Source organism: Streptomyces sp. NPDC059718 (assembly GCF_042733315.1).
Classification (GTDB): Bacteria; Actinomycetota; Actinomycetes; order Streptomycetales; family Streptomycetaceae; genus Actinacidiphila.
Map to the genome: position 1 here is coordinate 223633 of NZ_JBHWGA010000003.1, position 53418 is coordinate 277050.

Consider the following 53418-nt stretch of genomic DNA (forward strand, 5'->3'; position numbering starts at 1 on the left):
TCAAGCCGACCGGGGTAGTTTCTGTGCACAGATTGCGGGCGATCACTCGAAACGGTGGTGGGGCGTGGAACAGCCGGGATACCTGCGGATCGCTGCTGACCTGCGGAACCGCATCTCCTCGGGCGAGTTCGGGATCGGCGATCAGATCCCGACGCTCCCGGAGCTGGCGGAGGCGTACGAGGTCTCCGAGACCACGGTGAGGAACGCCCTCGCGCTCCTCAGGAACGAGGGCCTCATCGAGACACGGGCCCGAGCCGGAACCCGAGTTCGGGAGAGGCCCCCGATCCACCGGCTGACGGCCGACCGCTACCGGAACAAGGCCGGAGTCCCCTCAACGCCCTTCACGCGGGACCAGGGGATCGGCTGGAGCGAGTACCGCTTGGACAAGATGTTCGAGCGCGTAGAGGCCACGCACGAGCTGGCGGCCCTCTTCGAGTGCGAGCCCGGCGAGGAGTTGTTGGCCCGCCACTTCGTCTTCTACGACAACGACCAGCCCACCCAGATGTCGACGTCGTACCTGCGCTGGAGCGATGTGGAGGGGACCCCGGTGGCGGACCCGATCCATGAGCCCTGGCCGGGCGGGACGCGGGCTCAACTGGGCACGCTGGGCATCGCAGTGATCCTGGTGAAGGAGTCGTTCACCTGCGGCATGCCGACGGAGCACGAGGCGAAGACCTTGAAGATCGGCTCCGGGGTCCCGGTGGTCCGCTACACCCGGCGGCACGTCGCTCAGGACGGCCGGGTCGTGGAGGTCGCGTACCCGATCGTCCGCCGTGGCGACACGACCGTGATCGAGTTCGACATCCCGCTGGTCTGACTACACCTGGTGGCCCTCGTCTTCTAGAGCGGCTCGGGCGGCTTTGGTGAAGGCGTCCAATCGTTGTACGACCCGGCCTCGGAAGACCCCCAGGGGTCCTGGGGCCGTGTGCGACAACTCCACACGTGCCCGCTGGACCTCGCGGGCGAATTCGCCTGCCGCCTGCACCACGGCATCCGGCCCGGCGATTGCGACGGTCGCGCGGCGCTTGCGGAGGTTGCGTTGAAGAACTTCGTACTGGCTCAGGAACGCGTCGCTGTCCCGTCCCTGAAGGATGTCCACGAAGTCCTGGCCAGCCGCGACGAACTCGGCGTACGCCTGCGAGCGGGGTTCGCGCCTCTCCCGGAGACTGTCGAAGCGCCGTTGTCGAGCGGCCTCTGACTCCTGGGACTTGAGCTGTAGGCGAGCCGTCCGGAGCCCGAAGAGTCCCGTTCCAACGGCCGTCAGCCCCGTGAGACCTCCACCGATAGCCGCACCGAGGACGGCCGCGAGTCCTGCATCCACACCGGGATTCTTATCAGGGAAACGACGAAAGAGCCCCCGATCTCCGCGAGGGAGATCGGGGGCTCTCGTGTGTCCGCCAGAGACACGTAGGGGGTTCAGTCCTTCGGGACCTTCAATGCGGCCCAACTTGCCGGGCCCGGAGGCCAGGTGGCGGCCTTGCCGGTGAAGCCGAGGTGCCGCTGCCACGCCTCGTAGGAGGCCACGTCGCCGGAGCCGATGACGTCCTTGTTCCGGCTGTTCTTGTACCGGTTGCAGCCGACGGCCACGAGGCGGTCGTGCATGCGGGCGACGACGGGGGAGCGGCGACCCATCTTGAACCAGGAGGCCCCGGGGAAGGGCTCGTACTGCTTCACCGGGTGCGCGGCCGGCTCGGTGCCCTCGGGGCGGGGAGCGCCCTTCTTCACCCAGGCGTAGAGCGGTCCACCGGGGCACGAGGTGGCGTAGCCGTCGCAGTGGCCCCGTATCTCGTCCCCGGCGCCGTGCTGCCGGAGCAGCTCGATGCCGTAGCGGATCGCGGCGAGCATCTCGTCCGTGGGCTCGGTGAGGCCCTCGCTGCCGACCAGGCCCACGATGGCGTAGTGGGCGACGTTCAGCGGCTGGCTGCCGTTGGCCCCGGAGCGCTTGCCGAGACCCCGGCCTTCCAGGAGGAACCCGTGCGGGCACGCGCCGAAGTTGTAGGCGATGTCGGAGTAGTGCTCCTTGGGGTTGGCCAGGTGGCTCTTCCGGATGGCCTTCCACTCGGCGAGACACAGGGCGTGATCCGTGAGCAGGTCCTCGGAGACCTCGGTCCCCTCGTAGTGGACCTTCACGCCCTTGGCGGAGGTCTGTATCGGAGCGGCCGACGGGCCCCATCCGAGCTGGGTTCTGGTGACGAGCTTCATGGCGGTTCCTCGGGTCTCTGGCGGGCATGAAGAAGCCCTCCTGGCGGTGACCAGGAGGGCGTGGGGGAGAGGGGCTCAGGAGGCCGCGGTGGGCCTCTGGCCGAAGACGAGGGCCTGGGCCACGGCCGAGTAGCTCACCAGGTTGTGGGCCTGGAGCTGCTCCTTGACGCGGCGGCTCTCGACCAGGCGGGCCTGGGCCTCGGGCATGCGCTCCTGGGCGTCCTGGAGGGACTTCTCGGCGGCCCTCAGCGCGGTCTCCGACTCGGGAGACGGGTGTGCTCGTCGCGGGGAGACCCACATGGTCAGGCGCTCCCGATGCTCTGGGACTGGTGACCCAACTCCTGGAGGAGCCGGGTCATCGCCCTGCCCTGCTCCACTGCCACGTCTCCGCGCTCCTCGGCTTTGGCGAGCTGCTCGCGGGTGACCTGGTGGGCGGCCCGCTCCTGCTCGAAGGCCGTGCGCCAGTTGTCCTTCTCGGTGGTCAGGGCGTTCATCACGTACTTCGGCACGAGGACGCCCCAGATCAGGAGCACGACGATCAGACCGACGATGCCGTACTGGCTGAACTGGCCTATCAGCGCTCCGACGTCCGGGCCGGCTCCCGCCTCCTCGGCTGCGGACAGGATGGTGAGCAGGTCAGGCACGCGGGTCCTCCTGATGGGTTGGGCGCAGGACGATCCGGCGCGGGTCTGGACATGCGAAAACCCCGGCTGGTGGGCCGGGGCTCTCGGGTGGGGACGGGCTACTCGGATCTCTGCTCTGGAAACTGCTCTGACCTGATGGCGAGCTGGTCTGCCATTGGCGGCACCAGTACGCCGTCCATATCAAGGCCGGACGCCTTGATCTCCTCGTAGTTGTCCAGTTCCAGGCGGCAGATGTCGCAGCGGTACGCGGTGGGGACGAGGGCCACGCCGGTGTTGGATTGGCTCGTTGGGCTCACCATCACCGATGCCAGACCGCCGCACGCGGGGCACTTCACGGAAGCGACCAAGATGGTGATCTCTGAGCCGTCCCCGAGCGGCATAGGGCCGATCTCCATCCCCTGACCGGGCCGGGGCGCCCCGACGACCAGGTCCCGGGCGCCTTGCGGCAGCCCTTCAAACCGTCTGTCGAAACGATGCTGAGCCTGGCTGATGCGAAGGTGGATCTCGCGGGTTACCTGGCTCTCCCGTTCGTCCAGCCCCATACGCACTGCGGAAGTCCAGTGATGCCAGAAGTGCTCGGGTGACTCGCCGAGGTGCCCGAGGATCTGCTGTACCGCTCGCGCGAACGTGGGGAGCAGGAACTTCGCCCCTTCGCCACCGCTCGCGTGCGCCACGCCGTTCCGCATGTCGATGAGGGTGTCCAGTTGGGAGTCGGCCGGAAGGATCTGCAACTTTCGGAGCCGGGAGAGGGCATCCCTGGCCCCGATGGTGCGGACCTTGTCGCTCGGAAGCTCCAGACCACCGCCGAAGTGCAGCAACATGTCCGTGTTGTTGTTGCGCATCTCGACCAGGTACAGGGGGTTGATCCTGACCAGGGCGGCCTTGGCCAGCCGCTCGACGGCGACCCCGGCGTGGAGGGCGAACTCATCGAACTCGCGGTTCGCATGGTCGTTCATGGCCTTCTGGGTGGCCTGGTGGGCGCCCCGCATGAAGCTCTCGTACGAGAGCGAATCGTCCATGAGGGGACGTTACTGGCGTCTGCCGCACTGGGGCGACCGATTACCCCAAGGATTCCTGGGGGCCGGCTGCGAGGCACGCGAATGCCCCGACTCTGGGAGCCGGGGCCTTTGACGTGATGATCAGCCTGTCTGGGTCTCGCCGATCTTGATGGTAGCGACGGTCGGACCAAGGGAGACGGACATCATGGTCACGAGGCCGGGTGTATTGACCTTCCGCAGGGCGGCCATCTCATCCGGGCCGCTCACCTCAAAGTTGCACAGATAGCAGCCGAAGCCGTTCGCGCTATAGGTGGTTCCCGTGACCGACCGATGAACCGGCTCGAACGTGAGCAGACCCTGACCGCCGCAGGCGGGGCAGTCTCCGCCCGTGGTCTTCAGGACGACGACGCCATCCTTCTTGATGTCCATCGGTCGGGCGAACCACTCCTCTGGGCGGGGCTGGGGCGCCTTGAGGGCGCCCTCCTTGACCTCCGCTGGGAGACCCACGAACCGGTCCTCGAACGCGTGCCGGGCCTGCGTGATCCGGAGCTGGACGTCACGGAAGACCTGGTCTTCCTGCTCGTTCACGGCGGCCTTCACGGCGTCTGTCCACCGCTCCCAGAAGGCGATCAACGGTTTGCCGAGATCGTTAAGCAGTGTCTCGATCGTCCGCGCGAGGGGAGAGATCATCTCCTTGGCCTTGGTGCTGTCGGGGGAGGCGTGGGCCGCGCCGTTGCGCATCTCGATCAACAGGTCGAGCTGTGCATCCGCCGGGAGAACGTCCATCTTCCGGAGGCGGGCGATGGCGTCCTTGGCGCCGACGGTGCGGACCTTCTCCTCCTCCATCTGGAGATGGCCGCCGAGGTACATCAGCATGTCCGCGTTGCGGATCTCGGCGATGTAGATCGGGTTCTTCGAGACGAGCGCCGCCTTGGCCAGCCGCTCGACGGCGACCCCGGCGTGGAGGGCGAACTCGTCGTACTCCGCACGGCCATGGTCATCCATAGCCTTGTGGGCGGCCTTCTTGGCTCCCTGGAAGAAGCTCTCGAAGGAGAGCGAATCGTTCATGAGGGGACGTTACTGGCGCTTGTACTACCGGGGCGACCGATTACCCCAAGGATTCTTGGGGGCTGTCCGAGAGTCAGGAATGCGAGCTAGCTGACGTAGGCCCACTGCGGGGAGTAGTTGCCGGAGCCGCTCGGGGCTGCGGCCGTGAACGGGAAGGTGGGCGGCGTCGTCAGCGCGGTCGTAGACAGGCCCCCGGGGTACGGGGTCCTCAGCAGCGCGGCGTTCCGGATGCTGATGCCACCCACGAGCGTGGGCACGGTGGAGGCCGCGACCATCACACCGATGTAGTGGAGCCCGGTGTAGGTCGTGGTGAAGCTCGACGCGGCCCCCGAGGCGATCGTGGCCACCGGAAGGGTCTTGAGCGTGCTGGCTGCCCAAGCCGTGGTCGTCTGGTTGGCGGTCACGGCCAGGAGGTTCAGGCTGCTGTCCAGGAGCGCGAACCACCAGTGCGTGGGAGAGACCGCGGCCGTCGTGTCGGACAGGTAGCTCAGGTTGCTGACGACCTGTCCCTTGGGGAGCAGGATGCCCGACAGGAAGAGCTGTCCCGAGACCAGCGTCACGGCTGTGGAAGCCTGAAGGCGGCTGAAGGTCTCGTACTTCGCGGCCGACGGCAGGAGGACCTTGTCGCGGGGCTGGGCCAGGCCGAACGAGTTGCCAGACGAGTCCTGCCAGACCAGCGTGCCGTTCTTCGAGTAGGCGATCAGCCCGCCCGACGGTGCGGTGGCCGGCTCAGTGGTCACGTCCTTGAGGGCGAAGACCCCGGCGCCGTCAGCCACGTCGGCAGAGCCGACACGAAGGTTGCGACCGACGGTGACGTCCGTGTCCACGTGGACGCTCTCGTCTGTCCACCACAGGCCGACGTCGCCCCTGTAGAGGCTGAGGTCGGGGGCCGTGGTGCCGGGACCCGCCTGGAGCGATCCGTCGACCTTCAGGACCATGCGCGGGTGCGCGTCCCCGGTGACCCGCCCGTCCACGGCGACGCCGTTGTGGGTGTCGCCCTCGGCCGCGTAGGCCACGTAACTGGCCGTTCCGGTCAGGGTCGTGCCCGGGGACTTATTGATGAACTGGACGTACGAGGAGTCGCCCAGGTCAACCTTGCCGTTGTCCGGCACACACCTGAAGGAGTCGATGGTCGTCTGCTGGCACGAGCCGTGCAGGACCAGGTCCTTCACCCCGGAGGCCAGGTGGTCCCCGATGCGGCCCGAGTTCCGGATGACCGTACAGCGCGAGGCCAGGCCGCTCGTCTCCTTGCCGACGTAGAACGGCGGGGCGACGATGCCGCCCACCGGGTCGTCCCACATCCAACAGTTGTCGATCACCAGGCCGAACTGGGAGGTGGCGTAGATGCCACCGCCCGAGCAGGTCTCGAAGACGACGTCCCGGAAGGCGTTGTTGTACGTGTAGTCGCTGGTGGTGTTGGTGCCGAGGATCTTGAAGAAGTACTGGCTGTCGTCACCGTTCACGGTGGCCACGCACTTCTCGATCACGTTGGCGTTGAAGCCGCCTGCCGGGTCGGACCAGTCGAAGGCCGGGACCGTGCGGGGGTCGCCGTCCACGTACAGGTCGCAGAAGCTGACGTACGCCTCAACGATCTGGCCGGAGTGCTGGTACCAGATCGAGTAGTCCGCGCCGAGCTGCTGGAGGGAGCACCGCGAGATGGTGAAGGCCGAGAGGTTGTGTGAGCCGGCCAGGACGTGGCCGCCTCCCAGGACCTTCAGGGTGAGGTCCCGCAGTCCCCACCAGAAGGCGTTGGCCGTGAAGGTGATCAGGTCGTTCGCCGGGGCGGAGAGGACGGAAGCGCCCTTCCCGTCGCCAACAAGCTGGACCTTCGTCGCCATGATCAGCGGAGTCGAGATCTTGTAGGTCCCGCTCGGCACGTACACGGTGCCACCGCCCAGAGCGCTAGCGGCGTTGATCGCGGCCTGGATGGCGGAGGAGTCATCCGCCGTGCCGTTGCCGACGGCGCCCTGGAGCTTGACGTTGAAGTACGGCAGCTCGGACTTCTCGGCCTTGTTGGTCTCAAGGTCCGTGATGCTGGCCCCGAGGTCGGTGGCCGACATGAGCATCCGGCCGTTGGGCAGACCGAAGTCCACGTAGACCGTGGCGACGTCGCTCGGTCCGTAGAACGCGATCATCGAGTAGGCGTCCGAGGTCACCACCGTGATCGGGTTGCCGTTCAGGTCGGTGAGGTCGGTGAGCTGGGAGCCGCCCGCGAGGGAGTCCCAGACCGTGCCCTCCGAGCCGGGGCGGAGCTTCATGTCCTCGCCGACCTGCTCGACGGTGACGTCAGCAGGGGAGAGGCCGAAGAGGTGACGGGCCATGGCCCCTCCTTCGTTGTGCGGGTCGGGGTCAGGCGATCTCGTACGAGCCGGTGATCGTGATGATGTCGCCAGTGCGGAGGTTGAACGGGGCGTTGGTCGTGACGTTTGCCGTGTTGACCTGGCCGATTGCCGGGGTGGCGTCGACCGTGTTGGACAGCGGGATTCTGATGCGCGAGATCCTGTTGGTCCCCTCGGAGGGGAAGGCCAGCGCGACACCGGCCGCCGACCCCTCGCTGTTGGCCGAGGTGATGTTCGCGGTGAACACCTCGCGGACAGAGCCCTGCGCTGGGAACGGCAGAGTCACGCCGATCGGGAGGTCGTCGTACGCGGAAGCGTTGCCGCCGACCTGAAGCTGAATCTTGAGCCAGCAGATGTTCCCGGCGAGCAGCTTGTACCGGCCCACGTTGCTGGTGCCGGTGCCCCAGTTGATCGTGGAGCCGGTCTGGTTGCTCCACACCGGCGTGTAGCTCTTGGCGGCCGGAGCCTCGGCCGTTCCGAGTTCGTTCCAGGCCGTGCCGTCCGCCACGAGGACCTTGTTGCCGTTGTCGACGTGGAACTGGCCCCGCACCGGGGGACGGCGGTACGCGGAGCTGCCGAAGACCACCGGCCGGCCCAGGAACCACCGGACATCTGCAACGCCCGAGGGCGGCACGACAGACGCTCCAGCGGCCACCGTGACCCGCGCGAGGGGGACCTCCCAGGTGCCGTTGAGGGTCTGGGTCAGCGTCGGAAAGGACGTGCCTCCGGTCTTGTACTTCACCGTGATGGAGTCCGCGGAGGGGTCCCGGCGCAGGACGATCAGGTCGTTGCGCGCCGAGCCGCCCCCGGAGTTCGTGGGGACATTGACGTTGAGGGACGCGCTGTTCGCGTAGTAGGTCCCCTGAATCCACGCCTCTCCGGCCGCCACGGCCACCGTGGAGGCGTTGGAGGCGGTGACCTTCAGCTCGGTGCCCGTCTCGCTGGTGGCGAAGACGCCGTCCACCTGGGCCATTCGGAAGTAGCTGGACCATGCGTCCTCGTTCGGGACAGACGACGAACCGAAGGGGAAGCTGCTCTCCGCCATCGGGACCTCCTTCAGGGGTCAGGAAGGCTTCCGCGTCTCCAGACGCCTCAGCCGATTGAAGATGCGGGCGATGTACTGGAACTGCCGGGCGAAGACGTTCTGGTTGTCCGTGGCGTCCGAGGAGCCGATGACCGCCCTGGCGACGTAGCCGCCCTGAGCGTCGAAGGTGATGTTGACCTCGCGGACCACGTCGGTGATGAAGTCGTCTCGGACCTGGCACGAGACCTTGTCGCCCACCGAGTAGTCCCGCCCGAACTGGAGGAGCGGGGTGTCGATGGGGGTCATCGAGAGGTTGCCCTGAGCCGCTCCGGAGGTCAGGGCCTCGTCTGCCGCTTGGTCCATCTGTGCGGTCAGGTCGGTGGACGCGGGGTCGACGCTCGTGAGGTCCACGAACTGCTCAATCCACGGGCCGGGGAAGGCGGGGTCCGCTCTGGTGGTCACCGCGACCATGCGGGAGCTGCCATTGCCTCCGGCCACGACGACGGCCTTGGTGCAGGTCGGGGCGGTGACGGAGTACGAGGCGCTGGTGAGATTGCCGAGCTTGAAGGAGAACTTCGCGGAGGCCGAGAGGTCGGCCGGCTCGTAGACCTGAAACTGGAGGTTGCTGCCGACCTGGACGATCCGGAAGCCCAGGCCCGCCGTCTTGGCGATGTCCTGGAGGGCGGCCAAGAGGTTGTCGAACTGGTTGACCTGCTTGGTGATGCTCGGCCCGTGAAGGCCGTCGGATGCCAACGTCAGGTTCGAGATCTTGCGGGCTGATTGGGCGCTGGGTCCGATGTTGAGATTCACCAGCTGGCGCATGGCGGTCTCAGCGGCTTCCGGAGTTCCAGCAGACTGCGGGATCTTCCAGACTGGGGAGGACTGGGAGCCAGGAGCCGAGGTGGGGTTCGGCCAGCAGGTGGTCCCAGCCAGGATGGCCATGTCGTCAACCCCGTTGACCGTCAGGGTTCCGCGACCCCTCCCGGACTCCCAGTTGGGCTCGCGGATCGGTCCGGACATCAGCACCTTGGAGCCCCGCCGGATCACCAGGCCGTTGCCCGGGATCAGCAGATCGGCCTTGGGGGAGTCCGCGGCGATGGTGAGCACGTACGCCCCGACCGCGTTGAAGCGGGGGATCACAGTCAGCGAGACGAAGTCGCTGACGACGCCGAGGGTGCTCAGGTTCTGGTCCCGGACTTGGACGGTCACGGCGTCGGGGAAGGGCACGACGACCCCCTACGCGCTCAGGAAGCGGGGTTGGTAGTCGACCTGGACCACGGTCGCGCTCGTGGTGCCGACCAGGGTCAGGGAGACGGCGTTCTCGCCGGGCTCCAGAGCCCAGAGGTCCGAAGAGGTGGACAGGTTGGGCCACCAGTTCGCGGAGCCGTTCAGGACGGCCGTCTGAACGCGTTCGCGGCAGTCGACGACCAGGACGTCCGAGGAGCCGAGAGAGGCCGTCACAGAGAAGCTCAGGCCGGTCGTGGTGTTCGAGATGACCGCCGACGTGGCGGGGCCGTGGATCGTCCAGATCGGGAAGCTCCGGGCGTCGCCGGGGTTCTCGATCGTGGTGGCCCCGAGGACCTGGGAGTCCTCGACCTCCACCGGGAACTGCACCGGGAAGAAGTCCCCGCTCGCCCCGGTGGAGAACGTCTTCATGACGTGATCCCCGAGCCAGTACGGGCTGGGACAGGAGAAGGTCAGTCCCATCATCTGCCACCGGAGCCCCGAGGACTCCCGGCCGAAGTCGCCCTCCGCCCCGGAGGCGTAATGCGCCTCGATCGAGCGAGAAGAGCCGTCGGCCTCCGTGGTGGTCAGCATCCCGAGCCCCAGCGTGGGGTTCAGGGTTGCTAGGAACGTCCGCTTGCGTTCCATGAAGCTGGCCCGCGAGGTGTCGAAGAAGGCGATCGGGAGGAAGATTTCCCGGGCTCGTGCCCGCTGCCCTCGCAGGGCGTTGCCCTCGATCTGCGGGGACTCATCGGTGTAGAAGTCGAAGGCGGGCATGTCCAGGCCCCGAAAGCCGGGCTGGAGGAGCCAGCCGCTCTCCCAGTCGGACAGGAGCGTCGTGCGTCCCTGTCGGTCCGTCCAGGAGAGGCTGGGCACCTCTATGAGCCCGACCGGCGGGGGGTCGATCCCGCCCGGAAGAGTCCCGGAGGGGCGAACGAAGATCGGCATGTACGCCCCTCCGGGTTCGGGTCAGGCAGGGATCAGCGGGCTGTACAGGGCCGCGTCGTCTCGCAGAGCGTCCATCACGGCCTGCCTCGTCGGCTTGTCCACCGTGGTCATGTGGAAGTGGTTCTCCCGGACCTGCTGGATGCGGGTGGCCGGCTCGACCTGAACGCCCTGCTGGACGGCGAGGGCCATGCGGTTGGCGCTGGAGACTACGGCCGCGTGGGTGGCGTCGATACCCATGACCAGGCCCTGGGCGACGTCCTCGCCGATGTCGGCCATGACTCGCGACGGGCTCTTGATCTTCAGGGCCTTCTTGATGGCCGACTGGATCGCCTTGGCCAGGGAGGACATCGAGCCCTCGATGGACTTCTGCTGGGCCTTGAGCCCGGTCAGGAAGCCCTGGCCCGCCTTGCTCCCCGCGTCGTACATGATGTCGGCCGCGGAGTTGCCGTAGGACGAGCTGGCCTTGGAGATCTGGGACTGGGTGCTGTTCAGCGCCTTGAGCTGAGCCGGGGTCGCCTGCACCAGGGCAGCCGCGTAGGCCGCCCCTCCGTCCGGGCCCGCCGCGATGATCTGGCCGAGCAGTTCCTTGGACAGGCCCATCTTGGCGAGCTTGGCGACGTTCGCCGAGAACGCCTTGAGCTGGCCCAGTCGGACGTTCAGGCCCGAGAGGATGCCCCCGGCGTCGAAGGTGTTCCCGCCGTTCGGCAGGGCCGTCATCGACGCGAAGGACAGCCCGGCGGACCGTTGGTCCTTGGCCATCTGCTGGCCTGCGGCGTAGGCCGCTGCGAACTTGTCCCGCTTGGCCGCGAGGTCCAGCAGTCTCTTCGTCCGCTGGTTCAGCATGGCCGCGAGACGGTTATCCGTGGACCCGCTGAAGGTGTCCCAGATGTCCTTGGCCAGCGAGGCCGATGTGGACTTGATCTGGGCCCGGGTCCCGGTGAGGCCCTTGATCAGGCCCGCGCCGATCTCCTTAGCGAGGGCAATCATCTTCTTCGAGGGGCTGGCGATCTGGAGTTCCTTGCGGATTCCCGCCTCGACCTCGGAGGCCATGACCCGGGCCGCCTCGTTGACCATGGAGGCGCTGCCGACCATGCCGACGGCCAAGCCGCTGGCGACGTCCGGGTCGGCCAGCCCGCCGGAGGCGAGACGGCTGATGCCCAGGGTCCCCTGGTTGACCGCGTGCAGGAACGACAGGCCGTACTTGGCGACGCTCTTCGCGCGGACCACGTACTCGCCGTTCGAGAGCATCGCCGGGATTGAGTCCGAGGTCCCCGAGCCGGGGCCCCAGACGGGCCCGCCCGAGGCGCGCTTGACCTTCCCGGAGGCGACGCCCCCGACGTTGACGTACGCGTTCGCCACGACGCGGCCCGCGATGGCACCGATCGAGGCGAAGAAGGACGAGGTGTCGGCCTTGACGACCACGCTCTTCGCGGCGACAGAGGCCGCACGGACAGCCGCCAGGGCTTGGTCGAAGGGGGCCTTGTCGCCCTTGAGCTTCCCGGTCTTGTCCAGGTTGGCGCTGCGGAGGGCCCGCCCGGATGCCGCCAGGCCCCGGTCGAACTCCGACGTCTCCAGCTTGAGCTTGCCCTGCTGGAGCTTGGGCAGAGCCTTCGCGGCGAAGTCGTCGATGTCGGTGCCCGCCGACTCCATGCTCCGCTTGACGCCCGAACGCCAGGTGTTGAAGCTGCTCGCCCCGGCCTTGACCTTCTCGCCGATCCCGGGGAGTTCCCCGAGGGTCATGGCCAGGCCGTTGGCGATCATGCCGAGGGTGTCCAGGACGCCGTTCGTCATGGTCTGGAAGGCGTGGAAAACCTGCGGCGTCAAGGTGACCGTGGCGATCACGAAGTCCAGCACCGCGACGGCCATGCGCCGCATGGCGTGCTCGATGGTGACCTTGTTGTCGGAGACCAGGTTGCCGAAGTCCTTGATCCCGCCCCGGAGGTTGTTCAGTCCCTCGTCGGCGGTGGAGACCTGGGTGAAGGCCGAGAGCAGGGGCCCGACGATCGCGGAGGCGAGGTTGGTGATCACGGGGATGGCGATCGAGCCCAAATCGAACAAGTTTTTGAATACGGGAACGATCAGCTCGACCGCGCCCCCGAGGACCGTGCCCAGGCCCTTCGCCAGTGGGCCCGTGAGCTTGTCGAGCCGCTCGAAGACGCTGGCCGCAGAGCCCGCCGTGGGCCCCAGGGCGTCCAGGGCAGGGACCAGTCCGTCCAGGAAGGCGGTGGTCAGGTCACCCGCGTACCGGAGCAGGGAGCCCAGGAGCGGGCCCAGGTTCCGACTGAAGGCGCCCGAGAAGCGGCCCAGACCGCCGAGGAGCGAGTTGATCCCGTCGAACAGGCCACGGACCATGTCGGCCGAGCCCTGGATGCCGCCCTTCAGGCCGGAGAAGAAGGCGGGAAGGCCCATGCCCAGGAGCCCGGACATGCCGTCGCTGAACGACTTCACGGTGGGCCCGCTGGCCGCTGCGAAGTCGAGCAGGCTCTTGGTGAAGGGACCGAGCGCCTTGGTTGTCTCCCGGACGAAGCCCGTGCCGAGCTTCAGGGTCCGGCCGAAGTCCTTCTGAAAGCCCGAGTCCTTGAGCAGCTGCGTCACGCCGTCGGCCGCGTCGCCGAAGACGTCGGCCATCTCGGTCATGCCGCGACCGAGGATGCGGACTACCGGGCCGGCTGCCTTCACGGTCTTGGTGAAGGAAGGCAGCATGGCCTTCTGCACCTCACGCCCGATCGGCGCGAACTCCTTCTTCAGGCCTACGACGGCCTTGGTGAGGGCACGCTGCTCGGGGCTGAGTTGCTTGAGGGCTTCCCGGTACTTCTTCTCGTCCTTGCCCGCCTGCTCCAGGGCATCACTGACCCCGTTGAGGCCGAGCTTCAGGGTTCCGGCCCCAAGCGCGGCACCGGCCATGATGGGCACCAGGGCACCGAGCGAGGGGAGCGCGGCCACACCAGCAGCCGCACCGAAGCCCTTCAGGGCCCCGATGAGGCCCCCGCCGCCCCCGGGTGACCCGAGGGACTCGGTGGCGTCGCCGGTGCCTCTGCGGAGGCCGAGGAGGTCGCCCTGAGCCCCGTTCGTCCGGACGTCGACCGTGACTGTCTGGGTCTGCGGCGCGGTGAGGTAGGCCAGTTGAGCCCGGTACTGAGCGACTGAGAAGGAGTCCAGCGAGATCGGGACTCGGACTTCGGGGAGGTGCCGCAGTCCGAGCGCGATCTCCGTACGGACGGCCCTGGAGAAACCCTGGCCGATGTCACGGCCAGAGCTGGCCGCTTGGGCTTCTGCACGGTCCAGGGCCCGCTGGAGGCCCGTGTTGATCCCGGAGAAGTCGAGTGCGCGGGTCAGCGACCGAGAGATGGTCTCTCCGAGCTTCCGGCCCAGACGCTCGACCGCCGGAGTCAGTGCCGCGTCCGCCTGGGGGACAAATCCCGAGACGTCGGGGACGATCGAGGCGACGACAGATCCAACGACGGTGGCCATCGCACCTCGATTCAGTTATGCGGCCCGCTGGCCGGCTCAGGGGCTCGCGGGGTGCTCCATGGCCTCTTCGCGTGTCGCGATTCGCTCGTGGATCAGGCGCACCAGCTGGGGGCCTGGCGGTGGCGGCCGAGTCGCCTGGAGAGCGGCCCGCATGAGCTTGTCGAGCGCCTCGTCCGCCTCGATCTGCTCCTCAGAGCGGAGATCGGGCTCGGACCACTCGAAGAGCCTCGGCAGGGCATGCCCGTTGACCGCGAGAAGCGTGCGCGACACGTCATGTTGGAGGGACAGGGCGGCAGAGAGCATGTAATGCAGCTCAGTCCAACGTCGCCGGGATCTGTCGCCAGACATTGCAGATCGGGTCATGGACTCGCGGGGGAGAGCGGCAAAGAACTCCCACAGCTCCAGCCATGACATGGTCCCGGTGCCGGACTCGTTGCGGTGGAACTCATTGAGGGACCGCCCGGGGAAGTACCGGGCGATATCCGCTCGTAGCTCAGAGGGGTGCTCCTCGACTACTCCGAGGAGCCAGTCGATTCCCCCGGGCTCACACCGGTGTCCTCCCGGACCGCCTCCAGGATGTCGTTGAAGTCTCCTACGGTGAGACCCAGCTCCTCCAGGCGGGCCACCTGCTCCTTGCTGGAGCACACCGCGAGGATGTCGGTGATGTCGGCGTCATCGCCCAGGGTCCGGATCTGCTTGGCGAGCGACATCGGCAACCAGGAGGCGCGGAGGAAGACGAACTTTTCGTCGTCCAGTACGACTTCGATCTCCTTGGTGCCCTGGGCCTCCAGGCGCTGGGCACGGAGGGTCTCCAGGTTGAGGCGCTTGCGGTTGGGCTTGCTCATGGTGTTGCTCCTGCTCTCGCGGATCTTCGCGGGTCAAGCACTGGTCGGGGCGCAGACCCGCGAGAAGGTCGCCCCGACCAGTGGTTCTGGAGACGGATCAGGCCGGGAGGGCGACCTGTCCGAACATGCGGGTGATCGAGGAGCCGCCGCTCGCTGCCGACAGGGTGGAGAACGTCAGGTCGAAGCCCGAGATCGAGTCGGTCTTGTACGGGCGGTCGCCCTTCTGCGAGACCTCGGCGCGGGCGACGACGAAGCGGGTCGGCCGACCCTTGGAGTCGATCATGTCCATCCCGATCGCGTAGTACTGCGGCTCCGGCGTCTGCGGGTCGTTGAACGCCAGGAACTGGGTCCCGCCGCTGCCCGAAGAGGTCATGTCGGCGATGTCGACGCCGTAGTAGAGCGCCAGCGTCCAGGCGTTGGTCTGCTCCAGGTTGATCTTGAACTGCGTGGCACGGCTCGTGACGATCTGGAGCACGGGCTCGACCTCGCCCCACGCCTCGAAGGTCTGCCGGTTCTCGTTGAGGGTCTCGGTCAGGCCGTCCTGGGTGCCGTACCCGAGGTCCACCCAGCCGGTGCCCCACGAGCTGTACGGGTCGGTGGGGGCGGTGGTGCCGACCGGGGCGACGACGAACGCGCCCTTGGTGGCAACCCTCAGCTCATTGCTGTCAGACATGGTGTCTCCTGAAGGTGAGTTCGCCTGGACGAAGATGGGCATCGCCCCTCCGTGCGGGCTGGAAGTGGAGCCTGGGGGCCCAGGCGAATTCGCGGGTCAGGCGGGCTGGACCCGGAGGCCGGCTGTGTATCCGATGCGCGTGACCTCGGTGTTGGGCTCGTCCAGCCGGATGGTCGGGCCGATCTCTTCCCAGGTCCTCAGCACGGTTCCGCCGTCCCAGGTGGTGCCCTGCATCTGCTCGATGGCGGCCCTGACTCGGGCCATGACGTCGGTCGCTTCCACGCGGGAGGCCGCATAGACGTCCAGAGAGATGCGGGCGTCGTCGAAGTGCCGCTGGCCTCCGAAGGACTCGCCTGTACGCCCACCACCAATCCGAGCGACCCAGACGAACGGCAGGGCCTCGTCGAAGTCGTGGCCACCAGGGCGCATCGTGGCGGCCTGGTATCCCAGCACGTCCAGGATCTGGTGGATGACCATCGCCTCGACGTCCGGGAAGACCAGAGCGGTCAGGGGAGTGGTCACCGCGGCCTCCTACTCGGTCGGCGGGGCGTCCTGGGGCCCGGCCTTGTGGGAGCGCTTGGCGGGCTCCGGAGCGGCCTGTACGGGCTCCGCGACCTCGGGGAGGCGCCCGAGCCTCAGAACGGGCTCCGCGCCCTCCAGGTGGCCCACACCGGTTCTCACGAGGTCCGTGACGGCCTCGTCCGGCACGTCCACGACGTCGCCGGGCTGATGGCCCTTGTAGGCGAAGGCGAGCCTGAGTTTGGCCATGGTCAGTCCCTTGCGGCATCTAGTGCGGTGGCGATCGTGTGGTGCGGGGCCTGGTCCCGGGTGCCGAGTTCGACATAGACCGAGTACTCCAGGTCGGAGACCACGAGGACCTCGCCGTCCGGGCCGTCCTCGTCATGGATCGAGTCCCGGAAGCGCCCGGACTCCACGGGGGCGGTGGCCTGAGCCACGTCCACCACGCGGCTGGCTCGCTCGTGAAGGTCCTCCTGGACGAAGTCGTCGAAGACGAGGGCCTCGATCGCGGCCTTGTCGGGCTTGAAGGCGCCCATCAGCCGGTGACTTCGCGCAGCACGATCCGGATGTGGTCGAGCTGGGCTATGGGCCCGGCTCCGCGATGGACCTGGGGCTTGCCGTAGACCCGGTACGTGACGTCGTCGACCTCGGCCCTGTCGACCGCCGTGACGACGGCCTCGGGCGGGAGGAAGACCTCCAGGTCGGTGATGATCTGGTTGTTCTGCTGCTCGGTCTCGGTGGAGCTGAGCTGCTGCACGCGGCCTCGGTAGGTCGTCCGGGCCGCGTCAGTCCAGTCGACGACCCGGTTGTTCTGGCGGTCCCTCGTGGTCTCGGGCTTCGTCAGGATCGTCACGCCGTCGGTGGGGAGGAGCAGCACGGCTCACCTCCAGACGCGCGGACGGATGGGCAGCAGCCCACTGGCCTTGAGCAGGTCCAGCAGGTCCTGGGAGACCCTCGGGGTTGTCGTCGCGCCGGAGCCGCGCGACCCCCCGAGGGCGCGGACGATGCTCTGGTTGCCCAGGGTCATGGAGGCCACGTTGGCGTTGGCCCCCGTCTCGTCCCCGAGGGCGTTGACGTACTGCGCCTGGATGCAGACGGCCTCCCGGAACACTGCCGCGAGGGCGGGGTCCGTCGGGAGGCCGTCGGCGTCGGTCTCGTACACAGCTCCCAGGAGGATCTGGTCGAGCTTCGTGGAGGCCCGGTCCAGGAGCCGGGCCGCGTTGGTCGGGACGGGGTCGGGGTCCAGGAAGTCCGTGAACTCCTCGACCGTGGCGTACGCCATGACGCCTCCCGTCAGAGAGTCAGGCAGGCGACCGTGACGCTCGTGACCGACGACAGGTCGACGAACACGTTGTCCTTGCCGTCGGGCTGGTCGTAGTTGTCGTTGAACGGCCCGAAGAACTTGTCCGCCCCGGCGCCCACCGTGGCGGTGGGAGCGGTGACGGCCTGGCCCTCGACCGTGACCCCGATCTTCAGGGTCACGGTGATCGAGGCGCCGGAGGCGTTCTTGACGTGCAGGAGCTGCTTGCCGCCGCTCTTGAACGAGACGCCCGTCGCGTCCGGGGTGACGTAGGTCGGGGCGAGGCCCGTGCTGACGAACCTCTGGGGAGTGAGCGCGGTGCGCGCCATCGTGGTTCTCCTTGAGCCGTGCTTACTGGACCTTGATGTTGCGGAAGGCCGCGGCGGCCTTGGTGGCCTTCAGGACCACGGCGATCGGGCCCATCTCGACCTCGCCCTTCTTCACGGCACCGGCGGTGGAGAAGTCCGGGAGGTAGGTGGACACGATCTGACCGCCGACCGTAGTGACGCCGTGGAAGCCGTCCAGGCCCATACGGACCGCGTACAGGTCGGTGAGGCCCGAGACGGCGCTGTTGCCCGTCTGGGCCACCGCGACGGCCGGAGAGCTACCGCCGGTGAGGGAGGCGCCCGAGGCGGTCACACCGATGGAGAGGCCCGCGAGGTCACCGGTGAAGGTGAGGGTCTTCACGGTGGTGCCGGTGACGGTCGCGTTGCCGGTGCCCACGTTCGAGAGGCCGGTGATGGCGCTCTGGATGGTGGAGGCGTTGGCGTTGTAGGCGATGCCCGAGGTGGTCTGGGTGTTGCCGCCCACGGTGACGCTGACGGTGTAGGTGCCGCCGGTGGGGGAGCCGGTGATCTCCAGGGTCCAGGTCGAGCTGTCGGGGTCCCGGGTCTCGATCGGGATGATCGGGGCCGAGGTACCCGGCTTCTCGCCGGGGTCGACGAACACGATGTTGCCGTATGCCTCCCGCACGATGGGCCGGCCGCCGGGGCCGAGGAGACCGTCCACCGGGCTCTGGACGTACTGACCCGCACGCCGGGCGAGCGCACGAACGCGGGCCAGGGCGGTCTTGTTGCCGAGGACCATGGTCGGAGGACCGTCCAGCAGCGAGAGCCACTCGTCCAGCACGTCCAGAGCCTGCTGGGCCGAGGCCGGGTTGGTGTCGAAGTCGGACCAGTTGGTGGTCTGGGTCGCGCGGAACTCCGTGTCGGAGCCCCGGAGTGCCTTGTCCAGGCCGTCGAAGCCGTTCGCTGCGTCGGCGTCCTCGCTGCCGTCCACGTCGCCGTTGATCACGGCGTCCTGGAAGCGGGTCTTGGTCGCCTTGATCTTCTGGGACATGTTCAGCGCCACGGCGCCGGAAGCAGCCGGACCGACCTTGGCGATGACGCGGTCCACCTCGAAGCTGCCACCGAGGACGGCCAGGTCGACGCTGTAGCGCTGCGTCTGGACGTTGCTCGGGGCGTACTCGGTGTTCAGCGCACGGAAGGCCGCGGTGGGCTGAGTGACGAGCCGGCGGTAGCCGTAGGTCAGGGTCGCGCCGCCACCGGCGGGGTTCACGACGTCGTCGAAGGTGAGCGCGTCCAGGACGGCGCTCTCCTTCCGGAACTCGTCGATGACCTGGACGTCGATGTCGTCCGTGGCGTTGTTCTTCGCCTCGTTCAGGGTGACGGGCATGGGCTTCTTCCTTCAGATCAGGCGCCGCGCATCCGTGCTGCCACGGCGTCGGCAAGGTTGGTGGGCTTGCGTGCTCCTTCGCCGCGCCCCGACATCTCCGTCCCGCTGCGGGCGGGAGGGGCGGGTGCGGTCCTGAGCTTCGGGTTCGACTCGACGGCCGCCTTGATGGCGTCGCCGACCTTCGCGGCGAAGTCGTCGGCGTCGGGGTCCAGGCCGTCGACCTGCTTGAGGAAGCCCCGGCTGTCGAGCAGGGCGTCCGCGTCGGCGCTGTGCTTCCCGGCCGCGCGGTACACGGCCAGCTCCACGGCGCTCTGCCGGGCCTTGTCCTGGCTCGCGCTGAGCTGCTGGGCGAGCTTCTCGGGGTCGGCCTTGCCGTCGTCCAGCTCGATGCCCGCCTTCTGCGCGAGCTTGGCGAGCAGGTCGGCCTGCCGCTGGAGTTCGGTGTTCGTGGTTTTCGAGCGGTCCTCGTGCTTGCGGGCCTGGGCCTTCCACTTCTCGGCCTCGGCCTGCCAGTTGGTCTCGCCGCTCTTGGTGCCCTTGTCGTCCTTGCCGGACTCGGGCGGGGCCGTGCCCTCGGGAGGCGTGGTGCCCTCCGGGGGAGTGCCGGGGTTCTCCGCGCCCGTGCCGGGCTCTGCGGGTGTCGCCATGGTGGTGCTCTCCCTTGTCGGGTGGGTGTGCCCATGCGGGCTCAGCAGAAAGCGGACCGCTGGTGTCGGTGGGGGCGCGTAGCGTGGTCGGCTGTGACGACTGATTCCGTCGAGAAGCAAGACCCCAGCGGCAAGGTCCTGGAGATCTACGCGGCTGCCTGGATGACCATGAACACGGGTGTCGATCAGGTCGAACACAACGTTCCGGTCCGAGGCATCAGCGGACTGGAGCGGCAGATTGACGTCTGCGGATATCGATCGGATGGCTTGGTCGTAGGCGAAGCCAAGGATCACCAGACGTCCAGGCTTTCGGTCCGCTTCGTGGACGAACTCATCGGCAAGATGCAGGACGTGGGCGCTGTCGAAGGGGTCCTGTTCGCGCCCGTTGGGTTCTCGGCCGGAGCGGAGAAGCGCGCCGCCGTCGCCAATCCCCCCATCCAGCTCGTCACGCTGCGGCACGGGCGCCATGTATCGCCCGAGACCCTCGTCGAAGTCGACTGCTCCAGCATTAGCGGCTGCCGGAGCACCGTGAGCTGGAACTATCGGGTCGTTCGAAATGAGTCGGAGACGCAGGCGGGGGTCTGTGATCGCTGCGGCTCAGTGAGCATCTGGTGCCCGGTGTGCGAGGAGGCCACGACCCACTTCGCCGGTGACCTCCGATGCGGTTGTGGGCTTACTTACGCGGTTCGAGAGGACCGTGCTGATGACAGCAGCATCGAGGTCACTCTCATACGAGAGTGGAGTCCCTGACCGCCTGAGCGCTTTCGCGAGGGGCCGGCACCAGTAGGCGCCCATCCGACTCAGGCACTCGTGCGGTCTCCTCGCGAATCCGAGCGACCTCTTCGAGGACCTGCTCGTCTCGCCAGTCGGGGTTGAGGCGACGGACCTTCTCGTACGTGGAGATCGCCCCGGCGCTGTTCAGGTCGTTGAGCTGACGCGCGGTCTCGCCCGGGTCCGGCGTAACGATGTCCGGGAACTCCACGTGCGGTTCCACGGGCTTCACAGCGGTGCCGAACACCGCGCGGTCGATCTCCAGCAGGACGCTGAAGAGGTGTGCGAGGGTGGGACGCCAGTAGCTAGCCTTGTTCGCCCGAGTGGTGAGGGACTGACGCTCCCGGGCCGCGATCTCCGTTGCCGTCGGGTTGCCGGTGCCCTCGGTCGTGACGCCGAAGGTCTGGAGGCTGTAGCCGGCGCCGAGGATGATTCGCTCGGCCAGGTCGGCACACAGAGCGCGGTGCTCCTCCGTGCGGATGCTGAACTGGACCTGCTCGATGACCGAGTTTTTGTCCTCGCCGGGTTCCAGGTTCAGGGGCGTGAACAGTTCGCGGTCGATGTCGAAGAACGCGCCCTGACCCTTGCCGAGGTTCTCCAGGACCTCCGTGCCGACCAGGAGCCGTGCCTTGCCCATGCGCAGGTCGCGCATCCAGTCGCTGTACGCCTCGTCCAGCGCGTCCATGAGCGCTTCGACACCGGAGAAGTCCGAACGGCCGAGGTTGGCGGCTGCGGGCAGGTGGCGCCACAGCTTGTTCGGCTTGAGGTTCGGGATGTACTGCGCGGTGAGCTTCGTCGTTCCGGTCGGGACGCCGTCGCCGTCGATGACGATGTCCGCGAGCCCGGCCGTCTCCGGGAAGTCGGTCAGGGCCATCTGCGTGCCCAGCTCGTTCGCCGACCCGATCCACACGGAGTGCCTGATCCAGCCGGGCTCGTGTCGTTCGAGGCGCCGCACCACGGTGTTGGCGTCCTCGCGGATCACGTTCCAGAACGTGACGGCGGACAGCCGGCCCCACTTCCACTCGGGGACGGCGATGTCGGGGGAGGCCGCCACCAGCCAGGGCTTGTCCTGGAACGCTTGGTCCCAGACCACCCGGAGGTAGACCCCTCCGAGGGCCGCCGCCATCTCCGCGGCTTCCCGCAGGACGGCGTACGCGGTGTCGTCGGCGAGCTGGTCCAGGCGCTCCTGAGTGGGAGCGTCGTCCACCGTGAGGTTCAGCGGTGCCCCGAAGAGCAGGTTGGCGCTGGTAGCCGCGATGGCTCCGGCGAGCGGCACGTGGAGCTTGGAGGGCCGCTCTCCCATCGGTGTGGGCTGACCCCAGAACCAACGTCCCAGGCGGGCCAGGAAGCCCTTTCGGCGGACGGCGGACCTGTCGTTCGGAGCGTTGAGGTACGCGTCCGTCAGGCCCTCGGGGGTCCCGGCGTACCAGGCACTCCAGATCTCCTGCTGGGCGAAGACATCGGCGAGTTCCGGGGGAGGCCATGCGGTGCCCATCTCAGACCTCCTTAGGCGGCTTGCTCGTCCTCGCGGTCTGCCTGCGAGAGCGGGATCTCGATCTCGTGGCGCCAGGTGCGCTGAGTGGTCTTCACGGCGTAGCGCAGGGCGTCCACGCCGTGGTCGTTCTGTTTGAGGGGGGCGTCCTCACCGCGCGCAGTGGCCTTGGGGTCCCACACGTAGCCGTCGATCTCCTTCAGCAGCTCCTTGCAGGAGCTATGGATGCGGAGCTTGTCGGCGGCGAAGAGCGCCATGAGGATGCGGATGCCGCTCAGAACCTTGTTGTGAGCCGGCCGGGGGCTCAGGCCGTCTTGCCGGAGCTGTGCGTGGAACGAGGCCGCAGAGGGGTCCACAGCCACCAGGCCCGGCTGTACGCCGCGTTGGCGGGTGCCCGCAGGTCTCAGGGAGCCCAGCCACTCCCGCAGGCGCTGGGATGCCTCCAGGTCGGTGATCTGACGTTGGGCCTTGCGCCCGTCGTACCGCCAGTCGGCCGCCGCGTAGAGACAGCCGTCGGTGCCGATGCCGAGGAGGACGGCGTGGGTCGGATTCGAGGTGCCGTAGTCGATGCCGAGGGCCAGCCACCGTGTGATCGGCGGCAGGATGTCCACGACGTGGCGGGAGCGGTCGAACATGTCGAAGACCGCGCCCTCTGCCGCACACCACTCGCCGAGGATGAAGCGCCTGTAGAACAGGCCCGAGTACATCTGCTGCGTCTCTTCGATGTACTCCGGCGTCAGATGGATGTTGTCGGCCAGCTCGAAGGAGAAGACCTTCATCGACCGCCGGACCTCGGGGTCGTCGATGAACTTCTCCCGGAGCCAGTGCGTCGGAGCGTCCGGGTTGGTCGTGGCGAAGATCCGGGCACCGGGGGCCCTCATGCGGGTCCGGAGCATGTCCCAGAAGGTCTCGGGGAGGAGCGTGGCCTCGTCGACGTAGGCGCCGACGCAGGTCATGCCGCGGATCTTGTTCTCGCTTTTGACGTCGTTCGCGCCGATGACGTGGACGAGGCGTCCGAAGATCCGGGCGGTGGGCGCTCCCGGGTTGTAGTCGACCTGGAGCGCCGCCTCGCCGAAGATGTCCGGGTTCATCAGCGGCAACAGGATGTTGTTGGACACGGTGTTCCGCGTCTTGCCGATCATCACCAGCTCGCCCGCCGTGGAGGCGCTCTCCACGAACATGAGCCAGGCCCACAGGGAGCCGATGGTCTTGCCGGAGGAGACCGCGCCCTCCCAGAGGTTGATCCTCCGGTTGGCCGCCGCGATGCTCAGGATCTGCTTCGGGGAGAAGCGCTCCAGCAGGAACTGGGTACTACGAGCCGTACTCGTCGGCATCGTCGCCCCCAAGCTCCCGGGCGGCCGTCGTCATGGCCTCCCCGAGCGTTCTCAGGAGCCCTTGGGCCTCTTCCCGACCGGAGTCACCGGCGAGCTTCTCAGCGGCCATCAGGGCCTGTACGGCAGCCGCGGTGAGGTCCTTGGTCTCCCGGGCCGGGGGCTCGTCAACGACTCGGGACACGAACGCTCCGACGTGGTTGAAGCCCGTCAGTCGGTATGGACCGCTGGCCCGCTCGATCTTCCGGAAGAAGTGATCCATCAGGACCTGGCGAGCACGCTGACGCTGCTCCGTCAGATCGACCTGACGGGCCTCGGTCGCTGCCCTCGTGGCCTCCCTGTCGAAGGAGAGACCGAGGCGCCTCGCGTGCTTCGTGATGGTGCCGACGGCCCAGTCCATCTGACGGGCGATCTCGTTCCTGCTGACGCCGTCAGCGTGGAGCTGACGGAGCCGCTCCTCGTCCTCTTCGGTGAAGGTCCGTGCCACGGCCAGCTCACCCCCTCGTACGCGCGGGATGACGGGTGACCGGTCACACCAACCGTGAAGCGTGCTGCCCTAGCTCCTGACAGAATCAGGGGCGTGGCAATACAAGACTTTGCGGCTTGGGTTGGCGTTCTTGTCGGCATCATCAGCGTGCTGCTGAGCATTTCCGCTGCCACTAAGGGCTTCACGCGAGCTGTTGATCGGGAGCGCGCTGCTCTCAGTGAGGAACTACTCCCACACAGTGGGGGAGCCTCGGGGCAGATCGCTGAGGAAGAGAAGGACAACGCGAAGTTCACCAAGCTGCTTGTCCGGTACTACAGCTACGGCCTGACGCAGGCACGAGCGAGTTTCTACGTCAGCTTGGCGGCGTCGATCGTCGGTGGCGGGGTGCTCGTCGTCGGCCTCTGCCTTGCGATCTTCAAAGCAGACACCAACGGTGATCAGTACGCGTCGATCGTGTCCAGCATCGTGGGGCTACTGATGGCTGCTATTGGTGCCCTGTTCCACAAGCGCGCTGATGCGGCACTTCGTCACATGGAGACGCAGAGCGCCGCTCTCCGGCAAGACATGAAGGCCGAGCGTGACGCAGGGCAGGCTGTCCAGTTGCTGGGCGAGGTGGACGACCCAGCCTTGAAGGCGCACCTCCAGGCCGCGCTGATCCTGAAGTTCTCCGCTGCGAAGCTCCCGGAACTGGGTGGACTCCTGAAGCCGGCCGCCCCGGTGGAGCCTGGTGCCAATGGAGCGGTACCGCTCCAGCATTCGCAGGACCTGGTGTCGTGACGAAGCGCTGACGGCCGTCATGACGTCTGGGAGACTGCGGAGTCCTAGCGGACGGAGGGGTACCCCATGAACTACCGCGAGCACGCGATCAAGTACGCCGAGGAGCGGGGCTGGGAGCACGTGCAGGGCACGATGACACTCGGCTCGACGCGTGTGTCCGTGGATGAGTTCCGCAAGGGCAACAAGGTTGTCGTCGCCACGTTCATGAACTTCGACGCGCTCACCGACTGGTCGGACTACTGGACCCTGGGCCACTACAACTTCGGAGACGGCCGTCACGGTCGGATCGAAGCAGTGCAGTCCGGCCAGGGGCAGAAGCAACTGAGCTTGGAGAAGGCCCTCGACGAGCCGGCCTAGTTCAGGAAGCAGAGGCCAGGTACGCGCGGTCCCGGTTCCTGACGGGCCGGGCCTTGCGGGTGGCCAGCTCGGCCCTGGCGACGTCCAGGTGACGGAAGAGCTTCTGGCCTCGGTGATCGAGGCCCTCGACTTTCAGGTGTCCTCGGCGGACCCACGAGTAGATCGTCACGATGCTGACGCCCGTCAGCCCGGCGGCTTCGCGGGCCGTCAGCCAGGTCTCGTCCTCCACTGAAGCCCTCCCGAACATGCAAAAGGCCCCGGTCTTCTCCAGAGGAGTCGGGGCCTGCATGAGGACGTACGTGTCCTGTTGATCGCGATTATGCGATCAGGACTGTTCAGGCGTCAAGCACTTGTTATGACGGCTCTGACGCGGCTTGACGATGATGCCTCGCGTGGTAGTCCCTGACCATCTTCCTGAGGTTTTCAACTCTCCGAGAAGGCGGCGGGATTGGGTCGCCACGCATGTAGGCCGACAGGACAGTGATTCCTTCAGATGCGGCCCAGCGGAGCGGGGCGCATTGAGCGGCAGGGGACTCATTCAACATCACCGCGTAAGACGCGGCGGTTGAAGCGAGAAGGAAGGTCTCCTTGACCTGTTCGCGGACTTGTTCTGCCTGGGGCATCAGCCCCACTGCCATTTCAGCCGCGTCCATGTGGTGCTCGGCGATCTTCAGCCAGGGCTGGCGAGACTCGGGGATCTCCTCGGAGTTGCACTCCATGACGTGCCTTCGCAGGGCGTACAGCTCGGAGAGTGCCTTGTCCCCAGCAGCCCTAGCGCGCTCCTCGATCCGGGCGGCCTTTTCGGCCTTCGCCTGGTGATGCTGCTGGAGCCATGCGCCCAGCAGAGCCCCTCCGGCACCCACCACAGCACCGCCGAAACCGATCAACCCCGCCAACGTTTCTGCTTCCACGGCGATCATCCTGCCGAGAGCGGTGCGGTGACAAGGCTATTCACCTCGACGCTGACGGTTGTCATGACGTGATCGCAGGACGAGGATTAGTCGCCTCACGGCTGTGCTGGACTCCCAGCTCGGCCTTGAGCTGAGTGGCTTCCTGCTCATCTTCTTGTTCGAGCCCGCGTTCCTCTTGCTCCCGCTCCAGCTCCTGGAGTCGGCTGATCATCCTCTCTCGCTTGCGCCACTCAAGTTCCGCACGGATCACTGCCTCCATGTCGCGTGCTGGAGGCGCCTTCTCGCCCTGGACGAAGGTCCCCAACTGCGCCCGGGCTTCGCTTACGAGGAGACGAGTGACGGCTTCGTGATCGGACCACCGCGTCACTCCGTCCCAGTCCCTGATCAGATCCATGGCCTTCCGTGCCTGGGTCCGTCGCTGCGCCTGCGACTTCGGCAGAAGGTTGGCGGCACCCCTTGCCCGGATCACAAGGACCTCGCGCTCCCGGTTCCACTCTGCCCTCGCTTCGCGAGTCCCGACGCCTACAAAGCTCTTGCCCGCCATCAGCTCTCTGATGGTTCCGAGAGTCTCGTACGCCGTGGTGGCAGACGCCTTGGCGAGGGACTCCTGCGACGCCTTATTGGAGGACCAACTCTGCATCCAAGCACCGGCGATGCTGGCGAGCCCACCGACCAGGGCACCCACCAATGCCGCACCGAACTCCGTCGACCAGAGCTTGTCCAAGAAGTCATGCATGCCGGTCATCATGCCGACGGGACCAACCCGCGTGGGGCTGATCCCGTCAACTGCTCAGTGCGAGACCGTTCTACGAGCCGTGGAGGCGGTCCAGGAAGGCCTCCGCGTGGGCTTGGAGGTGCTTGAAGGCGGTCTCCGGGCACTCGTGGTTCGCGGCCAGCTCGTAGAGCCGGGCCCCGTAGTGGGCCATGAATCCGCAGTACTCGCCGAACTCCAGGGCCTGCGTGCCGGTCAGCTCCTGCTCGACGACGGCCTCGTCAGCCGCGTAGGCGCTCACGACGCCTTCTGTCCCTGCTGCTGGGCGTCCTGCTGCTGAGCCGGCTGGCCCTGCTGCTGCGGGTAGTGGCCGCCCCGGGCGGGGTCGTACACGGTTTCGTGCTTGGGGTCCGGCCGGGTCCCCGGGGCGGTGCTGATGTTCTGGTTCAGTGGCATCCTGCTGGTCCTGTCTCTGTCATGGGGATGGGGGAACCGGGGCGGTTGGGATGCTTGGCGGCTGTCGGCCGCCCCGGGGCTTGAGCTACTCAGGCGGGTTCGCCTTGACCTCCTCCACGAAGGTGTGGAGGCCCTCGGGGCTCATGGCCCCGGTCTGGGCCGCCGACATGGCGGAGACGACGATCGTCTGGGCGTAGTCGGTAGCACCGTCGGTCATTGCCTGGCGGTACATCGCTGCGTAGTCCATGGGTCCTCTGCTCTCGCTGATGATCAGTTCTTCGGGGGCTGCACCACGGTGTGGTTGCTGGGGCCGCCCACTGGACGGAGGACGACGCCAGCCCCTCCCCCGAAGTCCTCTCGCTGGTACGTAGTAGCTGTAGCTGTAGCCGGTTTGACCTGCGGATCTACGTCGCTACCGGGGGTCCCGGAAGGGGCGGGGGAGGGGCTCCCCGGGATGTCCTTCCGGTGGACCCCCACGGCCACCCCGACACCCGGCACACGGACGGAGTGGCGCGTGGGGACGGCCGCGGCCTTCAGGAGCGCCTTCACGTCGGCGACCGTCCAGGAGCGCTCCGGGATCTCCTTCTGGAGCTGTGCGGCGACGGCGGAGAGGTGGACTCCCTTCCGGTCTCCGGTCAGCTCCCAGAGCAGCTCCACAAGGTCGTCGGGGTGGAGGTCAGGGGCGCCCTCCTGCTGCTCTCCCTGAGCCGGCCGCCCGGCCCTCCAGGCCGCAAGGCACCAGACGGTCACGAGGCCCCACATGGTCGCCTTGGTGGCCGTGAGGAGGCTCCAGACGATGCCCACGGGGATGGCGAGGAACAGCACTCGGACCACGAAGTCCGAGATCTTCTCCCCGGCCTTGAGCCAGTCGACGACACCCCGGGCCATGCCCCAGCCCATGGCGCTGCTCCCGCGCGCCAGGCGCTCCATGACCCGCCGGAAGGTCTTCACAGGACCACGCCCGTGATCTTGTCGCCGAGGGTGTTCGTGATCGTCACGGCGCCCACGGCCGCCACCCCGGAGAACCCGGCGGACAGGCCCAGGAAGATCCCGGCGAGGACGCCCGACATGATCTTGCCCTTGAGGAGCTTGGCGCCGGACTTCCAGATGGCCACCAAGACCACGAAGTAGATCGTCAGCATCGCGCAGCCGCCGGGCGTCAGGGCCTTGAGACCGGACCGCGTCACCTCGGGCGTCACGGAGCCCGTCGCGGCCGTCAAGGACCAGTTGCCCACCAGGGAGCCGGTGTTCAGGACGAAGGTCGCGGCGGTGCCGATGATGCCTCCGGCAGCCGTGATCGAGACCATGCCGAGTGCCATCGAGCTGAGGAGCGGGATCAAGACCTTCGGGTCTCGCCCGCCTGTCGAGGACACGGCCGGGCCCGGTCCGGGTCGACTCGCGCCGCCCCCTCCGGTCCTCCACCACTTGGTGAAGTGCCAGGCCAAGATGCCCAAGCCGAGGGTGACGGCACCGAGGGAGACCGTCGCAGTGGTCACAGAGTTCATGCGGGGCTCCCGGTCATGATGCGGACGAGGGTCGAGAAGACGGGCAGGGCTCCGAAGGCCCCGAACGTCGCGGTCCAGACGAGGACCCGGGTCCACCAGGCCCCCCGGCGCCTGTCGAGCCAGTACGTGGCCACGAAGGCCGCCCCGGCCATGACCCAGGCGCCTTCGATGCTCTGGTCCTGGTGGAGGTCCCGGAGGGCTGCCGCCCACCAGGGGGCCGTCACGACGGCGAGAGCCATGCACTTGGCGTTCCGGGTGGGCTGGAGCCAGGCGAAGTTCCAGCGGGACTCGGCCGGCTCAGGGAGCTGGACCGTCGGCTGGACGAAGTGGACGTGGACCTCGGGCTGGATGAGGGTCGGCTCGGGCGGGGGAAGCTTCTCGGTCTTGTCGTCGTCGGTCATGGCGCCTCCAGGGCGGGTGGGCGCGTGTGCTCAAGCCGTGGGCGAGCACTGCCGCCAGTGGTCGTGTGGGGCCGCTCAGGCGGCCATGGAGTCCGGGAGGTTCTGGAGGTCCGGCTCGGCCGCCTCGACCCTCTTCCGGCTCTCACGGGCTGTGCCCTCGGAGCAGGGGAGTCCTGCGTCTCGGAGGCCCGCGACCATGTGACGGGTCAGCGGGCGGGCGCCGAGGACGTCGTACAAGCCCCGGACCACCGCGTCGATCTGCTCGCGCTGGGTCGGCGGCTCCGAGGGCTCCGTGACGGGTTCAGGCTCGGGCGTCATGACGGGCTCATCCACAGGGCTGTGGACGGCCTCCTGGGGCTCCTCGACGACCTCCGGCTCCTCGGGCTCCACCGGGGCCGTGACGGGGGCGCTGACGGGCTCCGGGGTAGCCGTCACGGCGGGCTGGCGCGAGAGGAGGAAGTCGTGCACCTGGCGCATCAGGACGCCGAAGGCGAGCAGGGCTGCCACGGGCGGGACGGCGGCCGTCACGTAGTCGAGCGGGTCATCACTGACGCCCACCCCGGCAACGTTCAGGGCGATCGAGCCGATTGAGCCGGCCGCCGTCAGGGAGATGGCCCACCAGTCCACCCGGTGCATCAGGGAGGCCCGGAGGATTAGCAGCTCGCCGACACCGATGAAGGAGTCCACCGTGGCGGGCCATGCCCAGGCGCGCTCCCCACGGAGCCGGTGGTCGGAGGCGAGGTCGTGGAGCCCCTCGTACGAGAGCCAGAAGCTCACGGCGGTCAGGGCGGTGGTCAGGACGGCGGCACCGACGGCCAGCCAGACCTGGGCGCCCCAGCGGGCGCGTAACGTCTTCTGCCCGTCCCGGCCCGAGGGCAGGACGGTACGGTTCTTCTCAGCCACGGCGAAGCTCATCCCTTTGCTGTGGTGAGGAGGCCGGGCTCTTGCTTGGCGGCTAGCCCGGCCTCCGCTGCGGTTTTCGGTTATCTGCGTAACACATTAGCGTCAAGGCCCGTCAGCCCGTCAGGGGTTGACGGCGTGCCGGGCGTCACGCGCCTGGGTCTTCACCAGATCCTCGTAGTCCCGCGAGTCGAGCCGGACGCTCGGGCAGAGCGCGCACTCGGCCGCCCAGTCCCCCGGGAAGTGCCTGACCAGCGTCAGGCCATCGCATGACGGGCACGTGACACCCCGGAGCAGCTCCCTCCTCGGCTGGGTCATCGTGATGCGCTGAGCCGTCCTGACCAGGCCCCGGATCTCCTCGTCGAAGTCGGCCGCCCAGGACTGCTCGCAGATCCACGAGAGGTGGGCCGTCAGCAGCCGGATCATGGCCGTCAGGTCGCGCCGGATGGGCGTCAGGCCCCGCTCGTAGACCACGGCCTCGCACCACCCCGCGAGGACCTCCAGGAAGGGCGCGGCGCCCTCCTGGTCGCGGGCGTCAGTGACGCTCTGACGGCTGGCGGGACCGAGGAGGTTCAGGACCCTCTCGTCCCCCGGGAGAGGGGCGTGAATGCGCTTCGGGGACCTTCCGTCCCCGCCCCCGCCCTGGGCCCGCTGACGGCTCAGCGTCAGGAGGACGAACTGCTCCGGGAGTGCTGCGAGGGCACCGCGGATTCGACTCGCGCACCGGACGCACGTCCTGTCCCCCTGCGGCTCTCCGCAGACGTGGCACTCGTAGATGTTCACGAGGTCACTCCCATCTCGATCAAGCGGAGCCGGGTGGCGTACTCGCCCCGCGTGGTCCCGTCAGGGATCGCGGGGGCCATCTCGAAGAGGTGCTTCACGGCGGCCGGCTCACCCCCGGCAAGGCCGAGGAGCACCCCGAGGGACATCAGCTCCTCGGGGTGCTCGCTCAGGGCGTCCGCCACGGCGGTCAGGTCGGTCATGCCGCTTCGAGGTCCTCGCCGGTGACGGCCTCCACCACGGCGCTCATCAGGATCTCGGAGGCCGGAGGGGTCACCGCGTTGCCCAAGAGCCTCGTCCCCTCGCGCTTGTTGCCGAGGATCTCGTGGTCCGGGTCGAAGCTCATGGCCCTGGCGATCTCCGGGACCTGGAGCATCCGCAGCGTGCAGTCCTCCACGCGCGCCTGCTGCTCCACGAGGGCGAAGCGGTCGACGGTGCTCAGCGCCCCGAGCGGGACGTCCACGGGCTTGGCCCGACCGGAGCTGTAGTAGGGCACCACTAAGGCGTGGTGGAACCCTCCGGCCGTCACGGTGGCCAGCGGGTCCGACAGGGGCCTGTGCTTGCTGTTCCCGCCCCGAAGCTCCGCGACGAACGCCGGGGTGAAGAGCACGGCGCTCTCCCGGCGGGTCGTCTGGGTCCTGCCGGGCTCGTCCAGCGGCTTGGCGAGCTTCCCGTCCCTGCCCTCGGTCGGGACCATGAGCGGCCGAGAGTAGCGCTGGAGGCCGTCCTCGATCCGCTTGAGAGTCTTGGCGGCCAGCGGCCTGGCCCTGTCACCGATGCGCTGTCCCGGGTTGGACCAGTCGACGGCCGTGGACGCCGGGAGGGCCTTGGGCTCCACCACGAGGGCGCAGCCGGGCTCCGGGCACACGAAGTAATACTGGGCGCGGAAGCGGCCCCAGGGCTCGCCCTTCTTCTTGAAAAACTGGCGGCCCCGCACGGTGCCGTGCTCGGAGCAGGTGGCGAACGGCCTGGTCCACTTCTCCACGTCGATCTTCCGGCCGACGCTGTTGTGGACGTACAGGAAGTACACGCGGTCACGGCTCTGTGGGCTCCACAGAGCCCTCCTGGCATGCGCGTGAGCACTGTTGAGGAAGACCGGGATCAGGTCGTACCCGAGGACCTCCATGGCCTTCCGCCAGGCCGGGAAGAGCACCCAGCGGCAGACGTCCACGACGTTCTCGGTGACGCCTCCGAGGACCGGACGACCCCGGAGGATCATCGCCTCCAAGTAGCGCGGAACGTCCCACATGGTCGCCCTGGAGCGAGCCCCTGCCTCCAGGGGCAGCGTGTTGCCCTCATCGTCCGGGACGCGGTCCTCCTGGGCCTGCTTCCGACCCTTTGCGATGCTGTGGTTCGTGCATTCCGGGCTGCTCCACAGCAGGTCAACCCGGGGGTACTGCCGGAAGTCGACCTGGCTGAGGTCGGCCAAGCGGTGGTCGGCCTTCGGGAAATGGCGCTCGTGGGTCTGGACGGCCAGAGCCCAGTGATTGCAGGCGAGCCGCAGCTCCACCCCGGGGACCTTGGTCATCCCCGAGGAGGAGCCGCCACCACCGGCGAAGAAGTCGGCAGCGGTCAGGGTCACCGGGCGCTCCGCATCTGGCGGACGACCGCGATGATCAGGCCGAGGACGATGCCCGCGGCGATGGCGTGGAGGACGAGGTTCGTCAGCATCAGGCGTGCACCGCCTTGAAGCGCGCCTCGACGTCGGAGCGGTGGTACAGCAGGTCGGGCAGGAAGCCGCCGACGGCCTCGTCCAGCAGCTCGATCTCCACGGCCGGGATGACCGGGTGGGGGACCGGGCCGTCGTCGCCGTAGTCGCCCAGGAGCGTGGCCGCCTGCATGGCGGTGATCAGGGCCTCCCCGCACGGACGGCCGTTGCCATGGTCGGCGTGGCACTGCCACAGCTCCCACGTGGTGGCGGTGCCGATGTGGATGAGCCGGCCGTCACCGTGGTTCAGGTTCATGACGCGGTCGTTGATCCACGCGTCCTCGGCGATCTCCTCCAAGCGGTTCTTGATCAAGTCGTTCAAGGAGATGGTCGGGCGCGTCATCGGTCCTGCTCCTGCTGCTCGTTGAAGTGGGTGACGGAGGCCCAGAACGCCTCCAGGGCTGCGGTCTTGGCGTCGCCGTGCAACTCCTCCAGGGAGCCGTTCGGCTGGCGCTCGAAGACCCGCAGGGGCCTCGTGGCGATGGCCTCGATCACGCCGCCCTCGTGGACGCGGACCTCCTCGATCCGCTCCGGGCCGCTGGCGACGATCAGGCCCTCCAGGGCGGTCATGACGCCTCCCCGGCCAGCCAGACGCGGGAGACCTGCCGGGCCAAGCCCTTGGTGGCCAGGAGCTTCACGGCCCGGGACACGGTCTCGGGGTCCATGGAGAGAGCCCGAGCCATGGGCTTCATCTCCTGGGGGTCGGCCGCGACCTTCAGGTACATCCAGACGACCTTGGAGCTATGCGAGAGCCCCTCGGTCGTCAGGACCTCGTGGATCTCGGTGTTGCCGACCTGCTCGGCCTTCAGACGCGTCATCACGCCCCCCGCCGCACGGTGATCTCGTAGCCGTCGATGACCGTGGTCTCCGTTACGGCCGGCTCGGCCTCCGCGGCCTCCTGCGCCAACCTCCGGCGGATCGCCTCTCGGCCCTTCGGGGTGACCTTGAGGGTCACGTGCCAGCAGTTCTCGCGGGTGCGGTGCGGGATCTCCAGCTCCGACAGGGAGAAGTGCTCGCTCTTGTCCGCGTACGGGATGTACTGGAGCGCTCCGCAGTCCGCGGTGCGGACGTAGATCCAGTTCCACGCCAACAGCCGCTGACGGAGCCACCCCTGCGGGACCTTCAGCTCCTTGGCGATGAGGTTGAGGATGTGGTCCGAGCCGTTCTCGATCAGGCGGTCGTGGGCCTCGGCCTTCGGGGCCGCGATGGCCAGGGCGGCGTTCGCCTGCTCCAGCGCCCGGGCCTGCGCGGCGGCCAGCTCCAGTGCGTCCGCGAACGAGGTCGGGATCTGGGGAGTGCTGGCCTGTCCGGCCTCGACGTCCAGGAGGTACGTGCGGACCTGCCTGGCGACCTCGGAGTCCCGCAGGAGCTGGCCGACGTTGAGGACGGCCTTGCGGTTGAAGACCGCGACTGATCGGGCCATCGGGCTGAGCCCCAGATTTGCGGCCCCGCCGAAAGGGGCCGCAAATTCGGTCAGATCAGCGCCCCGGAGGACGCGGTACCCGTTGGACTCCAGCTCCTGCCGGTTCACCTCGACGACGCTCTCGACCGTCTTGACGGGGACCTGGAAGTACACGGCCACCATCCCGGTGGTCACATGGAAGCCGTCCGGCAGCGTCGCCAGGACCTTGACCTTGTCGAGCACGTCGGTCCGCTCGATGGTCTGCTGACGCATCGTGCGAGATTCGGTGAGGACCAGCTCGTTCGTGGGGCCGCGCTGCATTGGCGGTATCCCTTCGACTCACAGCGCACGGAGACCATCCCCGTGCAGGGGGTCTCCGGAGGAGTCGATGCCAATTGGCCGCAATCGCTTGGTGCGACGTCCCTATATTACCAGCTCTGAATCGTGCTGGGCCATTCCGAGTTGGAAGTCATCGGCCTTATCTAATCGCTCCAACAATGGTTGGTAGAGATACCCGCTACGGGATTTTCTGTAGTGCTGGGGAAGTTGGCCAAGGTGCTATACGCGCGCCTATGCTGTGCCTCAGACACGACGAAGCCCCCGGGCTGGTAACCCAGGGGCTGTGTCAGGGAATTTAAAATTCCCGGTTGGTCCAGGAGGTCATCACATCTCTCAGGACCGGCAGCTCCTCCCGTTCGAAGAAGCGGAGCCACCGTGAAGCACGTTGCCAATTCTAGCGTCCAGGACGCCCCCGGTCGAACCGATCTCCAGGAATTCCCGGAGGGCCTCCCCGCGTCCTCCGCTCTGGCCGACGACGCCATCAACTTGATCAGGGCCACGCTCCTGGAGGACACCTCGTCGATCCAGGAGTGCCGTCTCGCCTGGATCCTGAAGGACGGTCCGATCGACAAGCTCCGCAACCTGGAGTACTCCGGGCTCGGTCTGTCCCAGGTCTGGGAGATGACCAGCCCCCTCCCGGGCGGCACGACCCCCCGCGGTCTCGTGGAGACCATCGAGCGGGGTCGGTCCTGGGACGCCGACGGCCGGGAGAAGGGGTCCTACCGGCTCGCCGAATGTGGGCGCCTCGGATACACCAGTACCACTACTAATAAGACCCCCAACCCCCAGGGCCCCAAGGATGGTTGGAGGACTAAGGACTCTAAGACCCACCGTGTATCTGACGCGCCCGGATACTCCGAGGCCGTCCTCCTCCAGCCCGGACACGACATGTGGACCCGGGGACGCCTGGGCGGAGAGGGCTGGAGGATCGCGGTCCTGACGTACCCGGTCTGGGAGGGAAGCGCGAAGGAGTGGCAGGACCTGGCCGGAGGACGGGACAAGGCCAAGCGGCTGACGGCCAAGTTGGAGGAGGCCGGGGTGCTCCAGAAGACCGGGAAGGCCAGGGCCACCCGGTACGCCCTGGACTGGGTCGTGGACGCCCTGATCCTCCAGGAGGACCCGAATCTCGTGGACACCCGCCCGTCCAAGCTGGCCTACCGGCACGGCTGGGAGCACACCCGCATCCACCGGTCCCTGACCCACGAGGAGCTGGAGATCCGCCGGAGGATCCAGCACGCCCCGCTGTACGCGAAGCACCTCCTGGACCTGATCGCCGAGACCGAGCCGGGTCCGTACCGGGACGACCTGATGAAGGCCGCCAACGCCATCCTGGACGCCAAGGAGGCGGACTGGCGGCGCTGGTTCGACGCGGGCCGCCAGATCACCGAGGACGAGGTGCGCGAGCTGCTGCCGTACGAGCTGCCGGACGGAGAGCTGATGTCGCAGCAGCGGGCGCAGATGATCCTGGAGAACCAGCGGAAGACGACGGAGTACATGGCCCGGTACTGGGAGGCCAAGAGGGCCGAGATGGCCGCCCAGGAGGCCGAGATGGCGGAGCCGGCCGTGGAGGAGCCCCGCGAGGAGACCGAGGATGACCGGCTCCTGCGGACTCTGTGCGCGGGGAACCCCCGGGTCTTCCAGGCGTTTTACCGCCGCCTGCCGAACCAGCCGATCGACCCCTTGATCGAGGCCCGCATCGCCAAGCAGGAGCGCCGGATGGCCCGGCGGAAGCAGAGGACCTCTTTGTGACTTCCCGAGTGGCGTTGGGGGCCATGGGGCGGCACGGGTCGACTGGCCTGGTGGATGATGACCCCTCAGCGCACCACCAAGGGGAGGGTATGGCGATGATGAGAGACGATTTCTGGGTCATGGTGGAGTTCTTTCGAGGCCGTCTGCGCGAAGACGAGACTCTGGCTCGCACGGTGAAAGTCGGCAAGGACGAGGGCCTGACGAGGTTGCGGGACCAGGTCCTCGCCGACGTTGAGGCCAAGCGCCGCATTCTGGACTGGGTGCTGAAGGAGGAGGCGCCGGAGGACAGGAGCGGTGTCTTCTGGGAGGACGCGCTCATGAAGGGGCTCACCGGTATCCGGCGGGGGCTCCGTGCTCCAGTGCTCCGCGAACTCGTTCAGGCGTACGCCAAGCACCCTGACTTCCGGCGCGAGTGGCTGCTGATTGATGGCAAGCGGGAGCTGGAGGATGGGTACGAGCCGGACGAGGACAGACCCTCCACCCGCACGCGGGGATGAACCGTGTAGTGCTGAGGGTCCGGGAATCTCCCGCACCCTTCGTTACGCATGTATGTAGAGAGTTACGTACGGAGTAGGTACTCTGTACGTATGCAGACCTTCACCAGCACCGAGCTGAACCGGAAGAGCGGGGCCATCCTCCAGGCCGCCGAGGACCAGGGCGCCGTGGAGATCCGCAAGGGCTCCAAGGTCTTCGTCCTCCGGTACGTATCGGCGGACGAAGACCCCACTACGTACGTAAGCGAGGAGCCCGTACGTAAGGCGTCCCCGGCGGCCGGAACCAACGAGGACGTCATGGCGGCCCTCCTGGCCTCCTCGACCCAGCAGGCCGAACTCCTCCAGGAGCTGGTCGACCTGGCGAAGCGGGACACGGGGCCCGAGGCCGTGGCCCGCATGGCGGCAGAACTCGGCGTGGAGACGGCCGGTATCGACGAGGAGCCCGAGCCGGGGAAGGTGAGGATTCCGGCCCCTCCCAGGCCGCAGCCCAACCCGGAGGGTGAGGGCAGGAGGTGGGCGCGCCAACTGGAGGAGGCACGCGCGAGGGAGAAGGCGCGCACGGACGCGGTGCTGATGACCGCTCGCTCGCGTCCGGCGTCCATCGACGGGGCTGAGCCTGTCCAGGCGCGCGTGGTGGCCATCCCGAAGGCCGTGGTGGACGAGACGCCCGAGCCGGCCGAGGAGCCCACCCAGGACGAACTGGAGGCCGCCTACGACTACTTCGGGCTCGTGGAGACTGCGGACGGCTTGGAGGTCACTGAGAGGGCTATCCAGAGGGCCCTGGGAACCGTGATGAGTGTGGCCAGGAAGAACCCCGAGTCCGAGGAGGCCATCGTCATGAAGATGGACGCCAGTGACGAGCGGCGTATCGAGTTCCTCCGCCTGGTCCAGCTCGACAAGCTCTCGAAGGCCCTCGCCAAGAGGAAGGCCGGAGACCCTCGCTGGTTGGGCGCCGCGACCCCCTTCTGAATTTAAATTCTTGGCCCCGCTCCAACGATTCTTGGAGAATGCGGCACCGCCAAGAAAACCTGTACTCTGACTGTCGCAAACCCCTACCGGACTACCCGTCCGGTAGGGGTTCGCGCGTTTCTGGACGGGTCAGGAATTTAAATTCAGGGGGAGTCCGTGGCTCAGTGCGTGACCTGTGATGACGGGCGTTACGACTGCCCGCCGGTGTGTCCGTTCATCCCGCCGGGCGGGACCACGGAGCAGGCCATGGCGGACCTCGCGGTGGATTACGAGCCCGAGCCGTTCGACGGCGACGGCCGTCTCTGAAGGGGGAGAGCAATGGCTGAAGCAGAATGGGCCCAGCAGGCCCATTACGAGACCGACGAAGGCGACCGGGTCACCCTGCTGAAGTCCCCGGACGGCGAGTGGGGGATCTCCTGGTCGTACAGCTCTCCGAGCGGCTCCGCCCAGTTCGTGCCGTACGGAGGGCACGGCGGCGAGGCGACCCAGGTCTTCGTCGACAGCCGCGAGGGCAAGACGCTGACCTTCGACTCCCGCGAGCACTGGCAGGGAGGTTCCGTCTGATGGACGAGTTGTTCACCGTGACCGCGTTCTCCAACTTGCCCGAGCACAAGCCGAGTCGCGGTGTCGTGTACCAGGTGGTCGACGCCACTGCGGAGTACGTGGAGAACCTGAAGGCCCGCGAGGAGCAGGAGCACCCGGACCGCTGGCTGAAGGTGGAGGCCCAGGGATGAGCGGCCAGGCCGTGTGCTCCGAGTGCGGCGAGCCGGCTCAGGAGTCCACCCCCTCCGACTGGATCGGCGCCTGGGGGAACCCTCCGCGCTGGTCGCACCTGGACGGCTCCTCCCTGTGCCCCGTCGTCGGGGACAACGGCTACGAGCCGTGCGAGCCGGAGATCCTCCAGTGACCGCCTACGTCACGCCCCATGGCGTCTGGGCCGCCGTCCTGCGGACCCAGGGGCCGAAGGGCAAGGCGGTCATCAAGGCGTACCGCGAGGAGCTGTGGGTGCGACGGCAGACGGCCACGGCTCCCGCCCGCACCATGCTCCAGGAGCAGATGCTCCGCCGGACGAAGCGTGACCTGGTGAAGGCCGCTCGGGGCCGTCAGAAGGCCGCCTAGCGCCCTGGAACTCGGCACTGATGCTTGCGAGTTCTCGACGCCCGACCACGGGTTCCGGCAGGATGTGCCCACTGTGTTGTGGGGGACTTGTGTGGGGTGGGGGAAATGCGGACAAAGGTACTGCTCGCGGCTGCCGTGATGTTGCTCGCGGTGGGCTGCTCGGGTAGTTCGGACGACAACGCCGATCAGGCCAGCGGATCAGAAGGCCAGTCGGCTGCCGCTGCGGAGGACTCACCAGCTCGATCTTGCTCCAAGGAAGTTATGGCCGCCCTGGGGTTCAAATGGCGGGAAGACGTGGGGCTGCTCAGGGACGACGATGGCAAGGCGGCGCTCCAGGCATTCATGGACGCCAACATGGTCGACTACACGCCTCAGTACAAGATCTTCATAGACCACTGGACAGCGGGCAGCAGTCCGATCGCGCTGGCCGTGGGGACCCGGACCAAGAGCGGCGAAGAGGCGATCATTGAGCAACTCGCCGCCGAGGCTCCCGGCGTTGAGGCCGATTGCGCTACGGCAGCGGGATAGGCCGGGCCCAAGGTCCAGTGATCACTTCCAGATGACCTCGATACGGTCAGGGTTGAAGACGTTGTAGGGCCTGGTGGCCGGGTGGATGATGATCTCCCTGATCAGCCCCCGGTACACCGCCTGCTTCCTCGGCACCGAGTAGTCCGCCCAGGCCGCCCGCAGGTCGTCCGCGCTGATCTCCAGGACGTTGGCCTTCACGCTGTACTCCGCCAGGTCTCGCTGGATCTTCGCCATGCGGCCCTTGATGCGGGTCAGGGCCTCGGTGATCTCGCGGATAGGTCGGTCGCCCTCGTCCAGCTCTTCTTCCAGGGCGGCCCGTCGGGCCTCCATGTTCTTGAGCTTCTCCTCCAGAGCCGGCCGGGGGTCGTCCGGGTCCTGACCCACCGCGGCCTCCACCTCTTCGAGCTGAGCGAAGAGCAGCCGCTCCATGGCCTTCTCCAGGTCGGGGATCTGGATCGTCCGGCCTCCGCAGCCTCCGCCGTCCTTGGGGCATGTGTACACGCTGATGGGGCTGTCGGAACGCGGGCGCGTCGCCATCTTGTGGTGCTCCCGGCCCTGCTCCTTGCAGTCGCACGGGACGCCCACGGTGTGCGGGACCTGGCAGGTGCAGCGGATCAGGCCGGAGAGCGGGTACTTCTTCGCGGTGGTGGTCCGCTGGGCTCCCCGCTCCTTGGCCTGCGCGGAACGGTCGCGCAGCAGGGCTCGGAGGGCCTTGTGCTTCTCCTCGGAGATGATGGCGGGCCAGACGGCCTTCCCGACGACCTCGCCCTTGTGCTCCTTCAGCCCGGCGATCCGGCCGCTGATCAAGAGGGCTTTCATCCCGTTGTACGACCAGTCACCGCCGGTGGAGGTCTTGATGCCGCTGTCGATGGCGGAGACCACGAGGGAGTACAGGGACTCGCCCTCCAGGGCCCGGTCAGCCCAGCTTTCGACGTGCTTGGCCTCGGTCTCGTTGAGGACCTCGCCGATGATCTTCCGGCGGTTCCCGGTGCCGTCGAAGAACCGGGTGTAGCCGAAGGGCCGGTGGCCGGAGTTATGAATCTTCCCGGCCTCGACCAGCTCCTGGACCTTGCGGAGGATGCGCTCCTGGCGGTGCTCGACCTCCCGCTTGGCCACGGCCACCTGGATGCGGGCGAGCATCCGGCCGTCCGGAGTGCTGAGGTCGATGTTGCCCGCCCGTACGGTACGCAGCTCCACGTCCAGGTCAGGGTTATCCAGGAGGTCCATCAGGTCCTCCAGCTCCCGGGGCTGGCGGTACAGGCGGTCGGGGTGCCATGCCAGGACGGCGTCGATGTGGCCGCTCTGCATGTCGGCCAGCATCCGGTGATAGCCCCGGCGCTTCTTCCGGCGGTTGGTCGCCGACATGTCGTTGTCGTCGTACACCTCGACGACGCTCCAGCCGAGGGAGGCGGCCAGGAGGCGGCAGTCGTCCTCCTGGCGCTTCACGCCGAGACCGCCGCCCTCGCGGTCATCACTGATCCGGATGTAGATGCCGACCCTGCGGACCCTGGCGGTGGTCTTCATGCCGTCAAGGGTAGGGGAGTAGGTGTCTGCTAAGGAAGTTGTGACACCACGGCTCCGCCTACCAGGACCCGGCGCTGCTGGCCCGCATCCGGCCCCGTCTCGCGCTCGTCAGCTGCGGGGCCGGGAACCCGTACGGACACCCGTCGCCCCGGACCCTCGCCGCGCTGCGCGCCCAGGGCACCACGGTCCTGCGCACCGACCGGGACGGCCCGGTCGCCGTCCTGGGCGACCGGGAGGACCTGCGGGCCGCCGCGACCGGTCCGTCGCCCGCCGCGGAGCGGGCCGTCCGGGGACGGCGAAGGGCCCGCACCGGTGTACGACCGGTACGGGCCCCACGGGTGCCGGGGACGGGCGGCTCAGGCGTCCTCCAGGCCCATCTCCTCCTCGGGTACGGAGATCACCCAGCGGGTGCTCTGCCGCGGCCGGAGGTAGAAGAGCCAGTAGGCCAGCGAGGCGGCGACGATCACACCGGTGATCACCAGGTCCTGCGCGGTCTGCCGGGTCAGCACGTACGCCAGCACGACGACCAGCAGCAGCGGCACCGCGGGCCACAGCGGCATGCGCCAGGCCGCACGCTCCTTGTGCCCGGCGCGGCGCGAGCCGAGGGCCGCGAGGGCGACGACGATGTACATCGCGGCGACCGCCACACCGGTGACGCCGCTCAGCGTCTCCACCGGTACGAAGCACAGCACCGCGCCCGGCACGCCCACCGCGAGCGTCGCGATCCACGGGGCGCCGAACCGCTTGCTCAGCGTGCCGAAGGCCTTGTTGACCGGGGTCGGCCAGGCGCGGTCCCGCGCGGAGGCGTACAGCACCCGGGAGTTCTGGATGACCATCACGATGCCCGCGTTGATGATGGCCAGCGCGATGCAGAGGCTGACGAAGGTGCCGACCGCCGAGTTGCTCCAGCCCCGTACGAGCGCCGAGAGGTCGCCCGCCATCAGGGAGTTCATGTCGGGCGCGCCCAGCGTGATCGCGATCGTCGGCACGATCACCACCAGGGCGCCGATGCCGAGCGTCCACAGCACGGTCCGGGAGACCGTGCGCCGCGGGTTGTCCATCTCCTCGGACAGGTACACGGCCGTGCTGAAGCCCTGCAGCACGAAGAGCGCGATCGCCAGCCCCGCGATGATCGTCCCCGCCGTGACCGCCGACCCCACCCCGTGCCCGGCCTCCGTCACCGGGTGGATCAGCACCGAGGCCGACCGCGAGGTGTGGGAGAAGCCGAGGAAGGCCACGACCGCCGCCGCGACGACCTCCAGGACCAGGAAGATGCCGGTGATCCAGGCGTTGGCCCGCAGGTCCAGCAGACCCATGACGGTGGCCAGCAGCATGACGGCGGCGCCCGCGATCTTCGGGTCGATCTGCATGATCGGCGCCAGGTACTCGCCCGTGCCGAGCGTGATGATCGGCGGCACGATCATCACGACGATCAGGGACAGCACGAACACGATCCACCCGGCCAGCCGCCCGATGAGCGTGCCGACCATCGCGTACTCGCCGCCCGCGCTCGGTATCAGCGTCCCGAGTTCCGAATAGCAGAAGGCCACCGCGATGCAGAGGACCGCCGCGATCACGATGGTCAGCGCCGTCCCGGTTCCCAGGTCGGCGAAGAGCGGGGGCACGATGACGAACAGCGAGGAGGCCGGGGTCAGGCACGACAGCGTCAGCAGCGTTCCGCCGACCACGCCGATCGACCTCTTGAGCGACTTCGGAGCCTCGATGGGCGGGGCCAGCGGCGAGTGCGGGGCCGTCGGCGGGTGGAGCGTGTCGGTCATGCGCGCATCCGATCGGGTCGGGCTCGAGGGGGCTACCGCCTCCGGTCCAGGGAAACATGAAACGGAATATTCACCTCCGCTTCCGAGGATGAAACCGCGCGCGTCAAGCCCCCGTCAAGAGTCTCTGGACAACGAAATCCGAAGATCAACCAGCCCATGTCCGACGTAAAACCGGCAACTTGCGGTCTGGCACTGTGTATATCGCCGATTGTCGATCAGAATAGCCACACCCCTTCCTTCATCAGGTCCCGGTCCCGCATCTCCGGTACCGTCCCCCAGGCCTGCACCCATTGCGGCCGGATCGCGTAGAACGCGTACGAAGGTCCGTCACTGCGGGGATCCCACTCGGCCTTCGCCGCGAAGGCGTCACCGACACCGTCCGGCAGCCGCGCGAAGTCGACGACCCGTGCCGTGCCGTCGATGAGCACCAGATCCCTGGTGTGACCCAGACTCAGCCGCACCCTTCCCGAGGACTCCAGGTTCCTCCCGGTGGGATTCGTCCTCCGTGTGGCGAGCCACATCTCCTCCCCGTCCCACCAGAACGACAGCGGGACGAGGCACGGCACTCCGCGCGCATCCGCCGTCGCCACCCACACGTCCTCGTCGTCCCTGAGCCGGCCCATCGCCGCGGCGTGCCGCTCGCGCAGTGTTCGCGTCATGCCGTGAAGCTATCCGGGTCCGGCGTGATCGTCGGCGGTTCCCCAAGACTGACGCCATGGACGCCCCCCAGGCCGACGCCTACCTCCGCCGCATCGGCGCCGCGCGCCCCGAACGCCCTGACGCGGCGGCGCCCCGTACGGCGACCTCGACCTCCACCACGACGGCGAGCCGGTCTTCCGCCTCGAACCCCGCCCCGGGACCTCTCCGGCCGCACGCTCATCACCACCGCCCCCGACGGCATCCGCCGGGAAGACGCCCTGGACGGCGACGCCGCCGTCCTCGCCGGCTACCGCGAGCGCTTCGGCCTCGTCCTGGACCGGGTTCTCGAGGTAAAGTAAGACTCGATCTACGTAAGATCTGGTCTACCTTTCCAGGTCCACCTTCCCAGCCAGCCGCGGGGGCCGACGCCGATGGAGTTCACGGGCCGCACAGCCGACCTCGAGCACCTCACCGACCTGCTGCGCCGGGTAACCGACGGCACGGCCGCCACCCGCGGCCAAGCCGTGATCGTGACGGGCCGGCGCCGGGTCGGGAAGTCCCGTCTGGTCCAGGAGTTCTGCGACCGCTCCGGGGTGCCGTACGTCGTCTTCCAGGCCACCCGCGGCCGGAACCCCGCGGCGGAACGGGCGGACTTCGCCACGGCCCTCGCCCACTCCGGCCTGCCCGGCGCAGACCTCGTCGCCGGCCTCCAGGGCGGCGACTGGAACCAGGCGCTGCGCTCGCTCGCCCTCGCCGTCCCCGACACCGCACCGAGCATCGCCGTGATCGACGAGGTGCCCTGGCTGGTGGAGCAGGATCCCGAGTTCGAGGGCGCCCTGCAGACCGTCTGGGACCGCCACCTGTCCGCCAAGCCCGTCCTGCTGGTCCTGGTCGGCAGCGACATGTCGGTGATGGAGGCGCTCCAGACCTACGGCCGCCCCTTCTACGGCCGCGGCACCAAGATGACCGTCCGCCCGCTCCACCTCGCCGACGTGCAGTCCATGACCGGGCTCGGCGCCGCCGACGCTGTGGACGCCCTCCTGATCACCGGCGGCTTCCCGGAGATCGTCCAGTCGTGGCGGCCCGGCACCTCCCGCACCGCGTTCCTGCGCGGGGCCTTCTCCACCCCGCTCTCCCCGCTCCTCGTCGCGGGGGAGCTCTCCTTGCTCGGCGAGTTCCCGGAGGCCTCCCACTCCCGTGCCGTCCTGGAGGCCGTCGGCAGCGGCGAACGCACCTTCTCCTCCATCGCGGCCCGCACCGGGGGCGCCCACCCGCTCCCCTCGGGCACCCTGTCGCCCCTGCTCGGCACCCTCCTGGCCAAGCGCGTGCTCGCCGCCGACCTCCCCCTGTCGACCAAGGCCGACACCAAGAACAAGCGCTACCGCATCGCCGACCCCTACCTGCGCTTCTGGCTCGCCTTCGTGGACCGCGCCCTCCCCCTGATCGAACGCGGCCGGGGCGACCTCGCCCTGGAACGCTTCGAGCGGTCCTGGTCCACCTGGCGCGGCCGCGCGGTCGAGCCCGTCGTCCGCGCGTCCCTGCTCAGGCTGCTCCCCGACGAGGCCTGGCCCCGCACCGAGGTTGTCGGCGGCTGGTGGAACCGCCAGAACAACCCCGAGGTCGACCTCGTCGGCGCCGACCGCGAACCGGTGGCCACGCAGGTCCACTTCGTCGGCTCCGTCAAATGGTTCGACACCCACCCCTTCGGCCGCCACGAATACGACGCCCTCGTCCGCGACGTGACCGCCGTCCCCGGCGCCACCCCCGCCACCCCCCTCGTCGCCGTCTCGCGCTGCGGCGTCACCCCAGGCCTCCCCCTGGCCGCTCACTGGGGCCCCGAGGACCTGGTCCGCGCCTGGCGCCGCTGAACCGTCCGCCGCGGTTCAGGGCACCACGGCCGTCGCGGTGACCTCCACCAGCTGGCCGGCGTACCCGAGGCAGCCGACCCCGAGCAGCGTCGACGTGTGGGGCCCCGCACTCAGCCCCGAGGCCCGGACGACCTCCCAGACCCGCGACAGTTCGGCGGGGCCGGTGCCCACGACGTACACGGTGGAGGCGACCACGTGCTCCAGGCCGCTTCCCACGGCCCGCAGCGCCTCGTCGAGATTGGCGACGACCTGGCGCGCCTGGGCGACGGGATCGCCGGGCCCCACCAGGGCGCCCTGCGCGTCGAGCGGTACGGAACCCGCCATGAAGGCGAGCCGCTGCCCGGCCTCGACGACCGCGGCGTGCGCGTAACCGGGCGGCGGGAACAAGGTCGGGACGATCGTGCGGTGCACCACGGGGCCTCCTGGTCGGGAGCGGCTGACCCGGCGATCCTGCACAGCCGCCGGCACGGACGTCACCCGGTTTTCCCGCACCCCGCGTCACCCGCCGGCCGCCGGCCGCCGTGCTGAGAGTTCCCTGAGAAGTGCAACCGCCGTGTCACGGCTTGCCCATGGCTCCGTCTCGGCGCGCATGAAGGGGCGGGGGCCGTGGCAGGTTGACGGCATGACCATCATCGGCTGGATCGTACTGGGCCTGATAGCGGGCGCCATCGCGAAGATACTGCTGCCCGGGAAGGACCCGGGCGGTCTGGTCGGGACGACGCTGATCGGCATCGCGGGCGCGGTGGTGGGCGGCTGGATCTCGGCGAAGTTCCTCGACCACCCCATCACCAAGGACTTCTACGACCTGCCCACGTGGGGCGCGGCCATAGGCGGCGCGCTCGCTCTCCTGATCATCTACCGCATCCTGTTCGGGGACTCCCGCCGCTGACCGCCGGCGCGGGGAGCAGCTGCACGTCCTCCCGGCGCACCGACAGGGCCTGCGAACGGCGCGGGTCCCACAGCCAGATCCAGTCCCCGGAGGCGCCGAAGGACAGGACGGCACGGTCGGCCGGCACCGGTCCGTTCTCCACGGGGACGGGGCCCTCGCCGACGGGCACGACGCACATCAAGGTGCCGTGCAGCCCGAAGTACGTCGCCGGCACGTGCCCCCGTCCGGCGGCGGACGCGGCGTCGCGGGCGGCCCGGTCCGCGTCGTGGGCGCCGGCGACGAGCGTGGTGGCCGCGAAGGCCGCCGACAGCAGCACGGTGACGGCCACCAGGGCGAGGCGGTTGTCGCCCTTGGCGATGTGCACGTGCCGCAGCCAGCCCGCGACCGCCGTGAAGAACAGCACGAACCCCACGGCGAGGCCCAGCGGTTCGGCGGCGGCCGCGTACGGCCACAGGTCCCCGGTGGAGCGGACCGAGCCGGACGGGATGCCGAACCGGTCGAGGTAGAACGCCTGCATCAGCCGCCCGAGCCAGGTCACCAGCGACCACCCCACGGGCAGGGCGAGCGGCACCAGCCAGACCGCGTTCCGTGAGAACCACGAGTCGCGCAGGGCGAAGTGGACCCCCGGCGCGCAGAGGAGGGCCACCACCGCCAGGGGCCACCACAGGAGTTCCGCGTCCGCCCCGGAGGCCGTCCAGCCCAGCAGCGCCGCCGCGGCGGCGGCGCCGGCCACGCCGGGCAGCGTCCGCACCCGGAGCGCGGCACGGTGCGTCCCGGTGGCCGCCGGGACGGCCGTCTCGGGCGGTGCGGGCCGCAGTTCGTAGGCGTCGGGCGTGAACGCGTCTCCGCCGAGGGGACGTTCCGAAAGCTCCCGCTCGACGGCCTCCCGGGTGAGCCCGGACGGCAGCCGCAGCAGCCGGTGCGCGCCACGCCCGCCGCACGCGGCCCACCACCGAGCGAGCCGGTCGCGCCCTCCGCCGCCCGCGCCGGGACGGTGGATCACGCGGTACTCGGTCCGCGGGTCGTCCGGCCGCAGCAGCAGCGCCGCGTCCCGGACCCACAGGCCGAGCTGATGGGTCCTCGCCAGGCGTTCCACGGCCCCGCACGCCGCCTTCTCGGCCCGCCAGCGGGAGCCGCTCAGCCGTACCTCGACGACGAGCGCGACGCGGCTGCCGCCCGCGGTGGCCGGGGAGTCCTCACGCCCGGCGCGGCGCACCGCCCAGCCCCGCGCCTCCATCAGCCCCTGGGCGAGGGCGAGCTCGTCGGGCTCGTCGACGGCCTCGACCAGGAGACGTACGCGCTGGTTGAACGGGACGGCCGGGAGCGCCCCGGCCACCCCGGGGCGTTCCGCCCCCGGCTCCGGCGAGCGGCGGCGCTGGACGGGAACGCGCAGCGGCACGGCCTAGTCCTCCTCCAGCCAGCCCTCGAACTCCTCCGCCAGTTCGTTCAGCGCGGCGGGGTCGAGTTCCTCGTCCTCGTCGTTGATGAGCAGGAGCCACTGGGCGTCCTCGGCGTCGTCCTCGCCGGCGAGGGCGTCCCGGCGGAGCTGGGGGCGGGCGGGCAGGTCGAAGCGCTCGGTGGCTTCGTCGGCGGCCTCCTCCGCGGCATCGCGGTCGGGGAGGACGAGCACATGTCTGACGTCATTCACCGGGACATTGTGTCGGACCCGCGTGGGATGCTGGACGGCGATGGCCAGGAACAGTACGACAGACAGCCCGCTCGCCCCCGTGACGATCGCGGTGGGGCAGGAGGACCTGCTCCTCGACCGCGCGGTACGGGAGGTCGTGCAGGCGGCGCGGGCCGCCGACGCCGACACCGATGTGCGCGACCTCACCCCGGACGCGCTCCAGCCGGGCACGCTGGCGGAGCTCACCAGCCCCTCGCTCTTCGCCGAGCGCAAGGTCGTGGTCGTACGGAACGCGCACGACCTGTCCGCGGACACCATCAAGGACGTCAAGGCCTATCTGGACGCCCCCGCCGAGGAGATCACGCTCGTCCTGCTGCACGCGGGCGGCGCCAAGGGCAAGGGCCTGCTGGACGCGGCCCGCAAGGCCGGGGCGCGTGAGGTGGCCTGCCCGAAGATGACCAAGCCCGCCGACCGGCTGGCCTTCGTCCGCCAGGAGTTCCGCGCGCTGGGGCGGTCCGCGACCCCCGAGGCCTGCCAGGCACTGGTGGACGCCATCGGCAGCGACCTGCGGGAGCTGGCGAGCGCCTGCGCCCAGCTCGCGGCCGACGTGGAGGGCGCGATCGACGCGGCCGTGGTCGCCCGCTACTACACGGGCCGGGCCGAGGCCACCGGCTTCGAGGTCGCCGACCTCGCGGTGACCGGCCGCGCCGCCGAGGCGCTGGAGCGGCTGCGCTGGGCGATCGCGGTCGGCCAGCCGCTGCCCGGCATCACGTTCGCGCTCGCCTCGGGCGTCCGGGCCATCGGCAAGCTCGCCTCCGCCCCGCGCGGGGCGCGCCCCGCGGACCTGGCGCGGGAGCTGGGCATGCCGCCGTGGAAGATCGACCGCGTCCGGCAGCAGATGCGCGGCTGGTCCGGGGACGGTGTCTCCGCCGCCCTGCGTGCGGTCGCCGAGGCCGACGCCGCGGTCAAGGGCGGCGGCGCGGACCCGGCCTACGCCCTGGAGAAGGCGGTCGTCGCCGTGGCCCGGGCCGCGCGGGCCCGCTGAGAGCCGCGAACGGAGCCGGTCATGCCGAAGGGCCCCGTACCGGGAGGTACGGGGCCCTTCGGCAGGCCGCACCCGCGTGGCGAACGCAGGCCGCGTGCGGCCGGAAGATCAAGGGTGCCGGTGGAGGAGCGGGTGAGAGGGACCGCTGTGTCCGTCACCGACGGGTACTGCTGCGGGAAGGCTCAGCCCTGGAGGCCGGCGACCTTGAGAGCCAGCGCCGACTTCTTGTTGGCGGCCTGGTTCTTGTGGATGACGCCCTTGCTCACGGCCTTGTCGAGCTTCTTGGAGGCGAGACGCGCGGCCTCGGTCGCCTTCTCGACGTCGCCGGTGGCCACGGCCTCACGGGTGCGACGGATGGCGGTCTTGAGCTCGGACTTGACGGCCTTGTTGCGCAGGCGCGCCTTCTCGTTGGTCTTGTTGCGCTTGATCTGGGACTTGATGTTCGCCACGAAAGAGCCTTTTCAGGTTTGGTCTGATGGGGTCCGGGCCTCGGGTAAGAGGGGACGAGGCGCGACTGCCCAGGCTAGCAGTCGGCCACCGCGCCGCCCAAACCGGTGGCCCGTGGCGGGTGCCGCGGCGCCTCCCGCACCGCCCGGCACGGCCGTGGGCCCCGGCCATGGGACTATGGGAGCCATACGTATCGATCCGACCAGAGGCGACAGGCGCCTCAAGAGACAGGACCCTGCGTGCCCGCGACCCCTTCGAACGTGCCGGAGCCGAGCCGTACCGACCCGGCACTGATCCGCAATTTCTGCATCATCGCGCACATCGACCACGGCAAGTCGACCCTTGCCGACCGGATGCTCCAGCTGACCGGTGTGGTGGATCAGCGGCAGATGCGCGCCCAATACCTCGACCGCATGGACATCGAGCGCGAGCGCGGCATCACGATCAAGTCCCAGGCGGTCCGGCTGCCCTGGTCGCCCACCGAGGGCGCCGGTCAGGGGAAGACCCACATCCTGAACATGATCGACACCCCGGGGCACGTGGACTTCACCTACGAGGTCTCCCGGTCGCTCGCGGCCTGCGAGGGCACGGTCCTGCTGGTCGACGCCGCGCAGGGCATCGAGGCGCAGACGCTGGCCAACCTGTACCTGGCGATGGAGAACGACCTCACCATCGTCCCGGTGCTGAACAAGATCGACCTGCCGGCCGCGCAGCCCGAGAAGTTCTCCGAGGAGCTGGCCAACCTCATCGGCTGCGACCCCTCCGACGTGCTGCGGGTCTCCGCCAAGACCGGACTCGGCGTCGAGGCCCTGCTGGACCGCGTCGTGGAGACCGTCCCGGCCCCGGTCGGCGTCGCCGACGCGCCCGCCCGCGCGATGATCTTCGACTCCGTGTACGACTCCTACCGCGGTGTCGTCACCTACGTCCGGGTCGTCGACGGGCAGCTCGGCAAGCGCGAGCGCATCAGGATGATGTCCACCGGCGCGACCCACGAGCTGCTGGAGATCGGCACCAACTCGCCCGAGATGCTCTCGGCCGACGGCCTCGGCGTCGGCGAGGTGGGCTACCTGATCACGGGTGTGAAGGACGTCCGCCAGTCCAAGGTGGGTGACACGATCACCCAGCAGTCCAAGGGCGCCACCGAGGCACTGGGCGGCTACAAGGACCCCAAGCCCATGGTGTTCTCCGGCCTGTACCCGCTGGACGGCTCGGACTACCCGGAGCTGCGCGACGCGCTGGACAAGCTGCAGCTCAACGATGCCGCGCTGGTCTACGAGCCGGAGACCTCCGCGGCCCTCGGCTTCGGTTTCCGCGTGGGCTTCCTCGGCCTGCTGCACCTCGACGTGATCCGCGAGCGGCTGGAGCGCGAGTTCGGGCTCGACCTGATCGCCACCGCGCCCAACGTGGTCTACCGGGTGGTGATGGAGGACGGCGCCGAACACGTCGTCACCAACCCCAGCGAGTTCCCCGAGGGCAAGATCGCCGAGGTGTACGAGCCGGTGGTGCGGGCCACGATCCTGGCGCCCACGGAGTTCATCGGCGCGATCATGGAGCTCTGCCAGACCCGGCGCGGTTCGCTGCTCGGCATGGACTACCTCTCCGAGGACCGGGTGGAGATCCGCTACACCCTCCCGCTCGCCGAGATCGTCTTCGACTTCTTCGACCAGCTGAAGTCCAAGACCCGCGGCTACGCCTCGCTGGACTACGAGCCCACCGGCGAGCAGACCTCCAGCCTGGTCAAGGTCGACATCCTGCTGCACGGCGACAAGGTGGACGCCTTCTCGGCCATCACGCACAAGGACGCGGCGTACGCGTACGGGGTGCGCCTGGTCGCCAAGCTGCGCGAGCTCATCCCGCGGCAGGCCTTCGAGGTGCCCATCCAGGCCGCCATCGGTTCGCGGGTCATCGCCCGCGAGACCATCCGCGCCATCCGCAAGGACGTCCTCGCCAAGTGCTACGGCGGTGACATCTCCCGTAAGCGGAAGCTGCTGGAGAAGCAGAAGGAGGGCAAGAAGCGGATGAAGATGGTCGGTTCCGTGGAGGTGCCGCAGGAGGCCTTCATCGCGGTGCTCTCCAGCGACGAGGGCGCGGCCAAGAAGAAGTAGCCGGCGCGGCTCGCCGGCGCGGTCCGACGCACCGCACAGGAAGGGCGCTTGTCCGATGACCGGGCAGGCGCCCTTTCGTATGAGCGGACCGGCATTCGGGTGATTGGCAAAAACCCCGGGCCGCGCGGTTTCTGCCGGGGATCGAGGACGTTACTCATCGTGACAGCGGCGAAAGGCGCCGCTGCGGAAGGGGAATGTGAAGTGAAGTACTCGAAGGCCGCGGCCGTCGTCGCCGGTTCCGTGATCGCGCTGGGCGCCGCCGGTGCCGCCGCGTCCCCCGCCTTCGCCGGGGAGGCCCTCCCGCTCGGCAACGGGCCGATGAAGATCCTGGACGCCAAGGACGAGGTCGCCAAGACCGGTCTGAAGGCGGTCACGGGCAAGACGAACGAGCTCCTCGGCGGTGCCGGCAAGACGGGGGGCACCAAGGGCATGATCGGCGGTCTGCCCATCGGCGGCTGAGCGCCGCACGTCCCGCGGTGCCGCCGACGGGTGGCCGGAGCGGCGGCCGGAAGGCGGGCTCCCCGGATTCCGGGCGGGCCCGCCGTTATGTGTACGTACCATATATCTGGTCGTCACGGTTGCATCGCGGTGGCCGCGGCCCCTTACCAAGCGGGCGCCGATTCCCTACTCTGATCACCACTCGTTAGTTACTCACGAGTCACCCAGCAAAGAGGCGGGCCCCCGGAGGTTGTCGTGACCGACACGCAGACTTTGATCGAGAACCGGCCGCCCTCCGTGGCGAACCTGTTCCTGGAGCGCGTCGAGGCGACGCCCGATGCCGAGGCGTACCGCTTCCCGGTGCCGTCGGCCGACGGCGGTCCGGAGACATGGAGGTCGCTCACCTGGAAGCAGGCCGCGGACCGGGTCCATGCCATCGCCGCGGGCCTGATGGACCTGGGGGTGCGCCCCGAGGAGCGGGTGGCCATCGCCTCCGCCACCCGGGTCGAGTGGATCCTGGCCGACCTCGGCGTGCTCTGCGCCGGTGCGGCGACCACCACCGTCTACCCGAGCACCAACGCCGACGAGACGGCCTTCATCCTGGCCGACTCCGGCAGCCGGGTGCTGATCGCCGAGAACGCCGTGCAGCTGGCCAAGGCCGTCGAGCGCCGCGCCGAGCTGCCCGAACTGGCCCACGTCGTGGTCGTGGACGCCGAGGGCGCCGACCTCGGGGAGGACGGGTGGGCGCTCTCGCTGGCCCAGCTGGAGCAGCGCGGCAAGGTCTACCTGGAGAAGAACCCCGAGGCCGTCCGCAAGACCGTGGGCGACATCACCAAGGACCAGCTGGCCACCCTCATCTACACCTCCGGCACGACCGGCCGCCCCAAGGGTGTGCGGCTGCCGCACGACTGCTGGGCGTACATGGCCCGCGCGATCCAGGCGAACGGCCTGCTGGAGGCGGAGGACGTCCAGTACCTCTGGCTGCCGCTGGCGCACGTCTTCGGCAAGGTGCTCACCGCCGGGCACATCACCATCGGCCACGTGACCGCGGTCGACGGCCGCGTCGACAAGATCATCGAGAACCTGCCGGTCGTGCAGCCCACCTACATGGCCGCCGTCCCGCGCATCTTCGAGAAGGTCTACAACGGTGTCGCCGCCAAGGCCCGGGCAGGCGGCGCGGCGAAGTACCGGATCTTCAAGTGGGCCGTCGAGGTCGCCCGCGAGTACGCCAAGGTCACCCAGGACAACCGCCGCCGCACCGGCAACGCCGGCGCCCCCTTCGGGCTCTCCGCCAAGCACGCGGTCGCCGACCGCCTGGTGTACGCCAAGCTCCGCGACGCCTTCGGCGGCAAGCTGCGCGCCTGCGTCTCCGGCTCCGCCGCCCTCTCCCCGGAGATCGGCTACTTCTTCTCCGGCGCCGGCATCCACATCCTGGAGGGCTACGGCCTGACCGAGTCCAGCGCCGCCAGCTTCGTCAACCCCGGCGAGGCCTACCGGACCGGCACCGTCGGCAAGCCGCTGCCCGGCACCGAGGTCCGCATCGCGGAGGACGGCGAGATCCTGCTGCGCGGCCCCGGCATCATGCAGGGCTACCACGGGCTGCCCGAGAAGACGGCCGAAGTGCTGGAGTCGGACGGCTGGTTCCACACCGGTGACATCGGGGAGCTCTCCGCGGACGGCTACCTCACCATCACCGACCGCAAGAAGGACATCATCAAGAACTCCAACGGCAAGTACATCGCGCCGGCCGCGGTCGAGGGCCAGTTCAAGGCCGCCTGTCCGTTCATCAGCAACGTCCTGGTGATCGGCGCCGACCGCAACTTCTGCACCGCCCTGTTCGCCCTCGACGAGCCCACGATCCTCGGCTGGGCGAAGGAGAACGGCCTGGAGGGCAAGCCCTACGCGGAGGTCGTCGGCTCCGAGCAGGTGCGGGTCCTGATGGACGGCTACGTGCGGCGGGTCAACGCGGACCTGCAGCGCTGGCAGCAGATCAAGACCTTCCGCGTGCTGCCGCGCGACCTGGACGTCGAGCACGGTGACCTCACGCCGAGCCTGAAGCTCAAGCGGCCGGTCGTCGAGCGGGAGTTCAAGGACCTGATCGAGGACATGTACGCCGGCACGCGGGAGGACTGAGCGTCTCAGTCACCCACCCGGGGGCCCGGCAGGTCCACGTCGCGCAGCGCGTGTTCCAGCCGGGCCACGCGGTGGGCGAGCGCGGTGACGTCCGGACGGCCGTCGGCGGCGAGCTGCCGCTCGACGGCCGCGAGGCGCTGCTCGATCGCCTCCAGCCGGTC

Annotated in this window: 69 protein-coding genes (1 of these 69 only partly in view); 19 read left to right on the forward strand and 50 right to left on the reverse strand. The window is 68.7% G+C overall.

Annotation, left to right across the window (positions count from 1 at the left end):
- The first annotated feature begins 64 nt into the window (after positions 1-64).
- Positions 65-817, forward strand: coding sequence for a GntR family transcriptional regulator (locus tag ACFV3E_RS05765; protein ID WP_500533539.1), 753 nt, complete (start codon positions 65-67; stop codon positions 815-817).
- Here ACFV3E_RS05765 and ACFV3E_RS05770 read toward each other — a convergent pair whose 3' ends face one another.
- The 22 genes from ACFV3E_RS05770 to ACFV3E_RS05875 form a co-directional block, all read right to left on the reverse strand.
- Positions 818-1321 (reverse strand): hypothetical protein, encoded by a 504-nt coding sequence (locus ACFV3E_RS05770; RefSeq protein WP_500533540.1) that lies wholly within the window; start codon positions 1319-1321, stop codon positions 818-820.
- Positions 1322-1416: 95 nt separating this feature from the next.
- On the reverse strand, positions 1417-2202 hold the full coding sequence (locus ACFV3E_RS05775) for a peptidoglycan-binding protein (RefSeq protein ID WP_500533541.1): 786 nt from the start codon (positions 2200-2202) through the stop codon (positions 1417-1419).
- 75 nt (positions 2203-2277) lie between these two features.
- Positions 2278-2502, reverse strand: a complete 225-nt coding sequence (locus ACFV3E_RS05780; RefSeq protein WP_500533542.1) for a hypothetical protein — start codon at positions 2500-2502, stop codon at positions 2278-2280.
- A gap of 2 nt (positions 2503-2504) precedes the next feature.
- A complete protein-coding gene (locus ACFV3E_RS05785) occupies positions 2505-2846 on the reverse strand; it encodes a hypothetical protein (RefSeq protein WP_500533543.1) in 342 nt (113 codons plus the stop codon).
- Between the two features lie 98 nt (positions 2847-2944).
- Positions 2945-3865 carry a hypothetical protein gene (locus ACFV3E_RS05790; protein ID WP_500533544.1) on the reverse strand — a complete coding sequence of 307 codons (921 nt, stop codon included), beginning with the start codon at positions 3863-3865 and terminating at the stop codon, positions 2945-2947.
- A 120-nt stretch (positions 3866-3985) separates the two neighbouring features.
- Entirely contained in the window at positions 3986-4912 is a 927-nt protein-coding gene (locus ACFV3E_RS05795) for a hypothetical protein (protein ID WP_500533545.1), read from the reverse strand.
- Between the two features lie 86 nt (positions 4913-4998).
- Complete coding sequence (locus ACFV3E_RS05800) at positions 4999-7233, reverse strand: glycosyl hydrolase family 28-related protein (RefSeq protein ID WP_500533546.1); 2235 nt, start codon at positions 7231-7233, stop codon at positions 4999-5001.
- 28 nt (positions 7234-7261) lie between these two features.
- Positions 7262-8296: a hypothetical protein gene (locus ACFV3E_RS05805; protein WP_500533548.1), complete on the reverse strand. Its 1035-nt coding sequence runs from the start codon at positions 8294-8296 to the stop codon at positions 7262-7264.
- Between the two features lie 18 nt (positions 8297-8314).
- The gene (locus ACFV3E_RS05810; RefSeq protein WP_500533549.1) at positions 8315-9502 is read right to left on the reverse strand and encodes a siphovirus ReqiPepy6 Gp37-like family protein; all 1188 of its coding nucleotides are present in this window, start codon (positions 9500-9502) and stop codon (positions 8315-8317) included.
- A 9-nt stretch (positions 9503-9511) separates the two neighbouring features.
- On the reverse strand, positions 9512-10447 hold the full coding sequence (locus ACFV3E_RS05815; protein ID WP_500533550.1) for a phage distal tail protein: 936 nt from the start codon (positions 10445-10447) through the stop codon (positions 9512-9514).
- 21 nt (positions 10448-10468) lie between these two features.
- Positions 10469-13918, reverse strand: coding sequence for a hypothetical protein (locus ACFV3E_RS05820; protein WP_500533551.1), 3450 nt, complete (start codon positions 13916-13918; stop codon positions 10469-10471).
- A 36-nt stretch (positions 13919-13954) separates the two neighbouring features.
- On the reverse strand, positions 13955-14188 hold the full coding sequence (locus ACFV3E_RS05825; RefSeq protein ID WP_500533552.1) for a hypothetical protein: 234 nt from the start codon (positions 14186-14188) through the stop codon (positions 13955-13957).
- Positions 14189-14430: 242 nt separating this feature from the next.
- Positions 14431-14763: a hypothetical protein gene (locus ACFV3E_RS05830; protein ID WP_500533553.1), complete on the reverse strand. Its 333-nt coding sequence runs from the start codon at positions 14761-14763 to the stop codon at positions 14431-14433.
- Positions 14764-14860: 97 nt separating this feature from the next.
- Positions 14861-15436 carry a phage tail tube protein gene (locus tag ACFV3E_RS05835; RefSeq protein ID WP_500533554.1) on the reverse strand — a complete coding sequence of 192 codons (576 nt, stop codon included), beginning with the start codon at positions 15434-15436 and terminating at the stop codon, positions 14861-14863.
- Positions 15437-15532: 96 nt separating this feature from the next.
- Positions 15533-15958, reverse strand: a complete 426-nt coding sequence (locus ACFV3E_RS05840; protein ID WP_500533555.1) for a hypothetical protein — start codon at positions 15956-15958, stop codon at positions 15533-15535.
- Between the two features lie 9 nt (positions 15959-15967).
- On the reverse strand, positions 15968-16204 hold the full coding sequence (locus tag ACFV3E_RS05845) for a hypothetical protein (protein ID WP_500533556.1): 237 nt from the start codon (positions 16202-16204) through the stop codon (positions 15968-15970).
- Between the two features lie 2 nt (positions 16205-16206).
- Positions 16207-16491: an HK97 gp10 family phage protein gene (locus ACFV3E_RS05850; RefSeq protein WP_500533557.1), complete on the reverse strand. Its 285-nt coding sequence runs from the start codon at positions 16489-16491 to the stop codon at positions 16207-16209.
- On the reverse strand, positions 16491-16832 hold the full coding sequence (locus ACFV3E_RS05855; RefSeq protein WP_500533558.1) for a hypothetical protein: 342 nt from the start codon (positions 16830-16832) through the stop codon (positions 16491-16493). The genes ACFV3E_RS05850 and ACFV3E_RS05855 overlap by 1 nt, the downstream gene beginning before the upstream one ends.
- A 3-nt stretch (positions 16833-16835) precedes the next feature.
- Positions 16836-17237 carry a head-tail connector protein gene (locus ACFV3E_RS05860; protein ID WP_500533559.1) on the reverse strand — a complete coding sequence of 134 codons (402 nt, stop codon included), beginning with the start codon at positions 17235-17237 and terminating at the stop codon, positions 16836-16838.
- Between the two features lie 11 nt (positions 17238-17248).
- Entirely contained in the window at positions 17249-17584 is a 336-nt protein-coding gene (locus tag ACFV3E_RS05865; protein WP_500533560.1) for a hypothetical protein, read from the reverse strand.
- 22 nt (positions 17585-17606) lie between these two features.
- Positions 17607-18929: a major capsid protein gene (locus ACFV3E_RS05870; RefSeq protein ID WP_500533562.1), complete on the reverse strand. Its 1323-nt coding sequence runs from the start codon at positions 18927-18929 to the stop codon at positions 17607-17609.
- A gap of 17 nt (positions 18930-18946) precedes the next feature.
- Positions 18947-19576 carry a hypothetical protein gene (locus tag ACFV3E_RS05875; protein ID WP_500533564.1) on the reverse strand — a complete coding sequence of 210 codons (630 nt, stop codon included), beginning with the start codon at positions 19574-19576 and terminating at the stop codon, positions 18947-18949.
- A gap of 93 nt (positions 19577-19669) precedes the next feature.
- Here ACFV3E_RS05875 and ACFV3E_RS05880 point away from each other — a divergent pair, with 93 nt between their 5' ends.
- Entirely contained in the window at positions 19670-20326 is a 657-nt protein-coding gene (locus tag ACFV3E_RS05880; RefSeq protein ID WP_500533565.1) for a hypothetical protein, read from the forward strand.
- Here ACFV3E_RS05880 and ACFV3E_RS05885 read toward each other — a convergent pair.
- The 3 genes from ACFV3E_RS05885 to ACFV3E_RS05895 are packed head-to-tail and all read right to left on the reverse strand — an operon-like array spanning position 20304 to position 23657.
- Entirely contained in the window at positions 20304-21842 is a 1539-nt protein-coding gene (locus ACFV3E_RS05885) for a phage portal protein (protein ID WP_500533566.1), read from the reverse strand. The two genes, ACFV3E_RS05880 and ACFV3E_RS05885, sit on opposite strands and share 23 nt — an antisense overlap.
- Before the next feature lie 11 nt (positions 21843-21853).
- Positions 21854-23173, reverse strand: coding sequence for a PBSX family phage terminase large subunit (locus ACFV3E_RS05890; protein WP_500533567.1), 1320 nt, complete (start codon positions 23171-23173; stop codon positions 21854-21856).
- Positions 23151-23657 (reverse strand): hypothetical protein, encoded by a 507-nt coding sequence (locus ACFV3E_RS05895; protein ID WP_500533569.1) that lies wholly within the window; start codon positions 23655-23657, stop codon positions 23151-23153. Before ACFV3E_RS05895 ends, ACFV3E_RS05890 begins: the two co-directional genes overlap by 23 nt.
- Positions 23658-23750: 93 nt before the next feature.
- On the opposite strand from ACFV3E_RS05895, the gene ACFV3E_RS05900 reads away from it, so the two are divergent.
- Positions 23751-24434, forward strand: a complete 684-nt coding sequence (locus ACFV3E_RS05900) for a TRADD-N-associated membrane domain-containing protein (RefSeq protein WP_500533570.1) — start codon at positions 23751-23753, stop codon at positions 24432-24434.
- Positions 24435-24500: 66 nt separating this feature from the next.
- On the forward strand, positions 24501-24791 hold the full coding sequence (locus ACFV3E_RS05905) for a hypothetical protein (protein ID WP_500533571.1): 291 nt from the start codon (positions 24501-24503) through the stop codon (positions 24789-24791).
- Between the two features lies 1 nt (position 24792).
- Here ACFV3E_RS05905 and ACFV3E_RS05910 read toward each other — a convergent pair whose 3' ends face one another.
- The 17 genes from ACFV3E_RS05910 to ACFV3E_RS05990 form a co-directional block, all read right to left on the reverse strand.
- Positions 24793-25020: a helix-turn-helix domain-containing protein gene (locus ACFV3E_RS05910; protein WP_500533572.1), complete on the reverse strand. Its 228-nt coding sequence runs from the start codon at positions 25018-25020 to the stop codon at positions 24793-24795.
- A gap of 124 nt (positions 25021-25144) precedes the next feature.
- A complete protein-coding gene (locus tag ACFV3E_RS05915; protein ID WP_500533573.1) occupies positions 25145-25702 on the reverse strand; it encodes a hypothetical protein in 558 nt (185 codons plus the stop codon).
- 61 nt (positions 25703-25763) lie between these two features.
- The gene (locus ACFV3E_RS05920) at positions 25764-26438 is read right to left on the reverse strand and encodes a hypothetical protein (protein ID WP_500533574.1); all 675 of its coding nucleotides are present in this window, start codon (positions 26436-26438) and stop codon (positions 25764-25766) included.
- A 70-nt stretch (positions 26439-26508) separates the two neighbouring features.
- Positions 26509-26715, reverse strand: a complete 207-nt coding sequence (locus ACFV3E_RS05925) for a hypothetical protein (RefSeq protein WP_500533575.1) — start codon at positions 26713-26715, stop codon at positions 26509-26511.
- A complete protein-coding gene (locus ACFV3E_RS05930) occupies positions 26712-26870 on the reverse strand; it encodes a hypothetical protein (protein ID WP_500533576.1) in 159 nt (52 codons plus the stop codon). Before ACFV3E_RS05930 ends, ACFV3E_RS05925 begins: the two co-directional genes overlap by 4 nt.
- 85 nt (positions 26871-26955) lie before the next feature.
- Complete coding sequence (locus ACFV3E_RS05935; protein ID WP_500533577.1) at positions 26956-27087, reverse strand: hypothetical protein; 132 nt, start codon at positions 27085-27087, stop codon at positions 26956-26958.
- Positions 27088-27140: 53 nt separating this feature from the next.
- Complete coding sequence (locus ACFV3E_RS05940) at positions 27141-27821, reverse strand: hypothetical protein (protein WP_500533578.1); 681 nt, start codon at positions 27819-27821, stop codon at positions 27141-27143.
- Positions 27818-28375 carry a hypothetical protein gene (locus ACFV3E_RS05945; RefSeq protein WP_500533579.1) on the reverse strand — a complete coding sequence of 186 codons (558 nt, stop codon included), beginning with the start codon at positions 28373-28375 and terminating at the stop codon, positions 27818-27820. Before ACFV3E_RS05945 ends, ACFV3E_RS05940 begins: the two co-directional genes overlap by 4 nt.
- The gene (locus ACFV3E_RS05950; RefSeq protein WP_500533580.1) at positions 28372-28776 is read right to left on the reverse strand and encodes a hypothetical protein; all 405 of its coding nucleotides are present in this window, start codon (positions 28774-28776) and stop codon (positions 28372-28374) included. Before ACFV3E_RS05950 ends, ACFV3E_RS05945 begins: the two co-directional genes overlap by 4 nt.
- 75 nt (positions 28777-28851) lie before the next feature.
- Positions 28852-29679 (reverse strand): DUF2637 domain-containing protein, encoded by an 828-nt coding sequence (locus tag ACFV3E_RS05955; RefSeq protein ID WP_500533581.1) that lies wholly within the window; start codon positions 29677-29679, stop codon positions 28852-28854.
- A gap of 120 nt (positions 29680-29799) precedes the next feature.
- Entirely contained in the window at positions 29800-30459 is a 660-nt protein-coding gene (locus ACFV3E_RS05960; protein WP_500533582.1) for a hypothetical protein, read from the reverse strand.
- Entirely contained in the window at positions 30456-30659 is a 204-nt protein-coding gene (locus ACFV3E_RS05965; RefSeq protein ID WP_500533583.1) for a hypothetical protein, read from the reverse strand. The genes ACFV3E_RS05960 and ACFV3E_RS05965 overlap by 4 nt, the downstream gene beginning before the upstream one ends.
- A complete protein-coding gene (locus tag ACFV3E_RS05970) occupies positions 30656-32038 on the reverse strand; it encodes a DNA cytosine methyltransferase (protein WP_500533584.1) in 1383 nt (460 codons plus the stop codon). Before ACFV3E_RS05970 ends, ACFV3E_RS05965 begins: the two co-directional genes overlap by 4 nt.
- Before the next feature lie 88 nt (positions 32039-32126).
- Positions 32127-32507 carry a hypothetical protein gene (locus ACFV3E_RS05975; protein ID WP_500533585.1) on the reverse strand — a complete coding sequence of 127 codons (381 nt, stop codon included), beginning with the start codon at positions 32505-32507 and terminating at the stop codon, positions 32127-32129.
- Complete coding sequence (locus ACFV3E_RS05980; protein ID WP_500533587.1) at positions 32504-32734, reverse strand: hypothetical protein; 231 nt, start codon at positions 32732-32734, stop codon at positions 32504-32506. Before ACFV3E_RS05980 ends, ACFV3E_RS05975 begins: the two co-directional genes overlap by 4 nt.
- Entirely contained in the window at positions 32731-32982 is a 252-nt protein-coding gene (locus tag ACFV3E_RS05985) for a hypothetical protein (protein WP_500533589.1), read from the reverse strand. The genes ACFV3E_RS05980 and ACFV3E_RS05985 overlap by 4 nt, the downstream gene beginning before the upstream one ends.
- Positions 32982-33839 carry a phage antirepressor KilAC domain-containing protein gene (locus tag ACFV3E_RS05990; protein ID WP_500533591.1) on the reverse strand — a complete coding sequence of 286 codons (858 nt, stop codon included), beginning with the start codon at positions 33837-33839 and terminating at the stop codon, positions 32982-32984. The genes ACFV3E_RS05985 and ACFV3E_RS05990 overlap by 1 nt, the downstream gene beginning before the upstream one ends.
- A 441-nt stretch (positions 33840-34280) precedes the next feature.
- Here ACFV3E_RS05990 and ACFV3E_RS05995 point away from each other — a divergent pair, with 441 nt between their 5' ends.
- The 9 genes from ACFV3E_RS05995 (at position 34281) to ACFV3E_RS06035 (ending at position 38764) form a co-directional block, all read left to right on the forward strand.
- Positions 34281-35654 carry a hypothetical protein gene (locus ACFV3E_RS05995; RefSeq protein ID WP_500533593.1) on the forward strand — a complete coding sequence of 458 codons (1374 nt, stop codon included), beginning with the start codon at positions 34281-34283 and terminating at the stop codon, positions 35652-35654.
- Between the two features lie 89 nt (positions 35655-35743).
- Positions 35744-36151 carry a DUF6221 family protein gene (locus tag ACFV3E_RS06000; protein ID WP_500533595.1) on the forward strand — a complete coding sequence of 136 codons (408 nt, stop codon included), beginning with the start codon at positions 35744-35746 and terminating at the stop codon, positions 36149-36151.
- Positions 36152-36241: 90 nt separating this feature from the next.
- Complete coding sequence (locus ACFV3E_RS06005) at positions 36242-37117, forward strand: hypothetical protein (RefSeq protein WP_500533597.1); 876 nt, start codon at positions 36242-36244, stop codon at positions 37115-37117.
- Positions 37118-37285: 168 nt separating this feature from the next.
- Positions 37286-37423, forward strand: coding sequence for a hypothetical protein (locus tag ACFV3E_RS06010; RefSeq protein WP_500533598.1), 138 nt, complete (start codon positions 37286-37288; stop codon positions 37421-37423).
- 12 nt (positions 37424-37435) lie between these two features.
- Positions 37436-37681 carry a hypothetical protein gene (locus ACFV3E_RS06015; protein WP_500533600.1) on the forward strand — a complete coding sequence of 82 codons (246 nt, stop codon included), beginning with the start codon at positions 37436-37438 and terminating at the stop codon, positions 37679-37681.
- The gene (locus tag ACFV3E_RS06020) at positions 37681-37851 is read left to right on the forward strand and encodes a hypothetical protein (RefSeq protein WP_500533602.1); all 171 of its coding nucleotides are present in this window, start codon (positions 37681-37683) and stop codon (positions 37849-37851) included. The genes ACFV3E_RS06015 and ACFV3E_RS06020 overlap by 1 nt, the downstream gene beginning before the upstream one ends.
- Positions 37848-38024 (forward strand): hypothetical protein, encoded by a 177-nt coding sequence (locus ACFV3E_RS06025; protein WP_500533604.1) that lies wholly within the window; start codon positions 37848-37850, stop codon positions 38022-38024. Before ACFV3E_RS06020 ends, ACFV3E_RS06025 begins: the two co-directional genes overlap by 4 nt.
- A complete protein-coding gene (locus ACFV3E_RS06030) occupies positions 38021-38236 on the forward strand; it encodes a hypothetical protein (RefSeq protein WP_500533605.1) in 216 nt (71 codons plus the stop codon). Before ACFV3E_RS06025 ends, ACFV3E_RS06030 begins: the two co-directional genes overlap by 4 nt.
- 105 nt (positions 38237-38341) lie before the next feature.
- Positions 38342-38764, forward strand: a complete 423-nt coding sequence (locus tag ACFV3E_RS06035; RefSeq protein WP_500533607.1) for a hypothetical protein — start codon at positions 38342-38344, stop codon at positions 38762-38764.
- 21 nt (positions 38765-38785) lie between these two features.
- On the opposite strand, the gene ACFV3E_RS06040 is transcribed toward ACFV3E_RS06035, so the two are convergent.
- The 3 genes from ACFV3E_RS06040 to ACFV3E_RS06050 all read right to left on the reverse strand — a co-directional run bounded on the left by ACFV3E_RS06040 (position 38786) and on the right by ACFV3E_RS06050 (position 42725).
- Positions 38786-40288, reverse strand: a complete 1503-nt coding sequence (locus ACFV3E_RS06040; RefSeq protein ID WP_500533608.1) for a recombinase family protein — start codon at positions 40286-40288, stop codon at positions 38786-38788.
- Between the two features lie 356 nt (positions 40289-40644).
- The gene (locus tag ACFV3E_RS06045; RefSeq protein ID WP_500533609.1) at positions 40645-42066 is read right to left on the reverse strand and encodes an APC family permease; all 1422 of its coding nucleotides are present in this window, start codon (positions 42064-42066) and stop codon (positions 40645-40647) included.
- A 215-nt stretch (positions 42067-42281) separates the two neighbouring features.
- The gene (locus tag ACFV3E_RS06050; protein WP_500533610.1) at positions 42282-42725 is read right to left on the reverse strand and encodes a pyridoxamine 5'-phosphate oxidase family protein; all 444 of its coding nucleotides are present in this window, start codon (positions 42723-42725) and stop codon (positions 42282-42284) included.
- Between the two features lie 411 nt (positions 42726-43136).
- Here ACFV3E_RS06050 and ACFV3E_RS06055 point away from each other — a divergent pair, with 411 nt between their 5' ends.
- The gene (locus tag ACFV3E_RS06055) at positions 43137-44573 is read left to right on the forward strand and encodes an ATP-binding protein (protein WP_500533611.1); all 1437 of its coding nucleotides are present in this window, start codon (positions 43137-43139) and stop codon (positions 44571-44573) included.
- Positions 44574-44588: 15 nt separating this feature from the next.
- Here ACFV3E_RS06055 and ACFV3E_RS06060 read toward each other — a convergent pair whose 3' ends face one another.
- Complete coding sequence (locus ACFV3E_RS06060; protein WP_500533612.1) at positions 44589-44987, reverse strand: RidA family protein; 399 nt, start codon at positions 44985-44987, stop codon at positions 44589-44591.
- Between the two features lie 208 nt (positions 44988-45195).
- Here ACFV3E_RS06060 and ACFV3E_RS06065 point away from each other — a divergent pair, with 208 nt between their 5' ends.
- A complete protein-coding gene (locus tag ACFV3E_RS06065; protein WP_499511838.1) occupies positions 45196-45462 on the forward strand; it encodes a GlsB/YeaQ/YmgE family stress response membrane protein in 267 nt (88 codons plus the stop codon).
- Here the strand turns inward: ACFV3E_RS06065 and ACFV3E_RS06070 are convergent.
- Entirely contained in the window at positions 45425-46861 is a 1437-nt protein-coding gene (locus tag ACFV3E_RS06070) for a hypothetical protein (protein ID WP_500533613.1), read from the reverse strand. The genes ACFV3E_RS06065 and ACFV3E_RS06070 overlap by 38 nt on opposite strands.
- 3 nt (positions 46862-46864) lie before the next feature.
- Positions 46865-47110 (reverse strand): hypothetical protein, encoded by a 246-nt coding sequence (locus ACFV3E_RS06075; RefSeq protein WP_500533614.1) that lies wholly within the window; start codon positions 47108-47110, stop codon positions 46865-46867.
- Between the two features lie 40 nt (positions 47111-47150).
- On the opposite strand from ACFV3E_RS06075, the gene holA reads away from it, so the two are divergent.
- The gene (gene holA / locus ACFV3E_RS06080) at positions 47151-48134 is read left to right on the forward strand and encodes a DNA polymerase III subunit delta (RefSeq protein ID WP_500369653.1); all 984 of its coding nucleotides are present in this window, start codon (positions 47151-47153) and stop codon (positions 48132-48134) included.
- Between the two features lie 182 nt (positions 48135-48316).
- On the opposite strand, the gene rpsT is transcribed toward holA, so the two are convergent.
- Positions 48317-48583, reverse strand: coding sequence for a 30S ribosomal protein S20 (gene rpsT / locus ACFV3E_RS06085; RefSeq protein ID WP_018556617.1), 267 nt, complete (start codon positions 48581-48583; stop codon positions 48317-48319).
- A 237-nt stretch (positions 48584-48820) separates the two neighbouring features.
- Here rpsT and lepA point away from each other — a divergent pair, with 237 nt between their 5' ends.
- The 3 genes from lepA (at position 48821) to ACFV3E_RS06100 (ending at position 53257) form a co-directional block, all read left to right on the forward strand.
- The gene (lepA, locus tag ACFV3E_RS06090) at positions 48821-50686 is read left to right on the forward strand and encodes a translation elongation factor 4 (RefSeq protein ID WP_500533615.1); all 1866 of its coding nucleotides are present in this window, start codon (positions 48821-48823) and stop codon (positions 50684-50686) included.
- A 201-nt stretch (positions 50687-50887) separates the two neighbouring features.
- Positions 50888-51145, forward strand: coding sequence for a hypothetical protein (locus ACFV3E_RS06095; RefSeq protein ID WP_361797151.1), 258 nt, complete (start codon positions 50888-50890; stop codon positions 51143-51145).
- A gap of 234 nt (positions 51146-51379) precedes the next feature.
- Positions 51380-53257, forward strand: coding sequence for an AMP-dependent synthetase/ligase (locus ACFV3E_RS06100; protein ID WP_500533616.1), 1878 nt, complete (start codon positions 51380-51382; stop codon positions 53255-53257).
- A 5-nt stretch (positions 53258-53262) separates the two neighbouring features.
- On the opposite strand, the gene ACFV3E_RS06105 is transcribed toward ACFV3E_RS06100, so the two are convergent.
- Positions 53263-53418, reverse strand: partial view of a response regulator gene (locus tag ACFV3E_RS06105; protein ID WP_500533699.1) — the final stretch only. Its footprint extends 384 nt past the window's final position; 156 of the gene's 540 nt are visible here — the last part of the coding sequence; its start codon lies off the right edge, out of view; it ends in the stop codon at positions 53263-53265.

Bases quoted from the DNA above. Each gene is read 5' to 3' on its own strand.
- ACFV3E_RS05835 (WP_500533554.1), bottom strand. From the start codon at position 15,436: ATGTCTGACAGCAATGAGCTGAGGGTTGCCACCAAGGGCGCGTTCGTC.
- ACFV3E_RS05905 (WP_500533571.1), top strand. From the start codon at position 24,501: ATGAACTACCGCGAGCACGCGATCAAGTACGCCGAGGAGCGGGGCTGG.
- ACFV3E_RS05845 (WP_500533556.1), bottom strand. From the start codon at position 16,204: ATGGCCAAACTCAGGCTCGCCTTCGCCTACAAGGGCCATCAGCCCGGC.
- ACFV3E_RS06025 (WP_500533604.1), top strand. From the start codon at position 37,848: ATGAGCGGCCAGGCCGTGTGCTCCGAGTGCGGCGAGCCGGCTCAGGAG.
- ACFV3E_RS05990 (WP_500533591.1), bottom strand. From the start codon at position 33,839: ATGCGTCAGCAGACCATCGAGCGGACCGACGTGCTCGACAAGGTCAAG.
- ACFV3E_RS05820 (WP_500533551.1), bottom strand. From the start codon at position 13,918: ATGGCCACCGTCGTTGGATCTGTCGTCGCCTCGATCGTCCCCGACGTC.
- ACFV3E_RS05865 (WP_500533560.1), bottom strand. From the start codon at position 17,584: ATGGCGCGCACCGCGCTCACTCCCCAGAGGTTCGTCAGCACGGGCCTC.
- ACFV3E_RS05875 (WP_500533564.1), bottom strand. From the start codon at position 19,576: ATGGCGACACCCGCAGAGCCCGGCACGGGCGCGGAGAACCCCGGCACT.
- ACFV3E_RS05975 (WP_500533585.1), bottom strand. From the start codon at position 32,507: ATGACGCGCCCGACCATCTCCTTGAACGACTTGATCAAGAACCGCTTG.
- ACFV3E_RS05920 (WP_500533574.1), bottom strand. From the start codon at position 26,438: ATGCATGACTTCTTGGACAAGCTCTGGTCGACGGAGTTCGGTGCGGCA.
- ACFV3E_RS06045 (WP_500533609.1), bottom strand. From the start codon at position 42,066: ATGACCGACACGCTCCACCCGCCGACGGCCCCGCACTCGCCGCTGGCC.
- ACFV3E_RS06015 (WP_500533600.1), top strand. From the start codon at position 37,436: ATGGCTGAAGCAGAATGGGCCCAGCAGGCCCATTACGAGACCGACGAA.
- ACFV3E_RS05790 (WP_500533544.1), bottom strand. From the start codon at position 3,865: ATGGACGATTCGCTCTCGTACGAGAGCTTCATGCGGGGCGCCCACCAG.
- ACFV3E_RS05945 (WP_500533579.1), bottom strand. From the start codon at position 28,375: ATGAACTCTGTGACCACTGCGACGGTCTCCCTCGGTGCCGTCACCCTC.
- ACFV3E_RS05965 (WP_500533583.1), bottom strand. From the start codon at position 30,659: ATGACCGACCTGACCGCCGTGGCGGACGCCCTGAGCGAGCACCCCGAG.
- ACFV3E_RS06055 (WP_500533611.1), top strand. From the start codon at position 43,137: ATGGAGTTCACGGGCCGCACAGCCGACCTCGAGCACCTCACCGACCTG.
- ACFV3E_RS05890 (WP_500533567.1), bottom strand. From the start codon at position 23,173: ATGCCGACGAGTACGGCTCGTAGTACCCAGTTCCTGCTGGAGCGCTTC.
- ACFV3E_RS05800 (WP_500533546.1), bottom strand. From the start codon at position 7,233: ATGGCCCGTCACCTCTTCGGCCTCTCCCCTGCTGACGTCACCGTCGAG.
- ACFV3E_RS05850 (WP_500533557.1), bottom strand. From the start codon at position 16,491: ATGGGCGCCTTCAAGCCCGACAAGGCCGCGATCGAGGCCCTCGTCTTC.
- ACFV3E_RS05950 (WP_500533580.1), bottom strand. From the start codon at position 28,776: ATGACCGACGACGACAAGACCGAGAAGCTTCCCCCGCCCGAGCCGACC.
- ACFV3E_RS05830 (WP_500533553.1), bottom strand. From the start codon at position 14,763: ATGAGCAAGCCCAACCGCAAGCGCCTCAACCTGGAGACCCTCCGTGCC.
- ACFV3E_RS06040 (WP_500533608.1), bottom strand. From the start codon at position 40,288: ATGAAGACCACCGCCAGGGTCCGCAGGGTCGGCATCTACATCCGGATC.
- ACFV3E_RS05985 (WP_500533589.1), bottom strand. From the start codon at position 32,982: ATGACGCGTCTGAAGGCCGAGCAGGTCGGCAACACCGAGATCCACGAG.
- ACFV3E_RS05930 (WP_500533576.1), bottom strand. From the start codon at position 26,870: ATGCCACTGAACCAGAACATCAGCACCGCCCCGGGGACCCGGCCGGAC.
- ACFV3E_RS06020 (WP_500533602.1), top strand. From the start codon at position 37,681: ATGGACGAGTTGTTCACCGTGACCGCGTTCTCCAACTTGCCCGAGCAC.
- ACFV3E_RS05775 (WP_500533541.1), bottom strand. From the start codon at position 2,202: ATGAAGCTCGTCACCAGAACCCAGCTCGGATGGGGCCCGTCGGCCGCT.
- ACFV3E_RS06050 (WP_500533610.1), bottom strand. From the start codon at position 42,725: ATGACGCGAACACTGCGCGAGCGGCACGCCGCGGCGATGGGCCGGCTC.
- ACFV3E_RS05780 (WP_500533542.1), bottom strand. From the start codon at position 2,502: ATGTGGGTCTCCCCGCGACGAGCACACCCGTCTCCCGAGTCGGAGACC.
- ACFV3E_RS05935 (WP_500533577.1), bottom strand. From the start codon at position 27,087: ATGACCGACGGTGCTACCGACTACGCCCAGACGATCGTCGTCTCCGCC.
- ACFV3E_RS06005 (WP_500533597.1), top strand. From the start codon at position 36,242: ATGCAGACCTTCACCAGCACCGAGCTGAACCGGAAGAGCGGGGCCATC.
- ACFV3E_RS06000 (WP_500533595.1), top strand. From the start codon at position 35,744: ATGGCGATGATGAGAGACGATTTCTGGGTCATGGTGGAGTTCTTTCGA.
- ACFV3E_RS05885 (WP_500533566.1), bottom strand. From the start codon at position 21,842: ATGGGCACCGCATGGCCTCCCCCGGAACTCGCCGATGTCTTCGCCCAG.
- ACFV3E_RS05795 (WP_500533545.1), bottom strand. From the start codon at position 4,912: ATGAACGATTCGCTCTCCTTCGAGAGCTTCTTCCAGGGAGCCAAGAAG.
- ACFV3E_RS05805 (WP_500533548.1), bottom strand. From the start codon at position 8,296: ATGGCGGAGAGCAGCTTCCCCTTCGGTTCGTCGTCTGTCCCGAACGAG.
- ACFV3E_RS05870 (WP_500533562.1), bottom strand. From the start codon at position 18,929: ATGCCCGTCACCCTGAACGAGGCGAAGAACAACGCCACGGACGACATC.
- ACFV3E_RS06065 (WP_499511838.1), top strand. From the start codon at position 45,196: ATGACCATCATCGGCTGGATCGTACTGGGCCTGATAGCGGGCGCCATC.
- ACFV3E_RS05980 (WP_500533587.1), bottom strand. From the start codon at position 32,734: ATGACCGCCCTGGAGGGCCTGATCGTCGCCAGCGGCCCGGAGCGGATC.
- ACFV3E_RS05815 (WP_500533550.1), bottom strand. From the start codon at position 10,447: ATGCCGATCTTCGTTCGCCCCTCCGGGACTCTTCCGGGCGGGATCGAC.
- ACFV3E_RS06035 (WP_500533607.1), top strand. From the start codon at position 38,342: ATGCGGACAAAGGTACTGCTCGCGGCTGCCGTGATGTTGCTCGCGGTG.
- ACFV3E_RS05860 (WP_500533559.1), bottom strand. From the start codon at position 17,237: ATGGCGTACGCCACGGTCGAGGAGTTCACGGACTTCCTGGACCCCGAC.
- holA (WP_500369653.1), top strand. From the start codon at position 47,151: ATGGCCAGGAACAGTACGACAGACAGCCCGCTCGCCCCCGTGACGATC.